Here is a 56,418-nt window from a genome sequence, read left to right as displayed (position 1 = left end):
CATTTCGCCGGACGAGGAACAGTTGCAGGCCATCCTGCAAGCCCTGAACGAGCGCCGACTGCCGTTCGGCGACCTGCAGAACTACGGCGCGGCGGGCGGCGGGACCTCGGTCATTCCGGTCTGATCCCGGCCGCTTTCAGTTGCGGGACCGGGGCTGGCTACGGGCGTTGCGCCCGCCGCGCTGCGGCGTCTCCGCTGCCGCGGTGCGCGTGACCAGCACCGAGGCAATTCTCCGGTCCTCGACCGCGGCCACCTCGAAGCGCAGGTCGTCGACCACGACCTGTTCACCGACCGTGGGCAATGTACCCAGGCGCTCGAGCAGGAAGCCGGCCAGCGAGCTGTAGTCGTCGCTCTCGCTCACCAGCGTATCGACGCCCAGCTCGCGCTCGACGTCGTGCAGGTCGGCCGCGCCATCGATGCGCCAGCGGTCCGGGCCCTGGCGCAGCACGGCCGGCTGCTCGTCCTCGTCGGGAAATTCGCCGGCGATCGCTTCCAGGATGTCGATCGGCGTCACCAGGCCCTGCAGGGTGCCGTACTCGTCGGCGATCAGCACCAGCTGGCCATGCGAGCGCTTCAGGGTATCCATCACCTTCAGCACGTCGCCGGTCTCGGGAATGATGATCGGCGTGCGCACGTGGGCCGGGTCGATGCGCCCGCCCAGCGCCAGGTCGGCCATCAGGTCGCGCGCGCGCACCACGCCGATGATCTCGTCGAGCTGGCCCTTGCAGACCGGGAAGAAACTGTGCGGCGTTTCCATGATCTGGCCGCGGATCACGTCGGCCGGGGCGTCGATGTCGATCCAGGAAATGTCGGCGCGGTTGGTCATGATCGAGCGGATCGAGCGCTGCGACAGGCTCAGCACCCCGCTCACCATGTGGCGCTCGGCCGGCTCGAAGGCTTCCTCGGCGCTGGCTGCGAGCGGCGTGGCGTCGGCGCCCGGCGCCGGCGCGCTCGATCCCCCCAGCATGCGCAGGATGGCGTCGGCGGTGCGCTCGCGCAGCGGCACCCGGCTTTCCTCCTTCGCCAGGTTGCGCGAGGCCAGCTGGTTCAGGGCCTCGATCGCCACCGAGAAGCCGATCGCCGCATACAGGTAGCTCTTCGGAATGTGGAAGCCGAAGCCTTCGGCGATCAGCGACAGGCCGATCATCAGGAGGAAGCTCAGGCACAGCACGACCACGGTCGGATGCGCATTCACGAAGCGGGTCAGGGTTTTCGAGGCGAACAGCATCACGCCCATCGCCACCACGACCGCCGCCATCATCACCCACAGCTCGTCGACCATGCCGACCGCGGTGATCACGGAATCGAGCGAGAACACGGCGTCGAGCGCGATGATCTGGGCCACGACCACGGTGAAGCTGGCGTATTCGACGGGCCCGCTATGCTGCGCCGTCTTGCCTTCGACGCGCTCGTGCAGCTCCATGGTCGCCTTGAACAGCAGGAACAGGCCGCCCAGCAGCAGGATCAGGTCGCGCCCGGACAGCGCCATGCTGCCGACCGAGAACAGCGGTTCGGTCAACGAGACGATCCAGGAAATCATGGTCAGCAGGCCGACCCGCATCAGCATCGCCAGCGAGAGGCCCAGCAGGCGCGCGCGGTCGCGCTGCTCGGGCGGCAGCTTTTCCGCGAGGATGGCGATGAAGATCAGGTTGTCGATGCCGAGCACGATCTCGAGCACGACCAGGGTCGAGAACCCTATCCAGATGTTCGGATCGGCCATCCATTCCATGTTTCGCTTCTCCCGCGCCAGTCTCCGTAGGGTGGACGGCTCTGCCGTCCACGCGGTGATCGTTATCGGCTCCGATTGCGTGCCCGCTGATCTCGCAGCGTACCGCGTGGGCACGGAGTGCCCACCCTACGAAAAACTGCTCAGCATCAAACGTACGCCGGCAGCTTCGGCAACAGCTTGTCGAGCGTGACCGGATAGTCGCGCACGCGCACACCGGTCGCGTTGTAGATGGCGTTCGCCACCGCCGCCGCCACGCCGCAGATGCCGAGCTCGCCCACGCCCTTGGCCTTCATCGGCGAACTCATCGGGTCGGTTTCGTCCAGGAACACCACCTCCTGGTGCGGGATGTCGCCGTGCACCGGCACCTCGTAGCCGGCCAGGTCGTGATTCACGAAGAAGCCGATGCGCTTGTCGACCACCAGGTGCTCCATCAGCGCCGCGCCCACGCCCATCGTCATGGCGCCGATTACCTGGCTGCGCGCCGACTTCGGGTTGAGGATGCGTCCGGCCGCGCACACCGCCAGCATGCGCCGCACGCGCACTTCGCCAGTGGCCGAATCGACCGCCACCTCGACGAAGTGCGAGCCGAAAGTCGACTGCTGCGTCTTCTTCTCGAGGTCGCCGTATTCCATCATGTCCTCGGCCGTGATCTCGCCGTCGCGTGCCAGTTGGGCCAGCGGCACCGAGCGGGTACCGAGACGGACCGCCCCGTCGGCGAACTCGCTGGTCGCGGGATCGAGTCCGGCCTTGGCCGCCAACATCTCGCGCAGCTTGACGCAGGCCGCATACACGCCGGCCGTGGACGAGTTGCCGCCCCACTGGCCGCCCGAACCGGACGAGACCGGGAAAGCCGAGTCGCCCAGGCGCACCGCGACCTTCTCGATCGGCAAGCCCATCATCTCGGCCGCCGTCTGGGCGATGATGGTGTAGCTGCCGGTGCCGATGTCGGTCATGTCGGTTTCGACCGTGACGTTGCCGTTCTTCTCGAGGCGCACGCGGGCGGCCGACTTCATGTTCATGTTGTTGCGGAAGGCCGAGGCCACGCCCATGCCGATCAGCCAGCGTCCTTCCCGGCGCTTGCCCGGTTCGGGGTTGCGGTTCTTCCAGCCGAAGCGCTCGGCGCCCTGGCGCATGCATTCGACGAAACGGCGCTGCGAGAACTTGCGCGCGCGGTTTTCCGGGTCCACCGTCGTGTCATTGATGATGCGGAAGGTGACCGGATCCATCTTCAGCTTTTCCGCCATCTCGTCGATCGCGATTTCGAGCGCCATCATGCCGGGCGCCTCGCCGGGTGCGCGCATCGCATTCGCTTCCGGCAGGTCGAGGGTGGCCAGCTTCAGCTGGGTGAAGCGGTTCGGCCCGGCGTACAGCAGGCGGGTCTGCTGGACCGCCGTTTCCGGCTGGCCGCCCGGCAGGTCGCCGGAGGTGCTTTCATGGGCGATCGCCGTGATGCGGCCCTCGCGCGTGGCGCCGATGCGGATCCGCTGGATAGTCGCCGGACGGTGCGTGGTGTTGTTCATCATGATGGCGCGCTGCAGCGCCACCTTGACGGGACGCCCGGCCGCGCGTGCGCCCAGGGCCGCCATCAGCGCCTCCGACCGCAGGAACAGCTTGCCGCCGAAACCGCCGCCGATGAAGGGCGAGACCAGGCGCACGTTTTCCTTGGGGATGCCGAGCGTCTTGGCCATGTCCTCGCGGCTCCAGTTGATCATCTGGTTGGCCGTCCAGACCGTGAGCTTGTCTCCCTCCCACACGGCGAGCGAAGCGTGCGGCTCCATCATCGCATGCGACTGGTCGGGCGTCGTGTAGGTCGCGTCCAGCTTCACCGGGGCGCTGGAAAACGCCGAGGCGAAGTCGCCCGCTTTCGTCTCCGGCTTTTCTTCCTTCTTCGGCAGTTTGGCGCTGTTCTTCGCCTGCTTCAGGTCGTACTCGCCCTTGGCCTTGACGTATTCGACCTTGACCAGGCTCGAGGCGGCGCGGGCCTGCTCGAAGGTCTCGGCCACGACAACCGCCACGGCCTGGTGGTAGTGCTGCACCTCGGGGCCGGCCAGCAGGCGCGCGGTGTTGTACTTGCCCTTGCCGATCTTGCCGGCGTTCTCGTAGGTGACGACGGCCAGCACGCCGGGCGCACGCTTCGCGGCGGCCGTGTCGATCGAGGCGATGCGGCCCTTGGCGACAGCCGAGCCGATGATGTAGCCGTAGGCCGGATTGGGCGCCGCGGCGTGCTGCTCGTAGGCATAGGGCGCGGTGCCGGTGGTTTTATACGGGCCGTCGATGCGGTCCAGCGGTTTGCCGACGACCTTCAGCTGGTCGATCGGATTGGTGGTGGCGGGCGTATCGAATTTCATGTCCTTAGCCTTTCTTCGCGTCGACCAGCACCGATTCCAGCGTGCGCCGGACCAGCGGAACCTTGTAGGCGTTTTCGCTCGTCGTTCTCGCCCCGGCCAGCAGGGTGTCGACGGTGGCGCCCGCGCCGCGCGGCATGGCCGCATCGGCCGCCGGCACGCGCCAGGGTTTATGGGCCACACCGCCGAGGGCGACGCGGCCGCTGCCGTCAGGTTGCACCACCGCCGCCACCGATACCAGGGCGAAGGCATAGGACGCGCGGTCGCGCACCTTGCGGTAGAAGTGTTTGCCGCCCAGCGGCCGCGGCAGCACCACGCTCGTGATCAGTTCGCCGGACTGTAGGGTGTTCTCGATGTGCGGGGTAGTTCCCGGCAGCCGGTAGAAATCGGCGATCGGGATCACGCGCGTGCTGCCGTTGGCGCGCACCGTCTCGACGCCGGCGTCCAGCAGTTGCATGGCCACCGCCATGTCGCTCGGGTGGGTGGCGATGCAGGCCTCGCTCTGGCCGACGATGGCATGGTTGCGCGTATAGCCGCCGATCGCCGAACAGCCGCTGCCCGGCACCCGCTTGTTGCACGGCAGGTTGGTGTCGTAAAAGTAGGGGCAGCGGGTGCGTTGCAGCAGGTTGCCGGCCGTGGTCGCCTTGTTGCGCAGCTGGGCCGAGGCCCCGGCCAGCAGGGCGCGCGCCAGCACGCCGTAGTCGCGGCGCACGCGCGGATCGGCGGCCAGGTCGGTATTCCTCACCAGGGCGCCGACGCGCAGGCCGCCGCCGTCGACCGGTTCGATGCGGTCGAGCTTCAGGCCGTTGACGTCGATCAGGTGCGGCGGCGCCTCGATTTCGAGTTTCATCAGGTCGAGCAGGTTGGTGCCGCCGGCGATGAAGCGCGAGCCGGGATGTCGCTCGGCGGCGGCCGCGGCTTCGGCCGGGGTGCGCGCCTTTTCGTAGGTGAAGGCCTTCATGCTTTCATCCCTCCCACCTCGGTAATCGCGTCGAGGATGTTCGAGTACGCCCCGCAGCGGCAGATATTGCCGCTCATGCGTTCGCGGATCTCGTCCACGCTGAGCAGGGGCTTGACGTTGAGATCGGCGCTGACGTGGCTGGGGACACCCTGGCGGATCTCGTCCAGGGTCGCCACGGCCGAACAGATCTGGCCCGGCGTGCAGTAGCCGCACTGGTAGCCGTCGTGCTTGACGAAGGCGGCCTGCATCGGGTGCAGCTTCTCGGGCGTGCCCAGGCCCTCGATGGTGGTGACCTCGTCGCCGTCGTGCATGATCGCCAGCGACAGGCAGGAATTGATGCGGCGGCCGTTGACGATCACCGTGCAGGCGCCGCACTGGCCCTGGTCGCAGCCTTTCTTGGTGCCCGACAGTTTTATATGCTCGCGCAGGGCGTCGAGCAGGCTGGTGCGGGTGTCGAGGGTGAGTTCGCGCCGCTGGCCGTTCACGCGCAGCGTGGTTTTCGCCATCGTCGGCGGCGGCGTCATTGCCTGGGGCGCCGCTGCCCCGGTGGCCTGGGCCACCGCCGCGCCGGGAATGGCGGCGCTGGTCGCAGCCGCGGCGCCGGTGATGAGCAAGTCGCGCCGCGACAGCTTCATGTCGCTCAAGTCGTCCATATCAATAAAGCCTTCCGAACTGGTGGGCGCCGGGGCGGCCCGCGTGGTTAGTCTCCAGCCGGCACCTATCAAGGCCGACTGTGCATTCGGCTTATGATAAAGACATTCTCGATAGCAGGCGGCACGGTTGACCGGGAACCATTTCTCCTTTTCCGGGCGCCGCGGCGAGGTGCGCGGATGCACCTGGATGGTGCATACCCGCATCGCGCCTGCACTGCCGGGCAGCGAATGTGCGCGGGCCCGTCCGGCACGGTATGATGCCGGTTTCGCCGGGCCGGTCGAGCACGCGCATCGCTCCACCAGGCCCTTCTCCATCCGCCGCACAGCCCGGAAACCAGCATGAACGCACCCTCCCCGCACGACCTGGACTACAAACGCAGGCGCGAGTTCACCGGGCTGTTCGAGGAAGCCCCGATCTTCATGGCCCTGCTGCATGGTCCGCAGCACGAGTTCGAGTTCATCAATCCGGGCTACCGGCGCCTGATCGGCCACCGCGACGTCGTCGGCCGGCCCATGGCCGAGGTGCTGCAGGACGTCGCCGCCCAGGGCTATGTCGCCATGCTCGACGAGGTCTACCGCACGGGCGTGCCGATCACCGCCGCCAGCGCCAAGTACGGCATGCAGGTGGTCCCTGGCGGCCCCGTCAGCGAACGCTACATCGACTTCGTGCTGCAGCCGGTGCGCGACGCGGCCGGCGCCATCGACGGCATTTTCATCCTCGGCACCGACGTCACCGACCGCGTGCTGAACGAGATCCGGCGCGACGCCCTGATCCGCATGACCGACCTGGTGCGCGACGCCGCCAACGCCCAGGACATCGTCGACGGCGCCTGCCGCATCCTCGGCGAGACCCTGGGCGCGAGCCGGGTCGGATTCGCCACCGCCGGCGCGGGCGACTCGGTGCGGCTGAGCGGCAACTGGCAGCTGCCCGGCGCCGCCGTGCTGCCCGAGAACATCGACCTGCGCGCCTTCGGCGACTTCATCGACGACCTGAAGGCCGGCACGCCGGTTGCCATCGGCGACGTCGCGCTCGACCCGCGCACGGCGCATGCCGCTTCGGCCCTGGCCGCACTCGACTCCTGCGCCTTCGTCGACCTGCCGGTGCTGGAAGACGGCCGGCTGGTGGCGCTGGTCTACGTCAACAGCGCGCGCCCGCGGGGCTGGAGCGCGGACGACATCAACCTGGTGCGCGAAGTGGCCGAGCGTACCCGCACCGCGAGCGAACGCCTGCGCAACGCCGGCGCGCTGGCCGCCAGCGAAGCGATGTTCCGCTCGATCGCCAACGCCATGCCGCAGATGGTCTGGTCGACCCTGCCGGACGGCTTCCACGATTACTACAACGAGCGCTGGTACGATTTCACGGGAACCCATCCGGGCGAGACCGACGGCGAGCGCTGGGCCGGCATGTTCCATCCCGAGGACCGCGAGGAAGCCTGGGCGCGCTGGTCGCGCAGCCTGGCCACCGGCGAAACCTACGAGGTGCAGTACCGCCTGCGCCACCGCTCCGGCGCCTACCGCTGGGTGCTCGGACGCGCGCTGCCGGTACGCGACGAGTCCGGCGCCATCATCCGCTGGATGGGCACCTGCACCGACATCCACGACCAGAAGATGGCCGAGAACGCGCTGCGCCAGGCTAACCAGCGCAAGGACGAGTTCCTGGCGATGCTGGCCCACGAACTGCGCAACCCGCTGGCGCCGATCAGCACGGCGGCCCAGGTGATGCGCCTGCGCTACGGCGACGCCGAATACGTCAAGCGCGCCAGCGACATCATCGGGCGCCAGGTGCGCCACATGACCGACCTGGTGGACGACCTGCTGGACGTCTCGCGCGTCACGCGCGGACAGGTGCAGATGGAACGCGAACCGGTCGACCTCAAGACCGTCGTCAACAATGCCGTCGAGCAGGCGCGTCCGCTGATCGAGGCGCGCCACCACGACCTGTTCATGCACCTGGCGGCCGACACCGCCTGGGTCAGCGGCGACCGCACGCGCCTGACCCAGGCCGTGTCGAACCTGCTCAACAACGCGGCCAAGTACACCCAGCAGCACGGCCGCATCGAGCTCGACCTGCGCATCCTGGACGGCTGGGCTACCCTGGCCGTGCGCGACAACGGCAGCGGCATCGCCCCCGGCCTGCTGCCGCACGTGTTCGAGCTCTTCACCCAGGGCGAGCGCACGCCGGACCGGGCCCAGGGTGGACTGGGGCTGGGCCTGGCGCTGGTGCAGAGCATCGCCGCCCACCATGGCGGCACGGTCGAAGCCGAGAGCGGCGGCGCCGGCAAGGGCAGCTGTTTTACCTTGCGGCTGCCGACCATCGAGGCGCCGGCCCTGCACGCCGCGGGCGACGGCCAGGCCAGGGACGCGGAGCAGCCGTCCACGCCGCGCCGCATCGTGATCGTCGACGACAACCGCGACGCCGGCGCCTCGCTGGCGGCGGCGCTGGAAGCGCGCGGCCACTGCATCGCCCTGTTCGACGGCGCCCAGGCCCTGCTCGACGCCCGCGACCTGGGACCGGTGGACGCCTACATCCTCGACATCGGCCTGCCCGGCATCGACGGCTACCAGCTGGCGCGCCGCCTGCGCCAGGACGGTCCCTGCCCGGAGTCCCTCCTGATCGCCCTCACCGGCTATGGCCAGGCGCACGATTTCACGCTGTCGAAGGCGGCCGGTTTCGATCATCACCTGGTCAAGCCGGCCGACCTCGGGCAGCTCGAACGGATCCTCCACGAGGGTGCGGACAGGATTGTCCGCTGAACGAGGGCTGCGGCCGGGGTAGAATCACGGTTTTGCCCGAGGCCCGTCCATGACCAAACAAGCCCCGCCCGCCCTGGCTCCGCAATCAGGCCCGGACCTGATCCTCGGCCTGGACGACCGTCCTCGTCCCCTGATCGGCATCCTGGCCGCGCTGCAGCACCTGCTGGCGATCATCGTCCCGATCGTCACGCCGGGACTCCTGATTTGCCAGGCGCTGGGCGTGCCGGCACGCGATACGAACCTGATCGTCTCGATGTCGCTGGTCATTTCCGGCATCGCCACCTTCGTGCAGTGCCGCCGCTTCGGTCCCCTGGGCGCGGGCCTGCTGATCGTGCAGGGCACCAGCTTCAACTTCGTCGGTCCCCTGATCGCCGGCGGCAGCCTGATGGTGAAGCAGGGCACGCCGGTGGAAGCCGTGATGGCCGCGATCTTCGGCGTCGTGGTCGCCGGTTCCTTCGTCGAGATGGGCGTCTCACGCGTCCTGCCTTTCGTGAAGCGCATGATCACGCCGCTGGTAACCGGCATCGTGGTGCTGATGATCGGCCTCACCCTGATCAAGGTCGGACTGATCAGCATGGGCGGCGGCTTCGCGGCCATGCAGAACGGGACCTTCGCGAATGGCGAAAACCTGCTGCTCTCCGGCGTAGTGCTGGCCCTGATCGTCGCCATCAACCGCGTACCCGTCGTCTGGATGCGCAGTTGCGCCATCGTCATCGCGCTGGCAGTGGGCTATGCGCTGGCTGCATCGATGGGCCGGCTCGACTTCACCGGCATGCACGAAGCGCCCCTGTTCCAGGTGCCGCGCCCCCTGCACTTCGGTCTCGATTTTTCCTGGTCGCTGTTCATCCCCATGATCGTGATCTACCTCGTGACCTCGCTGGAAGCCATCGGCGACGTCACCGCCACGAGCAAGATCTCGCGCCAGCCGGTCGAAGGCCCGCTCTGGATGGGGCGCATCAAGGGCGGCGTGCTGCTGAACGGTGCCAACAGCCTGCTGGCCGGCGTGTTCAACACCTTCCCCAGCTCGATCTTCGCCCAGAACAATGGCGTGATCCAGCTGACCGGCATCGCCAGCCGCCACATCGGCGTCTGGATCGCGCTGATGCTGGTCGTGCTCGGCCTGTTCCCGGCCGTGGCCGGCGTGATCCAGGCGGTCCCGGAACCGGTGCTGGGCGGCGCAGCGATGGTGATGTTCGGGGCGGTGGCCGCCGCCGGCATCAACATCCTGGCAAGCGTCCAGCTCGACCGCCGCGCCCTGCTGATCATCGCCGTCTCGCTGGCGCTCGGCCTGGGCGTGTCGCAGGTGCCCGAGTTCCTGGCCCACATGCCGCCGGCCCTGCGCAACGTCCTCGAATCGGGCGTGGCGACCGGCGGCATCTGCGCCGTGCTGCTGAACTGGTTCCTGCCGGCGAGCCATGAAGGCCAGGGCGAGCACGCCTGAACCGTCCGCGCACCTAGTTGCTGAGGGCAAGCACGCCGTCCACCGGCGACATGCCTCCGGCTCCGCCGGCTCCTGCGGCGCCTGCCATTGCCGCCGCCATCTTCGCGCCGGCCCTGGTCGTCCCGGCGCTGTCGTAGTCCAGGACCTCGGCGCCGGTCGCGTCGACGTGGCTGATGCGCACCCGCATCCCGTCGCGTCCGCCGCGCGCGTTGTCGCCGTCGGCCGCATCCAGCTGGAAGCGGTAGCCGGCGCGGCCGTTGTAGCGGCCCGTGCCTTCCAGGCGCAGCGTGGCGCCCGCAAGCGCCGTCACCGCCACGCTGTCGCTGCGAAAGCCGAACGGTCCGTGCAGCACCAGCGCCGCGCTCCCGGCCGCATTCCCGGCCGCCTTGCGCGCTGCCTCGGTGTCGCCCAGCGGCGCCCACAGCGTGAAGCGCAGCGGCTGCGAACGGCCGGCGCCGGCCGCACCGGCTGCAGCCAGCTTGCCGCGCCCGCTGAGCGCCGCCAGGCCCGGCTCGTTCACCAGGATCTCGCGCCGCGCTTCCGTGGTCCGTCCGCCCGAGTCCGTTACGCGCAGCACAACGGTGCGCGCGCCCGGTGCGCAGAAGCGGTGCTGCAGGACGACCTCGCCCTTGCCATACGCTTCGCGCACGAGCGGCGCAGGCGAGGCGCAGCCGTCGGCCCAATCCACCGTGGCCGTGTGCACCTGGCCCGGCGCATTGTCGATGAAGCCGAGACTGACCCGCAGTTCCTGGCCGACGGTTACGCTGTCGGGCAAGCCGGTGAACGGACCGAGCACCGGCGCATCGGTGCCTTTGCTTCCCGGGCGCAGCATGACCAGGCCGGCGTTCGACAAGGCGAGGATGGTGCCGGCGTCGTTGATGGCGACGGCGTGCGAGAGCAGCAGCCCGGCCGGGATGCGCTGCAGGCGGGCGTTCAGGTCGGTGGGCGCATCGGCCCCGCGCCACAGGGTCGCGCGCCAGCCGCTTGGGCGCCGCACGCCGCCCACGATCTCGCTGCGGTTGTTGATGTCGAAGACGTCGGATTCGAGCGCCCCCGCGCGCGGCAGCGGCACCAGGCCGCGGGCACGCGACCATTGGTAGGCGGTCGAGCCGGCCGCCGTCGCGGTGTCGCCGACGGCCTCGCCGCGGTCGTTCAGGTCGGCCACCGTACGGGAACCGGCGTTGCGGGTACCGATCGGCACCATCCCGCTTGCGCGGCTCCAGAAGAAGCCGGCGTCGTTCGCGTCGCCCGCGTCGTAGGAGGTGCCGGCCGCCTCGCCGCGCTCGTTGACAAAGGCCGTGCCGGCGATGCTCCCGCCCAGGGTGCCGAGGTCCGTCAGCCGGCCGCGCGCATCCCACAGCGTGGCGCGCTGGATCCCGCTGCCGTCATCGGCATAGCCGCCGGACACGCCCGTATTGGCGATGGCGCGTACCGCGGACACCCCCAGAGGCAGTGGGCCGAGCGGCGTCATGGCGCCGCCCGGCTCGAAGCGCACCGCGCGCTGGATGCCCGAGGCCTCGGTCATGTCGCCGACAACCTGGTCCTGGTCGTTGATGCCCCAGACCCGGCTCGGCACGTTCGGCAAGGCGCGCATGCCGCGCCCCGGGCTCCAGGTGAACTCGTAGAAACGCCGGAACGGCCCTGCGCCTTCGCTGGTTTCGCCGGTAACCACGCCGCGGTTGTTCAGTCCGGCGATGGAGGTATCCCCGGGCACGCCGAAGGGCACGACGCGGTTGCCGTCGAAGAAGCCGCTGGTTCCGAGCACGAAGGAGCCGACCGCCGCCTGTCCGCTTTCGTTGAGGTAGGCGATCGCCCCTTCCGGGTCGAGGTTGATCACGCTGTACACGGGAGGGATCGCCGGAGCCGCCGCCGCGCCGCCGGCAAGGGCCAGGAGCGGGAACAGGCCAGTCAGGATGTTGTTGCGCAGTGCAGGTTTGCAGTGTGCGCGCTTGGTAGTCGAATGCAGTTTCATGAGGCTCGCCGATCATGATGAGGGTTCGATGCCTGGCACGGTCCGCTGCACGCACAGCGCGTAACCGACCAGGTCCGGGAACCACTCTAGAGCCAAGAACTGAACAACTCCAGACCCCGCCTCAAAATGCTCCGGCTGGGTACGCTATTTGATACGGAACGGATTTACAGCGGGAAACGAAGCGCCGCAATTCGAGCCTGCGGGAAAGAATTGCTCAGCTAACCGGGACCGGAACCGGCGTAGGTAAAGGCTTTCCAGCAAAATGCGCTTCCAGGTTGGAAGCCGCCAGCATACCCATCGCGGTGCGGGTCTCGACCGTGAAACTGCCGACGTGCGGGGTCAGGACAACATTGTCCAGTTCGCGCAGCGCGACCGGCACGCGCGGCTCGTCGGCGAACACATCCAGTGCCGCCGCGCCCAGGCGGCCTTCCTGCAAGGCCGCGATCAGGGCAGCTTCGTCGACCAGCGAACCGCGGGCGATGTTGACCAGGGTGCCTTCCGGGCCAAGCGCGTCGAGCACGCCCGCGTCGATCATCGCGCGCGTGGCGGCGCCGCCCGGCGCGCAGACGATCAGGTAATCGCTCTCGCGCGCCAGGTCGGGCAGCGACGCACTGCGCGGATAGGGGCTATCGGCCGTACTGCGCTGGAAGTAGCGGATCGCCATCCCGAAGCTTTCCAGGCGCGTGGCGACGGCGCGGCCGATGCGCCCCAGGCCCACGATGCCGGCCACCTTGCCGCGCAGGCTGCGCGCCGGCTGCAAGGGCTTCTTCGCTTCCCAGCTGCCGGCCCGTACGTGGCGGTCGAGCTGCGGCAGGCGCCGGCTGCTCGCGAGCAGCAGCGCGACCGCGAGGTCGGCCACGTCCTCGGTCAGGACGTCGGGCGTGTTGGTGACGTGGATGCCGCGCGGCGCCAGCGCATCGAAAGCGACCGCATCGACGCCGACGCCGTGCACGGCGACGATCTCGAGATGCGGCAGCTGGCTTGCCAGCGCGCCGTCGATGCCGGTGACGCCGGTGGTGAACACCCCGCGCACGTTTGGCGCGATACGGTCGATGAAGGCCGCCCGTTCGGCCGGCGCGACAGCCGCCATCCGGTGGCAGACGAATCCGCGCTCGAGCACTTCGTCGACTTCAGGGACCCAACCGGATCCCAACAACAGTATTTCTGGACGCACTCGCCACTCCCGGCCTTGTCAAACGGACAGTATATGCCAGTCTAGTCGAGCCCGCGCCACCAGGCCTCGCCCGCATGCGGCTTCCGGATGGACAGCGGCTCGCCGATGCGCGGCGTGGCCAGCGCCAGGCCGCGCGCCGTGGCCAGCACGCTGATGCGCTCGAGCGGTTCCTGCCAGCGGTGCAGCGCCAGGTCGAAGCTGCCGTTATGGATCGGCACCAGCCAGGCGCCCTGCAGGTCGAGCGCGGCCTGCAGGGTCTGCTCGGGCTGCATGTGCACGTCCGGCCATTGCTTGTCGTAGGCGCCGGTTTCGACCAGGGCGAGGTCAAACGGACCGAAGCGTTCGCCGATGGCCTTGAAGCCGTCGAAGTAGCCGCTGTCGCCGCTGAAGAAGACGCGCAGCGTGTCGCCGGCGATCACCCAGGATGCCCACAGCGTCGCATTGCGGTCGTTCAGGCCACGGCCGGAAAAGTGGCGCGCCGGGGTGGCGACGAAGCGCACGCCGCCGATGCTGCGTTCCTGCCACCAGTCGAGCTGCTGGACCTTGGCGGCGGCGAGGCCCCAGGACACCAGCCGGTCGCCCACGCCCAGCGGGGCGAGGAAGGTTTCGGTCTTCTCCGCCAGGGCCAGGATGCTGGCGTGGTCGAGGTGGTCGTAATGGTCGTGCGAGAGGATCACGGCCTTGAGCGGCGGCAACTCGGAGATCGCGATCGGCAATTCCGAGAAGCGTTCCGGACCGGCCCACTGCACGGGAGAGGCGCGTTTCGAAAACACGGGATCAGTGAGGTAGAAGCCGCCATCGAGCTTCAGCAGGACGGTCGAATGGCCCAGGCGCCACAGCGTGTTGTCGGGCGCGTCGAGCAGCAGCTGGCGGCTCATTGCGCGCACCGGAATCGGCTGCGCCGGCCTCGTGCCCGCCGGCTTGTCGAACATGAAGTTCCACCACAGGCGCGCCTGTTCGCCGAGCGTGAATTCGTGGACGGGCGTGGCGTTGACGAAGCCGCCGTCGCGGAACTGCGGCGATGCGTGCGTGGTGCGCGCCGGTGCGAAAGCGCAGGCGCCGACCAGGGCGACAGTAATGAAGATCAAGGCGATGACGAGGATGCGCATGGATGGGCAATCGGGTTGGGACCGGCCATCTTACCCGGATTTGCCTATCCCGGCCGAGCCCGGCATTGCTGATCCTTATGAATGCGATTCATGAATCAGGCGCTAGAATAAGAAGATTCCTTCATGAAAGCACTGAACCATGGCGCGCGACAACATCAACGACATCCTGGTCTTCCTCGCCGTGGCGCGTGAGCGCAGCTTCACCCGCGCCGCCGCCAAGCTCGGCATGACGCAATCGGCCCTCAGCCACACGGTGCGCACGCTGGAAGCGCGGCTCGGCGTGCGCTTGCTGACCCGTACCACGCGCAGCGTCTCGCCGACCGAGGCCGGCGAGCGCCTGCTGCAGAACGTGGCGCCGCGCCTGGAAGAGATCGAGGCCGAGATCGCCGCCGTCAGCGACCTGGGCGACAAGCCCTCGGGCACCGTGCGCATCACGGCGATCGACCACGTGATCGACGACGTGCTGTGGCCGCGCATCGCGCCCCTGCTGCCGCAGTACCCGGACCTGCACGTGGAATTCAGCGCCGACTACCGCATCGTCGACATCGCGGCCGAACGCTACGACATCGGGGTGCGCTACGGCGACCAGGTCGACAAGGACATGATCGCCGTGCGCCTGACGCCCGACGTGCGCATGCGCATCGTCGGCGCACCCGCTTATTTCGCGCGTCGTCCGGTGCCGGCATCGGTGGCCGACCTCATGAAGCACAACTGCATCAACCTGCGACTGGCCAGCAGCGGCGGCATCTATGCCTGGGAACTGAAGCACGAGGGCCAGGCCATGGAAGTGCGCGTGCGCGGCCAGGCCGTGTTCTCGACCGCCAACCACCTCCTGCGAGCCGCGCTCGACGGCGCCGGCCTCGCTTTCCTGCCCGAGGAGATGGTCGGCGAACACGTGCGCGCCGGGCGCCTGCAGAGCGTGATGGAAGACTGGTGCCCGCTGTGGCCGGGCCTGCACGCCTATTACCCGAGCCGGCGCCATTCCTCGCGCGCGCTGGCGCTGGTGATCGACGCGATCCGCCACAAGGGCTGAAGCCTATTTGCCGTACTGTTCGTCGCTGACCTTTTCCATCCACTCGACGGCTTTGCCGTTTTCAAGCTCCTGACTGGCGATATGGGTCATGGCCGTGGTGGGCGAGGCGCCATGCCAATGCTTGACGCCGGGCGGCGTCCAGATCACGTCGCCGGGCCGGATTTCCTCGACCTTGCCGCCCCAGCGCTGCACGCGGCCGACGCCGGCGGTGACGATCAGGGTCTGGCCCAGCGGATGGCTGTGCCAGGCCGAGCGCGCGCCCGGCTCGAAGGTGACGTAGGCGGCGCTGCCGCGCGACGGTGCCTGCGGCCCGTACAGCGGATCCACCCGGACCGCGCCGGTGAAGTTGGCGGCGGGACCGCGGCTCGAGGCTTGCGCCCCGTTGCGCGTGATGACGAGGTCGGCGGCGGGCGCCTGGGCATCGGCGGCGCCGGCGGCGCACAGCGCCAGCGCGGACAGGAGGACACGGTGCATGCGGGTTCCTTTCAAAACCCTACTCTAGCGTGCCGCCCCTGCCGCGATAAGACCGTCCGGATGACTAGCCCTTATGAACGCGGCTCATGAATCTACACGCGCCGCCGGCGCAGCGCAGCCAGGCCGGCCGCCCCCAGTCCGAACAGGGCCACGCTGCCGGGTTCGGGCACCTCGGCCAGGAAGCCGCGGATCTCGCCGGCCGGGAAGTCCACCGTGTGAATGTTCAGGTAGGCGCGGCCCGCGGCCAAACCGGCCAGGAAGGCCGACTGCGCACTCTCCACGGTGCCGCCGTTGTTGGTGACGAAGGCGGGGTTGTAGGTGGCCAGGTTCAGCAGGTCGAAGGTTTCGGTGTAGCTGCCGGAGGTGACTCCCAGCGGGAAGGCCGGAAAGGTCGGCAGCGACGTGGCCACGCCCACTGCACCGACGCCCGGCACCGCCGTGCAGCAATGGATGTGCGAAGCCGTGGTCGGCGCCAGCAGGCCGCTGAAGGTGGCGTTCACCGTCATCGTCCCCGCCACGTCGTCGATCACCACGTTTGCCTGTCCGGTCGCGGGCGAGGCATTCGGCGTCGCTTCGTTTGCGCCGTTCAGGGTCGTCGTGTAGCGGATGAGCCCGGCATGGGCCGCACTCGTGCAGAGCAGAAGCAGCGAACTCGTCAGACAAAGAGCAAGACGTTTCATGACTGATCCTCCAAAGTGGGTGTGCTACCCGATCAGCATAAAACGTGCCCGGCAGCTGCTGCGGGGCATGGATGGCGCCGGCAAGAACCAGGTGTAAATACTATCGACATACCGGATTTTCCAGGAGTCAGCAGCTGCTGCCGCATGCCATTTTTTCGCGCTCGGGCGCGTGACGATGTTCCCTGCTTGGCGTAGAGTTGCAGGTACGGAGCCACCCTTCTTCATCGCGAAAGGAGCCAACATGTACAAGACGATCGTGGTGCATGTCGACGACAGCGCCGCCATGGCCTCGCGCCTGCAGGCCGCAGCGCAGCTGGCCAGCCTGCACGATGCCCATCTGGTCGGCGCCGCGGCGACCGGCACGTCCTGGTCCTCGTATGCCCTGCTGGTCGGTTCGATGGCGGTCGCGCCGGTCGACGAATTCGATGCGATGTGCGTCGAGGCGCGCAAGAGCCTGCGCCATTTCGCGGAAAGCGCGCGCCGGCTCGGCGTCGAATCGATCGAGGAGCGGATGACGGAAGACGAGCACCGGCGCTCGCTGCTGATGCAGTCGCGCTATGCCGACCTGGTCGTGACCAGCCTCGACACGGGCGCGCGCGACATGGTGCGCGGCCTGCCGCAATACGTGGCCCTGCACGGCGCCCGCCCGCTGCTGGCGGTGCCGCCCGCCTATGCCGGCAAGCCGATCACGGAACGCATCGTGGCCGGCTGGGACGGCAGCCTGCAGGCAATCCGCGCGCTCCAGGCGGCCTTGCCGCTGCTGGTGCGCGCCCGGAGCGTGCAGCTGGCCCTGATCAACCCAGACCGCGAATCGGGCCTGCACGGCGACGAGCCCGGCGCCGACATGGCCTTGTATCTCGCGCGCCATGGGGTGCCGGTCGAGGTGGTGCTGGAAAAGACGCAGGCCGCGCCGGGCCAGGCGCTGGCCGACATGGCGCACGATGCCGGCGCCGGCCTGATCGTGTCCGGCGCCTTCGGGCACAGCCGCTACCGCGAACTGGTGCTGGGCGGGGTCACGCGCTACCTGCTCGAGCGCAGTCCCTTGCCGGTCCTGCTGGCGCACTGAGCGTGGGAAGCCCGCGCGCGTCCGCGGCGGCGGCTGCGCGCGGGGTGGACCGTGGGCGGCGGCGACGCATCCTCCGGCGCCGGAGCAGCGTCCGTCGTGGCCGCCGAGGATGTGCGCATCCCGAAGGCGATACTGGCCAGGACACCGAGCGTTCCCAGCGTTGCAAGCAAAGCGTCGAACATGCCGTCTCTCCGGAGGAGTGGGCCAGGCCAATGGCCTGGCCCACGGGTGCACCGGGCTCTCCGAGCCCACGCGTGAATGTTACACCGAGTTGGCTTCGTTTCAAGAAGGACAGCGCCAGCACGATGCCGGCGTCACCCTGGGCACGGCGTGCCCAGGCTACGGAAGCTTGTCCGTGTTCTTCTTGGCGTCGATCAGTCCGGCCAGCAGGGCATCGCGCGCGGGCGCCAGCGCGGCGCCGTCGCGTCCTTCCAGCGCGGCCGCCACGCCCTCGGTCAACTGCTGCTTCAGCTCCTCGGTGATGCGCGGGGTGCCGAGATCGTCCCACCAGCTTTCGATCGGCGCGCCCAGGTGGTCGAGCATGTGGCGGATGCCGCCCTCGCCGCCGCCCAGGTGCATGTTGAGGAAAGGTCCCATCAGCGCCCAGCGCAGGCCCGGGCCGTAGGCGATCGCCGTGTCGACGTCGGCCACGGTGGCCACGCCCTGCTCCACCAGGTGAAAGGCTTCGCGCCAGAGCGCGGCCTGCAGGCGGTTGGCGATATGGCCCGGCACTTCCTTGCGCACGAGGATCGGGCGCTTGCCGATGGCGGCGTAGAAGGCCATGGTGCGCTCGACCGTCTCGGGCGAGGTCAAGGCGCCGCCGAGCACTTCGACCAGCGGAATCATGTGCGGCGGATTGAAGGGGTGGCCGAGCACGACGCGCTCCGGGTGCGTGCACGCCCCCTGCACCTTGCTCATCAGGAGGCCGGACGAACTCGAAGCCAGGATGACATCCGGCGGCAGCAGCACGTCCATCTCGCGGAACAGCGCCAGCTTCAGGTCTTCGCGCTCGGGACCGCTCTCCTGCACGAAGTGCACGCCTTGCAGGGCTTCTGCCAGCGAGCTGGAAAAGCGCAGGCGCTCCGGCAAGGCGCCTGCGGCCAGTCCCATCCGCGTGAGGATGGGCCAGTGCGCGCGCACTGCCTCGCGCAGCTTCGCTTCCGCGCCCGGCATCGGGTCGGTTGCGGAGACGTCGAAGCCGCGCGCCAGGAAATAGGCGGCCCAGCTGGCGCCGATGGTGCCGGTGCCGACCACGCCGATGCAGCGAATCTCGTCCATGCGCGTCTCCTTCAGGCGGACTTCTTGTTCAGACCAAGGTAGGTATCGATCACCTTCGGATCGTTTGCCAGCTGCGCCGCCGGTCCTTCCATCACGACGTCGCCGGTTTCCAGCACGTAGCCGTAGTCTGCCGCCTGCAACGCGGCGCGCGCGTTCTGCTCGACCAGCAGGATGCCGACGCCGGTCTCCTTCAGGCGCACGATGACGCGGAAGATCTCCTTGACGATCAGCGGCGCCAGGCCTAGGCTCGGCTCGTCCAGCATCAGGAGACTCGGCTTGGCCATCAGCGCGCGGCCCAGCGCCACCATCTGGCGCTCGCCGCCCGACATGGTGCCGGCCGCCTGCGTGCGCCGCTCGCGCAGGCGCGGGAACAGTTCGTACACGGATTCCAGCTGGGCCGCGTAATCCTTCTCGCGCCGTTTGTAGCGCGTATAGCTGCCCAGCAGCAGGTTGTCTTCGACGCTCATGGTGGTGAACAGGTCGCGGCTTTCCGGCACCAGGCTCATGCCTTGGCCGACGCGGCCCTCTACGGAAAAGCGGCTCACGTCCAACCCACGCAGCAGCACCGCGCCGCGCGCCGAGGCGTTCGCTACCTGCGCGCCGGCGATCGCATTCAGCATGGTCGACTTGCCGGCGCCGTTGGGGCCGATGACGGTCACGATCTGGCCTGCTTCCACTTTCACGTTCAGCCCGTGCAGGGCCTCGACCTTGCCGTAGGCGACGTGCAGGTCTTTTACTTCGAGAATCGGCGCGCTCATTATTCGATCCCTCCCAGGTAGGCTTCCAGCACGGCCGGATCCTGTTGCACCTCGCTCGGCACGCCCTGTGCGATCTTGGTACCGAATTCCATGACCACCAGGCGGTCGGTCAGGTTCATGACGAAGTCCATGTCGTGCTCCACCAGCAGGATGCTCATGCCCTCGCCCTTCAGTTTCTTCAGCAGGGTCGCCAGCGCTTCCTTTTCCTTGTAGCGCAGGCCGGCCGCCGGTTCGTCCAGCAGCAGCAGGGCCGGATCGCAGCAGAGCGCCCGCGCGATCTCGAGGATGCGCTGTTGGCCCAGGGCCAGGTTGCCGGCCTGTTCGTACAGCATGCCGCCGAGGCCCACGCGTTCCAGCTGGCGGCGCGCCTCGAACAGCAATGCGCTTTCCTCGCCGCGGTCGAGCGACAGGCTGCTGGCTACCACGCCGTGCTTCGCACGCAGGTGGGCGCCGATCGCGACGTTCTCCAGCACCGTCATCTCGGGCAGCAGGTGCACATGCTGGAAGGTGCGGCCGATGCCGAGCTGGACGATCTCGCGCGAGGGCAGCGAATCGATGCGCTGCAATGCGCCGCCGCTGCGGAAGCGGATTTCGCCCGACGTTACAGGCAGCACGCCGGTGACCAGGTTGAACATGGTCGACTTGCCGGCGCCATTCGGCCCAATCAGGCCGACGATGTCGCCGCTGTTGACGGTGAAGACCATGTCGTTGACGGCCACCAGGCCGCCGAACTGCTTGCGCGCCTTGTCGATCACCAGCAGCGGCTGGCCCGGTTCCGGCATGGCGCGGCGCGGCAGGCTGTCGGCCGCATCCGGCGCCACGGCTTCGGGACGCTGCGGCAGCCAGCGCGCGATGAAAGGCCAGATGCCGTTGCGCGCGTACTGCAGCAGGATCACCATCAGGATGCCGAAGACGATGATCTCGAAGTTGCCGTTCGAGCCGAGCAGGCCCGGCAGGATGCTTTGCAGCTGGTCCTTCAGCACGGTGAGGACAAACGCGCCCAGGATCGCGCCCCACAGGTAGCCGGCGCCGCCGATCACGGCCATGAACAGGTACTCGATGCCCGAGTTCAGGCCGAAGGGCGACGGGTTCACGGCGCGCTGCAGGTGGGCGTAGAGCCAGCCCGAGACGCACGCCAGCAAGGCGGCGATCACGAAGATGCGGATCTTCATGGCCGCCGTGTTCACGCCCATGGCTTCGGCCATCAGGCCGCCACCCTTGAGGGCGCGGATCGCGCGGCCCGAGCGCGAGTTGAGCAGGTTGCGCAGCAAGGCGATGGAGACCAGCAGGATCGCCCAGATCAGGAAGAACATGCTGTTGCCGGAACCGAGATCGAGGCCGAACAGGCTCAGTGCCGGAATGCCGGCCAGGCCGTCGTACTTGCCGAGGAATTCCATGTTCCCGAACAGGTAGTACAGCGACAGGCCCCAGGCGATGGTCCCGAGCGGCAGGTAGTGGCCGGACAGGCGCAGCATGATCGCGCCGATGAACAGCGCCGACGCGGCCGTGACGGCCAGGCCGATGACCAGTCCCAGCCAGGGAGACAGGCCATGCGCGGTCGAGAGATAAGCCGTGGCGTAGGCGCCGAGGCCGACAAAGGCGGCCTGGCCGAAGGAAGTGAGGCCGCCGACGCCGGTCAGCAGCACCAGGCCGAGGGCGACGATGGCGTAAAGGCCGATGTAGTTGGCCAGCGTGACCCAGTAGGCGGGCAGCGGCAGCAGGCCGAACACGAGGGCCGCGATGGCCAGGATGGTCAATGGTCCGATTTTACGCATCATGCCTCCTCCTCGTCGACCTGGGGATGGGCAATCGAGCGCCATACGAGCACTGGAATAATCAGGGTAAAGACGATGACCTCCTTCAGGGCGCTCGCGTAGAACGAGGAATAGGCTTCCAGCAGTCCGACCAGCAGCGCGCCGCCGGCCGCCAGCGGATAGCTGGCCAGGCCGCCGATAATGGCGCCGACAAAGCCCTTCAGGCCCATCAGGAAGCCGCTGTCGTAATAGATGGTGGTGATCGGCGCGATCAGCACGCCGCACAGGGTGCCGATCGAGGAAGCCAGCAGGAAGGCCAGGCGCCCTGCCTGCACGGTGCCGATGCCGACCAGGCGCGCGCCGCGGCGATTCACGGCGGTCGCACGCAGGGCCTTGCCCGACAGGGTACGATCGAAATACAGGTAGAGCGCGCCGATCAGCAGCAAGGCGGTCGCGATCACGACGATGCTCTGGCCGGAGATGGTGAGCGTGCCGACGTTGATGGCGGCGTCGCTGAAGGCCGTCGTGCGCGAACCTTCCGCGCCGAAGATGTAGAGGCCCACGCCCAGCAGCACCATGTGCACGGCCACCGACACGATCAGCAGCACCAGCACCGTGCTCTCGGCCAGCGGCTGGAAGGCCAGGCGGTAGACCATCGGACCCATTGGCGCGACGATGGCGAAGGTCAGCAGCAGCTGGGCGATCATCGGCCAGCTTGCGCCTTCGGCGGAACGCGCGACGAAGACGACGACGAGCGGGAACAGTACGAACTTGGCGAAGCTCGTGGCAAGCACGCGGCCGCGGTCGACCTGTCCGGCGGCGGCCCGCAGCGTGGTCCAGGCTTCGCGCAGGAAGGTTGCGACGCCGAGCACCAGTAGCAAGGCCGCGCTCTGCGGCACCTTACCGCTTTGCAGCGCCGCCATGGTCAGGGCGCCGAAGGCGAGGAATTCGCCGAGGGGAATGAAGATCACGCGCGTGATCGAGAACACCAGTACCAGTGCCAGTGCAAGGAGCACGTACACGGCTCCGCTGGCGATGCCGTCCTGGGTGAGGATGGCGAAAATCGTTAAATCCATACCGCTGCCTGGGGCTTGCCGATGGTGCCCGCGGCCTGGCGTGTCTCCTCGCCGGTCCGCGCATCGCGTCCGCCCGTGTGGCCCTCCTTGTCGTTAAATTTAATAAGGCCCGTAAGCGCTTGTTCAGCCACCGTGGATAAATGATATTCTAAAACTGTTGAGGAACCGACATTTTTTCTACTCTCTCAGCCTATACTATGGCGAGCCGCCTCGCCGCGGCGACTTTTTCACGATAATCAGGAGACAGGCATGACCCGCATTCCCCGCCTCACCATCATCGGCCACAGCATCCTCGCCCTCGCCGCCCTCGGTGCTTCCTTCAGCGCACACGCGCAGATCAAGGTCGGCGTTTCGATCTCGACCACCGGCCCGGCCGCCTCGCTCGGCATCCCGGAAAAGAACACCTTCGGCCTGCTGCCGACCGAGATCGCCGGCCAGAAGGTGCAGTACATCGTGCTGGACGACGCATCGGATGCGACCCAGGCCGTCAAGAATGCGCGCAAGCTGATCTCCGAGGACAAGGTCGACGTGCTGATCGGCTCCTCGATCACCCCGACCTCGCTGGCCATGCTGGAAGTGGCGGCCGAAACCGAGACGCCCCTGATCAGCATCGCCGGCGCCTCGCGCATCGTCGAACCGATGGACGCCAAGCGGCGCTGGGTCTTCAAGACCACCCAGCACGACGGCCAGATGGCCAATGCGATCGCCACCCACATGTCGAACAACGGCGTGAAGACCATGGGCTTCATCGGCTTCTCGGATGCTTACGGCGAAGGCTGGTACGGCGAGGTGGCGAAGTACATGCCGGCTCGTAAAATCAAGATCGCCGCCAACGAGCGCTTCGCCCGCACCGACACCTCGGTCACCGGCCAGGTCCTGAAACTGATGGCGGCCAATCCGGACGCGATCCTGATCGCCGGCTCCGGCACCCCGGCCGCCCTGCCGCAAAAAGCGCTGCGCGAGCGCGGCTACAAAGGCAAGATCTACCAGACCCACGGCGTGGCCAACAGCGACTTCCTGCGCGTCTGCGGCGCCGACTGCGAAGGCACCTTCGTCCCGGTCGGCCCGATGCTGGTGGCGAACCAGCTGCCGGATGCGAACCCGGTCAAGAAATCGGCCCTGGCCTACACCACCAAGTACACCGCCTCCTTCGGCAAGGACAGCGTCTCGACCTTCGGCGGCCACGCCTGGGATGCCCAGATCCTGCTGGCGGAAGCCGCGAAGACCGCGCTGCCGAAGGCCAAGCCGGGCACCAAGGAATTCCGCGCCGCCCTGCGCGACTCGCTGGAAGGCCTCAAGAACGTCCCGGCCGCGCACGGTATCTTCAACATGAGCCCGACCAACCACCAGGGCCTGGACCAGCGCTCGCAGGTGATGGTCAAGATCGAAAAAGGCGCGTGGAAGTACGTGCCGTAAATCGACTACGTGCGGTGATCGAAACGTAGCCCGGGCACTGCCCGGGAAGAAAGCGTGGCCTCGATGGCCACGCTTTTTTTACGCCGACGCCATCCGCCCCCTGTCGGCCAAAAACGACATCGCGCGTCACAAACGCGCACACGCTTCCCGTCCGCCCACAGACCTTTTAAAATTTTGGAATGCGCAAAAAAGTTCTTCTCGTCGACGACCAGGTACTCGACCTCGCCCTGACCCGCCAGGCCCTCAAAGACTGCAGCATCGAACACGACATCGTCTCCGCCGGCGACGGCTTCGAAGGCCTGACGCAATTGCGGTCCAGGGAATTCGACGTCGTCGTCCTCGACCTCAAGATGCCGAAAGTCGACGGCTTCGAAGTCCTCAGCGAGATCCGCCTGCAGCCGACCCTGGCGAAGACGCCCGTCATCGTCCTGTCGAATTCCGACCTGCTGTCCGACCGCATGCGCGCAGACGCACTGGGTGCGGTCGAATACGTCCATAAATCGCTCGATTATGCGGATTTCAAGCACAAGCTGCAGACGGCGCTCGGCCGCCACGGGTTCTGCTGAGCGTTCCGCTACGACCGTCTCAGCCTGCGCCGTCCACCACGACGCGATCACGCCCGCCACGCTTGGCTGCATACAGCGCCTTGTCCGCCGCCTCGATCAGCAGCGCCGGCTCGTGTAAGCCATCCTTGCTGAAGCTGGCTACGCCGATGCTGAGCGTGACGTGATCCTTGACCGCCGCCGGCGCATGCGCCAGCCGGCGCTTGGCGACATCGAGACGAATCGTCTCGGCCACGCCGGCCGCCTGCTCCGCCGTCGTATCCGGCAGGATCGCGGCGAACTCTTCTCCGCCGTAGCGCGCGGCGACGTCGGCCGGGCGTTTCAGCATGCCGGCCAGGGCCTGCGCCACCGTGATCAGGCAGGTGTCGCCCTGCTGGTGGCCGAAGTGGTCGTTGTAGGCCTTGAAGGAATCGATATCCATCAGCAGCAGCGACAGCGGGCCGCCATTGCGCTGGGCGCGGCGCAGTTCGCGGTCGAGGGTCATGTCGAAGTAGCGGCGGTTGTGGATGCCGGTCAGGCCGTCCACGTAAGAACGAGCGCGCAGCGATTCGGCGTGTTCGAGCAACTGGCGCTCGCGGTCGATGGTGCCGCTGACGTCGCGGATCTCGATCATGCACAGCGTCGCGCCTCCTTCGCGCAGCGGCGAAACGGTCACCGCCTGCTCGATGCGGGCGCCGTCGAAGTTGCCGGCCTCGCGCAGCGGGAACGGCGAGCGTTCCAGGCCTTGCGCGACGGTTTTCGCATTGCCGTCAACCAGCGCCGCCAGCACCGCCGCCTCCACGCGCGAGCCGCGCAGCTCGGGAAAGACCGTGAACAGCGACTGCCCGCACACGCGCGCCGAAGAACGGCCCGAGCGCGTCGTCATCCAGCGGTTCCACAAGACGATGTGGTGTTCGTCGTCGAGGACGACGACGCCGCAGTCGAGCAGGTTCAGGGCGCCGGCGGCGAGGTCGAGAGAGGAGTCGGTCGAGATCATCCCGACAGTGTACCGTTATTGCACGAATGCAAAAAGGCCGCCGGGGTCAGCCGGCGGCCTTTTTTTACTGCCGAAGCGGGACGGCTTACACGCCGACCATCGACACCGCCTTGGTGTTCAGGTAGGCCTCCATCGCCTCCGGACCGCCTTCGGTGCCGTAGCCCGAATCCTTGATGCCGCCGAAGGGCAGCTCGGCGCTCGGGGTGGCCGGCTGGTTAATCCACAGCATGCCGACTTCGACGCGGTTCATCAGCTGGTGCGCGTTCCTGATCGAGCGCGTGAAGGCATAGCCGGCCAGGCCGTACGGCAGGCGGTTCGCTTCATTGATCGCGTCGTCGAGGCTGTCGAAACCGCGGATCGCGGCGACCGGACCGAAAGGCTCGTCGTTGAACACGCTCGCTTCCAGCGGCACGTCGGCCAGGATGGTCGGCGCGAAGAAGTTGCCGGCGTCGCCGACGCGCGCACCGCCGAAGGCGAGTTTGGCGCCCTTGGCCTGCGCGTCTTCGACGACCTTGGCCATGGCGGTGAGACGGCGCGCATTGGCCAGCGGACCGAGGGTGGTGCCCTCTTCCAGGCCGTTGCCCAGCTTGATGCGCTCGGCGTGGGCGACGAAGGCGCGGGTGAATTCTTCCTTGACCGCGTTGTGCACCAGGAAGCGGGTCGGCGAGATGCAGACCTGGCCGGCATTGCGGAACTTGGCGCCGCCGGCCGCTTTCACGGCCAGCGCCACGTCGGCATCCTCCGCGACGATCACCGGCGCGTGGCCGCCCAGCTCCATCGTCACGCGCTTCATGTGGGCGCCGGCCAGGGCGGCCAGCTGCTTGCCGACCGGAGTCGAGCCGGTGAAGGTGACCTTGCGGATGACCGGGTGCGGGATCAGGTAGCTCGAGATCTCGGCCGGATCGCCGAACACCAGGCCGACCACGCCCGGCGGAATGCCGGCGTCGACGAAGCACTGCAGCAGCGCCGCCGGCGAGGCCGGGGTCTCTTCGGGCGCCTTGCACAGGAAGGAGCAGCCGGTGCCGAGCGCCGCGCCGAGTTTACGGACGATCTGGTTGATCGGGAAGTTCCAGGGCGTGAAGGCCGCGACCGGGCCGACGGGCTCCTTCAGCACCAGCTGCTGGGCAGCGGGATTGCGCGAAGGGACGATGCGGCCGTACACGCGCATGCCTTCGGCGGCGAACCAGTCGATGATGTCGGCGCCGGCGAGCGTTTCACCCTTGGCTTCGACCAGCGGCTTGCCCTGCTCTTGCGTCAGCAGGCGCGCGATGTCGCCGGCGCGTTCGCGCAGCAGCTGCGCGGCGCGGCGCATGATGGCGGCGCGCTCGAAGGCGGGCACGGCGCGCCAGGTCTCGAAGCCCTGCTGGGCGGCGGCGAGCGCGCGGTCCAGGTCGGCGACCGAGGCGTGGGCCACGGTGCCGATCTGCTGGCCCGTCGCCGGGTTCACGACGGGGATGGTCTTGCCGCCGCTGGCTTCCTGCCATTCGTTGGCGATCAGCAGGCGGGTATCGGGATAGCTGGACGTCGTCATGTTCATCAGGTCCTGTGTTTGGTTGAGAACATGATCATACTCCCTGCGCGCCCGCCGTGCAGGTGCTTCCTCAGTTATACCGGCCGTGGATGCCGCCCAGGCTGTAGCGGCCCGCCCCCAGCAGCGCCACCGCCAGCGCGCCGGCCAGGTACATGCCCTGCAGTTCGAGCGCCCAGCCGCCGGTCTGGCCCATGGTGAAGAACTGGCTGGTGTGGGCCAGCAGCAGCGCCACGACCATGTTGATGGCCACGATGAGCGCCGCCGGACGGGTGAACACGCCGACCAGGATCAGGAGCGGCGCGATCACTTCGCCGACGTAGACGCCGTAGGCGAAGATCGACGGCAGGCCGGCCTTTTCCACCATGCCGACGATGGGACCGATACCGCCCATCAGCTTGGAGACGCCGTGGAACAGGATCAGGATCGCGAGGACGGCGCGCAGCAGCAGCTTGCCGCTGTCGTCGTGGGTGGCGAGGGTTTGGGCGGTCGTGGTTTGCATGATGAATCCTCTTGGTTAAGTACGTCGTTGTGGATCAGTTGAAGGCGTAGGCGTCCATCGCCAGCACGCCGTGTTCGAAACTCGCATGCAGCCGGGTCGCATGCGCGCCCTCGCCGCCGGCGCCCAGCGCGACGAACAGGGGCAACAGGTGTTCGTCGGTCGGATGGTTCTCGGCCGCGAACGGGGCGGCCTTGCGGTAGTCGAGCAAGGCGGCGCGGTCGTCGGCCTCGATGCGGTCCTTCATCCAGGCGGCGAAGTCGCTGACCCAGGCCGGGGCCGGCGCATCGACCGCCTGGCCGCGGAATTCGTACAGGTTGTGGGTCAGCGAGCCCGATGCGAACACCAGCACCCCTTCCTTGCGCAGTTCCGCCAGCGCGCGTCCCATCTTTTCGTGCTCGGCCGGGCCGGCGCCGCGCACGATCGAGACCTGAGCGACGGGGATGTCCGCCTCGGGATACATCAGGCGCAGCGGCACCCAGGCGCCGTGGTCGAGGCCGCGCGTGCTGCTGCGGCCGACCACGATGCCGGCCGCTTCGAGCAGCCTGGCGGCGCGTTCGGCGGCCTCGGGCGCGCCGGGCGCCGGATACTGCATCTCGAACAGGGCGCGCGGGAAGCCGCCGAAGTCGTGGATGGTGTCGGGTTGCGTCGCGAGGCTGACGGCGGGACCGTGCAGCGTCTCCCAGTGGGCGGAAACGACGAGGATGGCTTTCGGGCGCGGCAGTGTCCGGCCGAGGCTTTCCAGGAAGCGGCGCGCAGGACTGTCCTGCAGGGCCAGCATGGGCGAGCCGTGGGAGACGAAGATGGCGGGAAGCGTGGTCATGGTCCTTACCTCTTTCAGTAGCATGGCATCCATCTTAATTGGATCGGCATGCGAGATAAATACATCGTTTTGGACAACACTGTCTCACTACGAGCAACAATCAATCCCAGGCCGGCTTGGCGAAGGCCTCCACCATGAAATCCACCAGCAGGCGCAGCTTCGGCGCGACGAAGCGCCGCGAGGGGTAGACCACATAGATCCCCAGTTCGCGCGAGCGGTAGCCCGCCATGGTCTCGACCAGCGTGCCCGCCGCCAGGTCGGGGCCGACGATAAAGCTCGGCTGCAGGATCAGGCCCTGGTCCTGCAAGGCGGCGGCGCGGCAGGTGTCGCCGCTGTTCGTGCGGACCCGTGGTTGCACCTTGACGGACTGCTCTTCGCCTCCCGGCCCGGTGAAGCTCCAGTTCTCGCCGCTTGAAAACAGGCTGTATGAGATCACGTCGTGGGCCGGCAGGTCGGACGGTTGCACTGGCTCCCCGCGCCGCTTCAGGTAGCCCGGCGAAGCGCACAGCACCAGGCGCGTGGAGGCAAGCCGGCGGCTGATCAGGGTGGACGCGGGCAGCTGGCCGATGCGCACGGCGCAATCGAAGCCCTCCTCGACCAGGTCGACCACGCGGTCGGACAAGGTGATGTCGAGCAGGAGCTTCGGATGGCGCGCCAGGAAGGCCGGCCACAGTCCTGCGAGATGCATCAGGCCGAAGCTGACCGGCACGTTCAGTTTCAGCAGCCCGGCCGCTTCGCCGCTGCGCGCGGTGATCTCGGCCTCGGCTTCCAGCAGGTTGGCCAGCAGTTCGCGGCAGCGCGCGTGAAAAATCTCGCCTTCCGTGGTCGGCGACAGCTTGCGCGTGGTCCGGTGCAGCAGGCGTACCCCGAGCCGCTCCTCGAGCTCGGCCACGTGGCGCGAGACGGCCGCCTTCGACATGCCGAGCACCTCGGCGGCGCCCGTGAAACTGCCGGCATCGACGACGTTGCTGAACACCTGCATTTCAAGGAAGCGATCCATTGTTGTGGTGTGAGGAACAATGAAGGCGATTCTACGCTTTTTGTATCCACAGACAAAAAGATGTAAAGACAGGCATGCGGTGCGCATACGGAGGGCTATACTGCGGAATCGGCTTCGCCCACATGGACCGGGCAGTGGCGAGCCGCTGCGCCACTCAGTCCAGGGGGAGAGCATGCGCGCACGCATCGGGATGGCCTTGACGATACTGGCGGCGCTGGCAGTGGTGGCGCTGCCGCCCTGGCTCGCGCTGCAGGAAGCGCGGCGCCAGGCCTACACGGCCGAATCCGAGCAGGTGCGGCGCTACGCGGCGGATGTGCTGCGCCGTACCGACGGCACCGCGCAGCAGATCGACGCCGCCTTCCGCCAGCTCAAGCAGTCCGGCTTCGCCCCGTGCTCCGCCGAATCATTGGACCTGATGCGCCAGATCGATCTCGGTTCGAGCTACCTGCAGGCCGTCGGCTACGTGCGCGACGGCAGCGTCGTCTGCTCGTCGATGGGCGGCGCGCCACTGGCCTTGGGCCCGCCTGGCTTTCGCACCGCGGCCGGCGTCACCATCTACCAAGACATTCCCCTCAGCCGGCCGGGCCAGCTACCCTTGATGGCGGTGGGACGCGACGACCAGGTCGCCCTGATCCACCGCGACCTGCCGATCGACGTCTGGACCGACGTGCCCGGCGTCGCGCTGGGTGCGCTGCACGTCGGCGGCCTGGGCCAACCGATCGCCCGCGGGCCGGTCAACCCGGCCTGGCTGCAACGGCTTGACAAGGGTTTCGAGGCGCGTTTCAGCGATGGGCACTTCGTCGTGTCGGTGCTCCGTTCGCACAAGACGCAATTCGTCGCCGTCGCCGCCGTCCCGCTGGCGGAGCTGGACCGGCGCGCCGCCGCCATCGCGAAGCGCCTGGTGCCGGCCGCCCTGGTAGCCGGCCTGGTGATGGCGCTGGCGATCCTGCTGCTGGCGCGGCGCCAGCTGTCGATGGAAGCAGCCCTCCGGAGCGCGTTGCGCCGCGACGAATTCTTCCTGTGCTTCCAGCCCATCGTCAGGCTGCAGACCGGCGAATGGGTCGGCGCCGAAGCCCTGCTGCGCTGGCGCCGCGCCGACGGCACCCTGGTCGGACCCGACCTCTTCATCCCGGTGGCCGAAGAAGCGAAGCTGATCACCAGGATCACGGAACGGGTGCTGCGCCTGGTTGCCCACGAGGCCGGCCATTTCCTGGCGGTGCACCCGGACTTCCACATCGCCCTCAACCTGTCGGCCGACGACCTGCATTCATGCGCGATCGTCGAGCGCCTGTGCGCCATGCTGAAGGAGTGCGGCGCCCAGCCCGCAAACCTGATCGTCGAGATCACCGAGCGCGGCTTCCTCAACCTGAGCTCCGCGCGCGAGGTGATCGGCAGCTTGCGCGAGCGCGGCATCGAAGTCGCGATCGACGACTTCGGCACCGGCTACTCGAGCCTGTCCTACCTCGAGTCGCTCGACCTCGACTTCCTCAAGATCGACCGCTCCTTCATCGAGGCGATCGGCACCGGCGCCCCGATCAGCCTCGTGGTCGGCCACATCATCGCGATGGCGCGCTCGATGGGCCTGCGCATGATCGCCGAGGGCATCGAAAGCGAAGCGCAGTCCGCTTTCCTGCGCGAACGCGGGGTCGAGTACGCGCAGGGCTTCCTGTTCGGGCGGCCCATGTCCTTCGCCGAACTGGTGCAGCGCTTCAAGGACCGCGAGCACGCCGCCCTGGTGCGGCAGGCGCGCGCCGGGGCCGACGCCTAGACGTTCAGCCTTCCTGCCTGATACCGGACGCCGCCAGCGCGGTCATGTTGACGATGCGGCGCACGGTCGCGCTCGGGCTCAGGATGTGCACCGGCTTGGCCGCGCCCAGCAGGATCGGGCCGACGGTGACGCCCTTGCCGGCCGCCACCTTGAGCACATTGAACAGGATGTTGGCCGCATCCAGCGAAGGCGCGACGAGCAGGTTGGCGCTGCCGGCGAAGGCATTGTCGATCGCATACAGTTCGCGGATGTCTTCCGACAGCGCGGCGTCGCCGTGGACCTCGCCGATCACCGCCAGCTCGGGCGCCTCCTGCGCCAGCAGGGCGCGCGCCTCGCGCATGCGGCGTGCCGACGGCCGTTCCGACGAACCCTGCGAGGAGTGAGAGAGCAGCGCCACTTTCGGCTCGAGGCCGAACTGGCGCAGTTCGCCGGCCGCCATGCGCGCGATCGCCGCCAGCTCACGGCTACTGGGCTGGTCGTTGACGTAGGTATCGGCGATGAACAGGGTCAGCTTGTCGAGCACCAGCGCGTTCATGGCCGCCATCACCTCGGCCCCGGGCGCGAGACCGATCTCGCTCTGCACGTGGCGCAGGTGGCTGTCGTAGCCGCCCTGCATGCCGCAGATCAGCGCGTCGACCTCGCCGTTGTTCAGCATGCGCGTGCCCTGCAGGGTGGTGTCGCCCTCGGCTTCGACGAGTTCGTAGTCGACGCCCTGCTTGAGGCGCAGGCCGGCTTCGCGCACGGCGCGCTCGATGGCCGCGCCCTCCCCGATCAGCACCGGTTTGGCGAGGCCCTCGTCGACCACGGTCTGCACCGCGCGCAGCACGCGCGTCTCGGCGCCTTCGGCATAGGCCACGCGGCGGCCGTTGGCCTTGGCCTTGGCGAACACCGGCTTCATGAAGAAGCCGGTGTGATAGATCATCTGAGCCAGCTTCTCGCGGTAGGCCGCCATGTCGGTGATCGGGCGCGCTGCCACGCCGGAACGTGCGGCGGCTTCGGCCACGCGCGGCGCGATCGCCGCCAGCAGCCGCGGATCGAAAGGCTTGGGGATGATGTAGTCGGGACCGAAGCTCAGGTCCTGCCCTTCGTAGGCCGAGGCCACGACCTCGCTCGCTTCCACCTCGGCCAGCTCGGCGATCGCGCTGACGCAGGCCAGCTTCATCTCGTCAGTGATGCGGGTCGCGCCGCAATCGAGGGCGCCGCGGAAGATGTAGGGGAAGCACAGGACGTTGTTGACCTGGTTCGGATAGTCCGAGCGGCCGGTGGCGATGATGCAGTCCGGGCGCGCCGCCTTTGCCACCTCGGGACGGATCTCCGGCTCGGGATTGGCCAGCGCCAGGATCACCGGCTGCGCGGCCATGGTTTTCACCATCTCGCCGGTGAGCACGCCGGCGGTTGAGCAGCCGAGGAAGACGTCGGCATCCTTGACGATGTCGGCCAGCGTGCGCGCATCGGTGGCTTGCGCATAGCGCGCCTTGTTCGCTTCCATGTTGGCTTCGCGCCCGACGTGGATCACGCCGCGGGAATCGGTGACGTAGATGTTCTCGCGCTTCACGCCGAGCACCACCATCATGTCGAGGCAGGCGATCGCCGCCGCGCCGGCGCCCGAGGCCACCAGCTTGATGGCGCCGATGTCCTTGCCGACCACCTTCAGCGCGTTCAGCAGCGCCGCGCTGGAAATGATCGCGGTGCCGTGCTGGTCGTCGTGGAAGACCGGGATGTTCATACGCTCGCGCAGCTGCTTCTCGATGTAGAAACACTCAGGCGCCTTGATGTCCTCGAGGTTGATGCCGCCCACCGTCGGCTCCAGCATGGCGATCGCCTCGACCAGTTTATCCGGGTCGTTCTCCGCCAGCTCCAGGTCGAACACGTCGACGCCGGCAAATTTCTTGAACAGGCAGCCCTTGCCTTCCATGACGGGCTTCGAGGCCAGCGGACCGATGTTGCCGAGGCCAAGGACGGCGGTGCCGTTCGAGATCACCGCCACCAGGTTGGCGCGCGAGGTGTACTCGGCGGCCATGGCGGGGTCGGCCGCGATCTCCTCGCAGGCGTAGGCAACCCCGGGCGAATAGGCCAGCGACAGGTCGCGCTGGTTGGACAGCGGCTTGGTGGCGACCACCTCGATCTTGCCGCGCGTCGGGCTGCGGTGGTACTCGAGGGCGTCGGCGCGCAGCTGGATGTCGTTGGTTTCGTTAAGGCTGCTTTCGGTGCTCATAATTTTTTTCGCTCAATAAAGAATCTGCATGAGGGGGGACCCGCGGATGAATCAATCGTACACGACATCTCCGCGTCTTGCCCGGCCCGGCCGATCCCGTAACGGCGCCATTCGCCGCGCATACGCCGCTCGCTGGACAGGCTTGATGCAGGCTGGAGGCGCGGCCGAAATGCTCCCTCTCCTCCCCGCTTTCCATTCAGCTCGGCGCTTGGCGGTATCGGCGCGGCGCCGCGCGATACGTCGTGGAACACCTTGCGCGAAGGACGCCATCATGCGATCAAGACTGACGAAGGCTTTAGCTGCGCCGCTCCTGGCCCTGTTGCTGGCCGCCTGCAGCGGACCGCGCCTCTCGTCGCAGGCAGCTGGCGACGGCGCCTGCTACGGCAAGGATCCTGCCGCCGAGGCGCGGGCAACCCAGGGCGTGACGGCCGCCAACCCGTCCAATCCCTATGTCGGCAAGGACGACTATGGCAACGTCGCGGTCGACGCGGGTACGGTCCTGTATTCGCTGACGCCGGGCGCGCCGCCCGGCTTCGCGGTCCTGGAAGACACGCTGCGCGAGGCCGCGGGCAGCCAGGTCCGGTATTACGCGCTGGTGCAGGTGACCCTTGAACCGGGCCGGGACGAACACGGCCAGCCGCGCAGCCTGCGCGACAAGGTGCGCGCCTTCCACGTCCTCGAGCGGCTGTGCGCCGCGCGCGGCACGGCGCTGGCCAATCCCCAGTTCGGCAGCGGCGGCGGCATCCAGTTTTATGTGTCGCCGAACGACAGGACCAAACTGCGCCCGGCCGACATCGCCCCGATCTCGCGCTGGTCTCCGCCCGCACCTCGATAGGCCGGCGCGGCCCATGCGGCTTGCATGCATTTCTGTCGGAATTGCTTACATCCGTTTCGCGCGGGCATCTAGAGCTTCATGCAGCCCGACGGCTTGCGCCTGCTGGCAACGCCAGTCCGCGGACTGGACGAGAACTATTTCTCCCTGGCTGACGGTGCGCGCCTGTCCCCGAGCACCCGTATCGAGCTGGGCCTCACGAATACCAGCACGATCAGCTACCCGTATGGCAGCCTTGGAAACGAAGTCGCCTGCCAGTTCGCCGGCTTCACGGGCCCAGGCTGCGGCATCGGCGCGGTGCGCCGCAAGCGCGCCTGACGCGCAGGCGCGCTATCGGTTTCAGGCGGCGGCCGGCCCCTGCACCCGGCGCGCCAGGCCACTCACGGTGGCCAGCGCCGCGCCGGACGTTTCCCTGCCCGGCAGCAGCTCCCAGGTCGGCCCGCCATTCACCCTCAGGCCGAGTACGTCGCCGGGACGGCGGGTGGCGCGTGCCAGCCCATCAACGCCGGTGTCGGCCGCTGCCGTCGCCATGATCGCGCCGTGTTTCGCAATCTGGTCGAGCCGCTGAAACAGCGCTTCGCGGCCGGACGTTGCGGTGGCGTCGACCACCAGGTCGGCATCCTTCAGGTGATGGAAGTTGACCGTTCCCGCCAGCAGCGCCAGGCGCCGGTCCTGCGTGTCCACCCACCCCGAGCGGATCTGCGCCAGGGCGACACCCAGGGCCGCCGGGTCGGACTCGTAGAGGGTGACCGGGACATCCGCATCCAGCAGCTGGATGGCGATGGCGATACCGATGGCGCTTGCGCCGACGATGCCGACGCGGCCAATGGACCGCGCTTCAAGCCCGGTCAACGCATGCAGGTGCTGCAGTTCATGGTTCATATTACTCATCTGGATTCCTCGCTGTATCGATAAGCCGCCGATAAAAAAGGCCCGCATGCGCGGGCCCGTGGATGACCGCCGGCTTAGAACTGGTTCATCGTATTAAGCGCGCCCGAGGCCTTCAGCGCCGCTTCGCCGCTGAAGTATTCCTTGTGGTCGTCGCCGATGTCCGAGCCCGACATATTCTGGTGCTTGACGCAGGCGATGCCCTCGCGGATCTCCTTGCGCTGCACGCCCGCCACGTAGCCCAGCATGCCCTGCTCGCCGAAGTATTCCTTGGCCAGGTTGTCGGTCGAGAGCGCGGCCGTGTGGTAGGTCGGCAGCGTGATCAGGTGATGGAAGATGCCCGCTTCGCGCGCCGCGTCGGCCTGGAAGGTGCGGATGCGCTCGTCCGCTTCGCGCGCCAGTTCCGTGTCGTCGTACTCGGCGCTCATCAGCTGCGAACGCTCGTAGCGCGAGACGTCGGCGCCCTCGCCCTTCATGCTGTCGTAGACCTGCTGGCGGAAGTTCAGGGTCCAGTTGAAGGACGGGCTGTTGTTGTAGACCAGCTTGGCGTTCGGGATGACCTTGCGAATCTCCTTGACCATGCCGCCGATCTGGGCGATGTGCGGCTTCTCGGTTTCGATCCACAGCAGGTCGGCGCCGTTCTGCAGCGAGGTGATGCAGTCGAGGACGCAGCGTGCTTCGCCGGTGCCTTCGCGGAACTGGAACAGGTTGCTCGGCAGGCGCTTCGGACGCAGCAGCTGGCCGTCGCGCTTGATCACGACGTCGCCGTTGCCCAGCGCATCGGCCGACACCTCTTCGCAGTCGAGGAAGCTGTTGTACTGGTCGCCCAGGTCGCCCGGTTCGCGGGTGTAGGCGATCTGCTTGGTCAGGCCCGCGCCCAGCGAATCGGTACGGGCGACGATGATGCCGTCGTCCACGCCCAGTTCGAGGAAGGCGTAGCGCACGGCGCGGATCTTGGCCAGGAAGTCCTCGTGCGGCACGGTGACCTTGCCGTCCTGGTGCCCGCACTGCTTCTCGTCCGAGACCTGGTTCTCGATCTGGATGCAGCAGGCGCCCGCTTCGATCATCTGCTTGGCCATCAGGTAAGTCGCCTCGGCGTTACCGAAGCCGGCGTCGATGTCGGCGATGATCGGCACCACGTGGGTGACGAAGTTGTCGATCTTGTCCTGGATGGCCGCTTTGGCCGGGCCTTCGGCCGCGTCCAGCTGGCGGAACAGGCCGCCCAGCTCGCGCGCATCGGCCTGGCGCAGGAAGGTATAGAGTTCCTTGATCAGCGCGGCGACGGCAGTCTTCTCGTGCATCGACTGGTCTGGCAGCGGACCGAATTCCGAGCGCAGCGCGGCGACCATCCAGCCCGACAGGTAAAGGTAGCGGCGCTCCGTGCTCTGGAAGTGCTTCTTAATGGAGATCATCTTTTGCTGGCCGATGAAACCGTGCCAGCAGCCCAGCGACTGCGTGTACTGGGACGGGTCGGCATCGTAGGCGGCCATGTCGCGGCGCATGATCGCCGCGGTATAGCGGGCGATATCGAGGCCGGTCTGGAAGCGGTTCTGGGCACGCATGCGCGCCGCCGATTCCGGGTTGATCGCATGCCAGCCGGCTTGTTTGTCTTTCAGGGCGGTGATGGACTGGATATCGTTCTGGTACTGGGACATGATGACACTCCATTGATAGATGAATCGAAACTGCCTGATCGCCGAACGGCCTTTTGCTGCACTGCGATCGGATGAGTTCATCATAAGGCCAGGACGGCCGGAGATCTTCTGTCTTATATAAGAGTTGTAAAAACTTTTTTAAACATCAAATCAATGACTTGGCACATCCGTTTCGCGATACGGAAAGAGTTTTTGCGAAACGGGATATAGACCGGGGATTGACGAGACGCAAATTTCACGATCCGAAACAAAGTTCAGCCGTGTGAAAAATGACCGGTTTTCGGGCGCGCTGCCTATCGGCTCGCCAGGGTACGCAAGGCCACGCGCGCAGCGGCCAGGTCCCACGCGGCGGTGCCGACGCTCTTGAAGACCGCCGGACGCGCGTGGTCGACCGGCCCGCGCAGCAGCGCGCCGAGCGACTTCACCTGGGACCAGTCTACGCCGGCGCGCAGCAGGTCGCCCGCCTCATGGCGTGCGCCGGCCGGATCGTCCGCATACAGGTCGCTGCCGCGGAGAAGCGTGGCGCCCAGCTCCGCCATCTCCGGTTTGAAGGCGCCGACGCCGACCACCAGGCGCCCAACGCGCGGTGCCTCGTCGTACACCGGCTTGGTACTGGTCGTAAGCGTCACCACCGCGTCCATCACGGGGGCCGAGGCGTCGAGCGGCCGCACCTGCGCATGTTCCTCGCAAAAGCGCAGCGCGGCGTCCCTTGTTCGTCCTTGCACCCAGACCTGGGCCTGCGGATGCAGCGCCTGCAAGGCCTGCACGTGATAGCGCGCCTGGGTGCCGGTCCCGATCAGCAGCACATGGCGCGGCGCGTCCGGCAGCAGCCGGCGCATCGCGAGCAGCGTGACGGCGGCGGTACGGCGGCCCGTCACTTCCGGACCGTCGAGCACGTAGACGATCCGGCCCGTCGCCGCGTCGCAGACGGTGACGGCGCCGTGGATGGTAGGCAGGCCGCACCTGGCGTTCCCGGGGTGCACGTTGACCAGCTTGTGGATGCCGATGTCGTCCGCCGTGGCCGGCATGCTGAGCATCACGGCGCCCGCGCCCAGCGGCACCACCAGCCGCTCCGGACTGCGAATGGCGCCGGCCTCGAGCTGCGCCGCCGCGAGGGCGAGCGCCTCGACCAGTGCGGCGAAATCGAGCAAGGCGGCGGTCTGCGCGCGGTCGTGGACGAGGATGGGGTGATCAGGCTGGGACGTGGTCATGGTCTTTTCAGGGAAGCCGGGTGATCCGTCCATGATGAGCTTTTGTTGCGCATGATGCAACAAGGCGCTTGCAAAGTGCAGCGCGCCGGGGCAGGATGGCTCTGCGGTTCCCCTCACAGAATAGGAGACAAATCATGATCAAGGTAAGCGTGATGTATCCGAATGGCCCCGACGCCCGTTTCGACGATGCCTACTATCGCGAGCGGCACATGCCGATGGTGAAGCGGCTGATGGGCGAGACCTGCAAGTACTACACGGTCGAGCGCGCGCTGGCCGGCGGCACGGTGGACGCGAATGCGCCCTACATCGCGATGGGCCACCTGTTCTGCGAGTCGCTGGACGCCTTCCAGGCGGGCTTCGGCCCGCATACGAAGGAGATCATGGGCGACATTCCGAACTACACCAACCAGAAGCCCGTCGTCCAGATCAGCGAGATACTGGTCGACGCGCCCTGAGCGCATCTCCGACCCGGCGCGGGAAGTCACGCTTGCCGTGCCGGGTTTCCAACCAGTCTTTCTCCCAGCGCCCGCAGCAGCGCGGCGCCATCTCCGCTCCAGGCGCTGCCGTGCATGCAGGCCAGGGTCGTCGGCGCTTCGCCCGCCAGGTGTTCGATCAACTGCATGGTGTTGGTCGAATGCGAAAAATAGTCCATGGGCTGGCGGAAGGCCTCGCTGTTTTCCAGGATGTCCTGGGTGGTCAGCGCGGCCGCGCCGGTACCGCCCTGGGTGAACAGGTCGCCGCAGAACAGGGTCCGGCTCAGGGTATCCATCAGGAAGCCGGTTTCCCAGCCATGCGGCAGGTGCGGCGCATCGAGCCATTTCACCGCGCGGCGGCCCAGACTCAGTGCGGCGCCGTCGGCCAGCGCAAGCGCCGGCCGGTCGGCCACGTCGTTTACCGACACCATCGCCGCCACCCGGCTGCACAAGGGCACCGCATGCGGCGCCACCGCCAGCCATTCGTTCAGCGATCCGCACTCGTCCGCCTCGAAGTGGGACAAGGCGAGAAAGCGCAGGTGCTCGGCCGGCATCACGTGCCCGACCGCTTCGCGCACCAAGGGGAACATCTTGCGCGGACCCGTGTGGAACAGCAGCGGCTGCTCGTCCACGACCAGGTACTGGTTGAACGAGAAGCCGCCCGGTACCAGGTTCACGGGCGTATTGATCCGGTAAACGCCGTCGGCGATTTCTTCGACGTTCGTCCCGGCGGACAGATTGGTAATGGCCATGGCAGCTCCCAGCAAGGCGGTTCGGTTCGGGTTTGACCCCGGACGGCGGGCGATTACTGCAACGGAACCGGTGCTGTTTTTGCTAAACTGACGCCCCTGCCAACATGAGGAGTCATGCGTGAACGCACGAACCGAAACGGCGGCGAGCGCTGCCTCCGGGTTATCGTTCGCCGCCCTCCCGTCCGGACTTCGGATTCCCTACACGGATACCGGATCCGGTGAAGCCCTGCTGTTCGTCCACGGATCGCTGTGCGATTACCGCTACTGGAGCGTCCAGGTCGCCGCCCTGTCCAGACATGTCCGCTGCATCTCGGTCAGCCTCAGCCACTACTGGCCGGCCGACGAGGCCGGCCTGGCCCGTTCGTTCAGCTGGCAGGCGCACGCGGACGAACTTGCGGAGTTCATCACCGCGCTGGAGCTCGGTCCGGTACACCTGGTCGGGCATTCGCGCGGCGCTTGCGTCGCCTTCCAGCTGGCGCGCGCCTGTCCGCACCTCGTCAAGACGCTGACGCTGGCCGATCCGGGCGGCCCCTTGCATATCGAAGGCCAGCCGGACGCCGCGCTGCCGCCGGAGACGATCGCCCTGCGCGCCAGGGTCGCCGAGCTGATCGAGGGCGGCGCATTCGAGGCGGGGCTGGAGATGTTCGTCGATTCGGTGAGCATGCCCGGCATCTGGCGCAGGAGTTCGCCGGCCTTTCGCGCGATGGCGCTCGCCAACGCCGCGACGCTGCCGAAGCAGTTCCGCGATCCGCTCCCGGCTTATACCCGCGCCGCGGCGGCCGATATCCGGTGCCGGACCCTGCTGATCGAGGGAGAGCGTAGCCCGCGCATGTACCGCGACAACGTCGAACAGCTGGCGCACTGGATCGCGCGCGCCGAGAAGCACGCCATTGCCGGGGCCTCGCACGGGATGAACATGACGCATCCGGGGAGTTTCAACCGGCTGCTGCGGAGCTTCATGGCTGCGTGTAAATAAAGAAAGCCGACACCCATCAACGATACACCAGCACCGGAATCGCACTGTGCACGAGCACCTTCTGTGTCTCGCTGCCCAACAGCAGCCCCTTGATGCCCTTTCGGCCGTGCGACGCCATCAGGATCAGGTCGCAGCCGGTGTCGCGCGCGGTCTTGATGATCATCTCATAGGGGTTGTCCCCGTTGGCCCGCTCGATCCGGTACGGGACCTGTGCGGCGCGTGCTGCTTGCTCGACTTCGGCGAGGATGCGTCCTGCCTGCTGGCGCGCATGCTCTTCGTAGTGAGCAGGCGTCGTTTCGAGCATCTCGGGGTCGACGCTCAGCGTGTGAAAGGGCGGGACGACCGTCAGCCCGATTACCTCGGCCCCGGTTTCCCTGGCAAGGTCGACCCCGGCCAGGACGGCACGCTGCGAAGCGGCCGAGCCGTCGGTAGGAAGCAGAATGCGTTTGAACATGAAAGCTCCTTGAAATGAAGTGATGTTGTTCCAATCACAAGCCGTGGTCCGGAGGCGCCGCCTCGCGCAGCACGAGGACCGGAAACGGGGCGTAGCTGAGGAGCTGCTGGGCGACACGCCCCGCCGCCAGCGGCACAACGGTGCGCTCGCCATGTGCGCCCAGGACGATCAAGTCACAGGCATTCTGTTTCGCTGCGAGGATAATCTCGTCGCCTGGGAAGGCGGAGACGGGGGTCACCGGCTGGCAAGGAAAACCAGCTTCGTGGGCGAATCCGGCTACCCGTGCCGAACATCTACCCTCTTTCACCGCTTCCGATCCGCACCTCAATATGTGCCAGCATGAAAGCCTACATCTACAAAAGCCTTGATCTGCATCAAAAGTAGCGGAATAACGATGGACGGAGATCAAAACGCCGAAAATTTAGCCGGTTCGGACGCTAGGGCGTATTTGATCCAGATCAAGGACGCAGGCGGCCCGAGCGCTCAATCTGGCATCGCGGCGATCTGCCGCGCTTGAACTTTCCCGTGGAAGACGGTCATGTACCGACGCATACTCGTGCCGACGGACGGATCCGAACTAGCGCAGCTTGCCGCCAACGCGGCGATCTCCTTCGCGCAGGCCGGTGGCGGCGAAATCGTCGCGCGGGTCGTCGACACCGCACGCAGGGCCGGCGTCGTCTGTACCTCAGTCACGGCCTACGGCTACAGTCGCGCCGACGAAATCGTCGAGGTAAGCAAGCGCCAGCATTGCGACCTGATCTTCATTGCCTCCCACGGGCGCCGCGGGCTGAGCCGCCTGATCGCAGGCAGCGTGACCCAGCGCGTCCTGGCCTATTCGCCGGTGCCGGTCATGGTCTACCGGCCGCATATCGCGCATGCGCGAGGGCGGCTGCCGCAGGACTCTTCCGACGCTATGCGGGCGCCCGGCTGATGGGATACCGGGAGCCACAGGCCGAAGTTGGAATCGAGCCCAACCTGCACCAGGCTGGCCCGCGCGCAGGGCTCAGCGCCGACGAAGCGGCGCGCCGCCTCGCGCGCGACGGTCCGAACGCGCTGCCTTCGGGTGAGCACCGCGGCTGGCGCGCCATCCTCTGGCAGGCCGCGCGCGAGCCGATGTTCGCGCTGCTGTTCAGCGCCGGCCTGCTCTACCTGCTGCTGGGCGAGCCGAGCGAAGGCATCCTGATGTTCGCGCTGGTCCTCGCCACCCTCGGGATGACGCTGTACGAGGAAAGCAAGGCCGAACGTGCGCTGGACGCCCTGCGCGACCTGAGCACGCCGCGCGCCCTCGTGATCCGCGATGGACGCCGGCTGCAGGTCGACAGCCGCGAGGTGGTGGTGGGAGACCTGTGCGCGATCGGCGAAGGAGACCGCGTCCCCGCCGACGGCGTGCTGGTCGCCGGCCAGGAAGTCCACGCCGACGAGTCGCTGCTGACCGGGGAATCGCTGCCGGTCCCGAAAGCGCCGCGCCAGGAAGCCGCAGACGGCGCTTCGGCTACGCTCTTCTCCGGCACGCTGGTGGTGCGCGGCCACGGCCTGATGGAGGTCACCGCCATCGGCGCCGCCAGCGCGATCGGCGCGATCGGCCAGTCGCTGGCGGCCCTGGCGCCGGAGCGCTCGCCGCTGCAGAAGCAGATGGCCTCGGTGATCACGCGCTTCGGCCTCGGCGGCGCGGCCCTGAGTGCGCTGCTGGTGGCCTATCACCTGGCCCGCGGCGGCGAGCTGCTGCAGGCGCTGCTGGCCGGCCTGGCGCTGGCGCTCGCGCTGCTGCCGGAAGAATTCGCGGTCGTGCTCGCCCTGTTCCCGGCCCTTGGCGCTTCACGCCTGGCGCGCGCGAACGTCCTGACGCGCCAGCTGGCCGCCATCGAGACGCTCGGCGCCACCACCGTGCTGTGCGTCGACAAGACCGGCACCCTGACCGAGAACCGCATGAGCGTGGCGGCGCTGTACGCGGACGGCGCGCAGTGGCAGACGGACGAGCGGTCCATCCATACCCTGCCGGACCCGCTCGCCGCCGTGCTCGACGCCGGCGTGCTGGCCAGCCGGGCGGACGGCTTCGAACCGATGGACCAGGCCCTGCACCGCCTCGGCGCCGCACTTCCAGCCCCCGCTGCAAGCGGCCGAGCGGACTGGAGCCTGGCCCGCGAGTACGGCATGAGCGCGGACTTGCGCGCGGTGGCGCATGGCTGGCATGCGGGCGCCAGCCAAGCTGCGGTGGTTGCTGCGAAGGGCGCACCCGAGGCGATCGTCGACCTGTGCCACCTGTCCGCGGCCGCGGCCGCGCCCCTGCTGGCGGAAGCCGACGCCATGGCGGCGCGCGGACTGCGCGTGCTGGGCGTCGCCCAGGCGCGGAACGAGGCCGGCCAGTGGCCGGACGCCGTGCACGACTTCGACTTCTCCCCGCTCGGGCTGGTTGGCTTCGCCGATCCGCTGCGCGCCGGGGTGGCGCAAGCGGTGGCCGAATGCCGCACGGCGGGGATGCGTGTCATGATGATCACGGGCGACTATCCGGCGACCGCGCTCAACATCGGGCGCGAGGCCGGCCTGGCCGCAGCCGAAGCCCTGACCGGCACCAGCCTCGCAGCCATGGACGACGGCGAACTGGAACGCAGCCTCGCCCACATCGATATCTGCGCCCGTATCGCGCCCGCGCAGAAACTGCGCATCGTGCGCGCCCTGCAGCACCGGGGCGAGATCGTCGCCATGACCGGCGACGGCGTCAACGACGCCCCGGCACTGCAGGCGGCCCACGTCGGCATCGCCATGGGCCGGCGCGGCACCGACGTCGCGCGCGAAGCGGCCGACCTGGTGCTGACCGACGACCATTTCGCCTCGATCGTGCGCGCCGTACGCGTGGGGCGCCACATCTACGCGAATATGCGCAAGGCCATGGTCTACATCGTCGCCGTCCACGTGCCGACCGCCGGCCTGGCCCTGCTGCCGCTGATGCTGGGCTGGCCGGTCGTGCTGGGGCCGGTCCACATCGTCTTCCTCGAGCTCGTGATCGACCCGGCCTGCGCGCTGGCCTTCGAAAACGAGGCGGAGGAACCCGACCTGATGCGCCGCCCGCCGCGCCCGCGCGACGCGCCCCTGATCGATCGCCATGCCCTGCTGCTGGCGCTGGGGCAAGGCCTGGCCGTCCTGGCCGCCGTGATCGGCGCGTATGCCTGGGCCCTGGGCGCGCTGCCCCCAGCCCAGGCGCGCGCCTTCGCCTTCGCGGTCCTGGTGTCGGCCAACGTCGGCCTGATCTTCGGCAACCGCTCGCAAACGCTGACGCTGTTCGAGGCCTTGCGCCTGCCGAACCGGATCGCCTGGCTGGTCGCGGGCGCGGCGCTGGCCGCCCTTGCCGCCGTGCTCTACCTGGAATCGCTGGCGGGCCTGTTCCGCTTCACTCAGCCTTCCCCGCAACAGGCGCTGGCGGCCCTGTGTCTCGGCCTGGCCGCCGCCCTGCCCTTCGACCTGCTGAAACTCGCCCGGCGCCGCACGCAGGCGGCGCCGGCATCATCCGTAAGGAGGCAAGAATGAACTGCAAGACCATCCTGGTCCACGTCGACCAGTCCCCGCACGCGGCAACGCGCATCGCCCTGGCGGCGCAACTGGCGCTGCGCCACGATGCCCACCTGCTTGGGGTCGCCCTGACCGGCGTGTCGCGCTACTACTACCGTGAAGGCGCCGCCGACCTCGCGCGCACCGTACTGGCGCCCCATATGGATGCCCTGTTCGCGCGCGCCGGCGCAGCCCTGGACCGCTTCGCGCGGATCGCCGCCGATGCCGGCGTGCGCTCCTGCGAAGGCCGGCTGGTGGACGACGAGGCCGCGGCCGGCCTGGCGCTGTCCGGCCGCTATGCCGACCTGCTCGTGCTCGGCCAGCACGAGCCGGGCGCTCCTTCGGAGCCGCCGGGCGGCGACCTGGCGGCGCACGTCCTGCTGGCCTGCCCGCGTCCGGTGCTGGTCGTGCCCTACATCCAGAAGGAAACCGCGGTCGGCAAGCGCGTCGTGGTGGCCTGGAACGGGAGCGCCGAGGCGGTGCGCGCCCTGGACGGAGCGCTGCCCCTCCTGCGCCTGGCCGAGCGGGTCGTGGTTGCCGCCTTCGCGCCGGCAGGCCAGCCGGCCGCCGACCCCGAGCTGCTGCCCTGGCTGCGGCGCCACGGCATCGAAGCGGCGCTTCTGGCCGAGTCGCCCGGCCTTGCCGGCGGCGAGCCGCTGCTGTCGCTGGTGGCCGACCAGGCCGCGGACTTGCTGGTGATGGGCGCTTACGGCCGCGCGCGCCTGAGCGAACTGCTGCTTGGCGGCGTCACGCGCACGGTGCTGGAGGCGATGACCGTCCCGGTGCTGATGGCGCACTGAGCCAGTCACAGCGGCAAGGTCTTGTCCAGCGTCTGGCGCAAAGTTCCTCCACGCTCTTGACCGAATTTGATGTACATCATGGCGCCGCGGGATGACGAGCGGGAGACTGCATGCAGGGCGGCGCCGGTGCCACCCGTCTTCGACCCGTGGGAGCGCCATGCGCTACAAGACTGTCCTCGTCCATGCCGACCTGTCGCGCCACGCGCCGGCGCGCATCGAGCTGGCCGCCGCCATCTGCGCCGAACATGGGGCGCACCTGGTCGGCGCGGCCATGACCGGCGTCTCGCGCGAGGTGTTTCCCAAAGGCTGCGAGCCGGGGCCGTGCACGCTGCTTGCCGGCTACACCGATCCACTCATGCGCACGGCGCGGCGCGCCCTCGACGGCTTCGAAGACATCGCCCGGCGCCGCGGCGTCTCCTACGAGCCGCGCCTGATCAGCGACCAGGCGCCCGATGCGCTGGCCCTGCTGGCGCGCGTCGCCGACCTGGTGGTGCTGAGCCAGGACGATCCCGACGAGAGCCTCGGTTATCTGCCCAGCGCCATGCGCATGCCGGATTACGTGCTCGTCAACGCCGCGCGCCCGGTGCTGGTGGTGCCGCGCGTACCGCACCCGCCCGCCTGCCCGCGCCGGGTGCTGCTGTGCTGGAACGGCAGCCGCGAAGCGGTGGTGGCGATGACGGCCGCCATCCCCTTGCTCCAGCGGGCGACCCAGGTGAGCCTGGCCGTGTTCACGCCGGTGTTCCCGAACGCGTCGATGGATGCGGCGGCGATCGACGATGCGCTGGCGTATCTCGGGCGCCATGCGGTGCGTGCCACCCACACGATGCGCGACCCGGGCCACGACACCGGTCGCGCCATCCTCGCGCTGGCGCAGGAAGAGGACGCCGACCTGGTCGTCATGGGCTGCTTCGGCCATTCGCGCTTCCAGGAACTGCTGCTGGGCGGCGCCAGCAGGACCGTCCTGCAGCATGCGGTCCTGCCGGTTCTCATGGCGCGCTGAAAGTCGCCATCGTGGCGTACATGTCCGCATGCCAGAAAGGAGAAACCATGTACAAGACCATCCTTCTCCATGTCGACGACGGCCCGGCCTTCGATGCGCGGCTGCGCGCCGCCGCCGTTCTCGCCGACGCGCATGGCGCGCACCTGATAGGCCTCGCCGCGACCGGCATGTCGTATGCGGCATACGCGATGCTGAGCGGCCAGATGGCCATGCTGCCGGTCGAGGATTTCGCAACCCTGCGCACGGCGTCGAGCGAGAGCCTGGCGCGCTTTTGCACGGCGGCGCGCCAGTCCGGCGTGCAGTCGCTCGAGGAACGGCTGGTCGAGGACGAACTGCGCACCGCATTGCTCCTGCAGTCGCGCTATGCCGACCTGGTTGTGGTTGGCCAGGAGAGCAGCTTGCACGGCTTGCCGCAGTACCTGGCGCTGCACGGTCCGCGGCCGGTGCTGGTCGTGCCCGATTCCTATGCGGGCGAGCCGCTTGCCGACAGCATCATCGTCGGCTGGGACGGCAGCGTCCCGGCCCTGCGCGCCGTCGCGAGCGCCTTGCCCCTGCTTGCACAGGCCCGCAAGGTGGGCCTGGCGCTGGTCAATCCGCAGCAGGACGCACGCTTGCACGGCGACGAGCCGGGCGCCGCCATGGCCTCGTACCTGACGCGCCATGGCGTGCCGGTCGAGGTCGTGGTCGAGCGTACGGATCGGCATGCCGGCGACGCGTTGCTGCGGATCGCGCATGACAGGGGCGCCGGCTTGCTGGTCTGCGGTGCCTTCGGCCACAGCCGCTACAGCGAAATCGTGCTGGGCGGCGTTACCCGCGTCCTGCTCGAGCGCGCGCGGCTGCCGGTCCTGTTCGCCCACTGAGGCTCCATGGACCAGCCCGATCCCATCCCCGCCACCGTGCGCGAGCGCGACGCCAGCGCCTGGCAGGGCACGCGCCACCATTATCCGGAAGAAGACGTTGCCCGCGCGGCGCTCGACCTGCCGCTGCACGCGTGGCTGGGACGCTTCACCGGCCACGTCTCGCCGGCGGCGCTGACGCTGGCCTGGGTCGACTGGAGCCTGCACCTGCTGCTCTCGCCGGATAAACAGGCCGAGCTGGCGACGCATGCGGCCTCGGCAACGCTGCGCTGGTGGCGCTATTGCGCCGGCGCCGCGCTGGCCAGCCAGGCCGCGCCGATCGAGCCGCTGGCCCAGGACAAGCGCTTCGCCGATCCGGCCTGGCAGCGCTGGCCCTTCAATGTGCTGAGCCAGGGCTTCCTGCTGCAGCAGCAATGGTGGCACCGCGCCACCCAGAGCGTGCGCGGCGTCTCGCCGCACCATGCCGACGTCGCCACCTTTGTCGCGCGCCAGCTGCTCGACGCGGCGGCGCCATCGAACTTCGTGCCGACCAACCCGGTCGTGCTGCAGGCCACCTGCGAACGCGGCGGCATGAACCTGGTGTCGGGCGCCGCGCGCGCGGCCGGGGACGCCTGGCGCGCGGCCAGCGGCAGCGCGGCCCCTGGCCTGCGTCCCGGTCACGAGGTCGCGCTCACGCCCGGCCGCGTGGTCATGCGCAACCGTCTTGCCGAGCTGCTGCGCTACGATCCGGTCACGCCGCAAGTGCATGCGGTGCCGCTCCTGATCGTGCCGGCCTGGATCATGAAGTACTACATCCTTGACCTGTCGCCCCATAATTCGCTGGTGCGCTACCTGGTGGCGCAGGGCCATACCGTCTTCGTCGTCTCCTGGAAGAATCCCGGCGCCGCCGAGCGCGACATGGGCCTCGACGACTACCGCCGGCTCGGCATCATGGATTCGCTCGACGTCATCGGGCAGGAGAGCGGCTCCGGCCGGGTGAATGCCTGCGGCTACTGCCTGGGCGGGACCCTGCTCGCGATCGCGGCCGCCGCCATGGCGCGCGACCACGACCGCCGCCTGGCCAGCCTCACCTTGCTGGCGGCCCAGGTCGACTTCACCGAGCCGGGCGAACTGTCGCTGTTCATCGACGACAGCGAAGTCAGCTTCTTGGAAGCGTCGATGTGGAGCCAGGGCTACCTCGACACGCGCCAGATGGCCGGGGCCTTCCAGCTGCTGCGCTCGAACGACCTGGTGTGGTCGCGCCAGCTGCGCCACTACCTGCTCGACGTGCCCGACCGCCAGACCGACCTGATGTCCTGGAATGCCGACGCCACGCGCATGCCTTACCGGATGCACTCGGAATACCTGCGCAGCCTGTTCCTCAACAACGACCTGGCGGGCGCGCGCTACCTGGTCGACGGCCGGCCGGTCGCACTGACCGACATCCAGGCGCCGATCTTCGCGGTCGGCACCCGTACCGACCATGTCGCGCCCTGGCGCTCGGTGTACAAGATCGGCGTACTGAGCGATACCGAAACGACCTTCCTCTTGAGCTCCGGCGGCCACAACGCCGGCGTGGTAGCACCGCCCGGCGACAGCGCGCGCGACTACCAGATCTTGAGCCGGGCGGCGGATGCTCCCTACATCGATCCCGAGCGCTGGCAGCGCGAGGCACCCTGTATCGAAGGCAGCTGGTGGCCGGCCTGGGAAGCCTGGCTGGCGCGGCATGCCGGCCCCCGCGTCGAGCCGCCTGCGCCGGGCGCCTCGCTCGGACCGGCGCCGGGCCGCTACGTGCTCGAAGTCTAGGGCTCGGCCTCGTCCGCCAGCACCCGCCGCAGCGCCACGGTGCCGTCGGTATCGGGGCCGACCGTGAAGCCGTGGTCGCGCGCCAGCGCATGCATGCCGAGGTTCTCCGCCAGCGCCACGCCGCGCAGTTCGCGCAGGCCGTGCGCGCGGCAGTAGTCGAGCAGCGCGCCCATCAGGAGCGTGCCGAGGCCCTGGCCGTGCAGGTCGGAGCGCACCACGATCGCGAATTCGCCGACGATGTTGTCCGGATCCGCGACCACCCGCACCACGCCCAGCGTCTCCGCGCCATTCTCCGCCTGCCGCGTCAGGATGAAGGCCATCTCGCGCGCATAGTCGATTTGGGTGAAGCGCGCCAGCTGGGCGTCGGACAGTTCGCGCGCGCTGCTGAACATGCGCAGGTGGACGTCGTGCGGCGTGAGCGCGCGGAAGAAGGCCTGGTGCGCCGGCGCGTCGGCGGGCCGGATCGGGCGCAGGGTCAGCGTGCCGAGGCGCGTGTCGACCTGGCGCTCGAGCGCGTCCGGGTACGGCAGAATCGCCAGGCGCGCCAGCGGGTCGGCGCTGTCGGCCGGCGCCAGGCGCATGCGCGCGTCGAGCGCGAGCACGCCGCCGCTGTCGGCCAGCAGCGGATTGATGTCGAGCTCGCACAGCTCCGGCAGGTCGGCTGCCATCTGGCCTACCCGCACCAGCACGTCGCACAGGGCGTCGAGGTCGGCCGGAGGCGTGTCGCGAAAGCCGGCCAGCAGGCGCGCCACGCGCGTGCGCGAGACCATGTCGCGCGCCAGCACCCGGTTCAGCGGCGGCAGCCCGACCGCCTGGTCTGCACTGGCCTCGACCGCCACGCCGCCCTGCCCGAACAGGATCACGGGGCCGAAGACCGGATCGGTCGAGATGCCGACGATCAGCTCCAGCGCATGCGGGCGGCGCGCCATGGACTGCACCGTGAAGCCGAACAGGCGCGCCTCGGGCCTGAGTATGCGCACGCGCTCGCGCATGTGCGCCAGCGCCTCGCGCAGGGCATGGGCATCGCCGAGGTCGAGCGCGACGCCGCCGACCTCGGTTTTGTGCGGGATATCGGGGGAGACGATCTTCAGCGCCACAGGGTAGCCGATGCGCGCCGCGGCCGATAGCGCGTCGGTTTCGTCGGGCACGACCTCGGTCACGACGCAGGGGATGCCGTAGCATGCCAGCAGCTGCTTGGCACTGGCTTCGCCCACGTGCATGCAGCCGGAACCGATCAGGCGGGCCACGTGGGCGCGCGCGGCGGCGCGGTCGGGCGGATCCAGGTTTTCGGCCGACGGCACCTGCATCAGCAGCGCCTGGTTGCGCGCATAATCGACCAGCTGCATCAGGGCGCGTACCGCCTCTTCGGGCGTATCGAAGACCGGCAAGCCGGCATCCAGACAGAGCCGGCGCGCCTCGGCCACGCTGGCCCCGCCCAGCCAGCAGCACAGGACCGGCCTGGCGGCGCCACGCAGCAGCGGCAGCAGCACGCGCGCGATCGTCGCCGAGGGCACGATCGCGGTCGGCGCATGGATCAGCAGCACCGCATCCAGATCCGGCGAGTCGAGCAGGACCTGCAGCGCGTGGCGGTAACGCTCGGCCGGGGCGTCGCCGACGATGTCGACCGGATTGGCGCGCGGCCAGTTCGGCGGCAGGCCGGCGTCGAGCCGCGCCAGCGTCTCGGGACCGAGCCGGGCCAGCGTGCCATGCGCAGCGAGCAGTGCATCGGTCGCCATCACGCCGGGGCCGCCGCCATTCGTCAGGATCGCGAGCCGGCCTGTGCCGGGGCGCAGCCGGTGCGCCAACATCGCGACGGCGTCGAACAGCTCGGCCGTGGTGTGCACGCGCAGCATGCCGGCACGATGCAGGGCCGCATCGACTACCAGGTCGGCGCCGGCGAGCGCCCCAGTATGGCTGAAGGCCGCGCGCGCCGCTTCCGGCGCCCGTCCCGCCTTGACGATCACGGTCGGCTTGGCGCGCGCGGCGCCGCGCGCGGCCGACATGAACTTGCGCGCCTGGCGGATGCTTTCGGCGTAGACCAGGATGGCGTCGGTACCGGCGTCGCCGGCCAGGTAGTCGAGCAGGTCGCCGAGGTCGACGTCGGTGCCGTCGCCCAGGGAGACGAAGGAGGAAAAACCGATCCCGCGTTCGCGCGCCCAGTCCAGCACCGCCGTCACCAGGGCGCCGGACTGGGCCACGAAGGCCAGGCGCCCCGGCAGCGCCGCCGCCGGCGCGAAGCTGGCGTTCAGGCCGATGCCGGGCACCAGCAGGCCGACGCAGTTCGGGCCGAGGATGCGCAGCAGCCAGGGGCGCGCGGCGTCGAGCATGGCCTGGCGCAGGCTGGCGCCACCGGGGCCAGCCCCTTCCAGCCCGGCGCTGAGCACGACCACGCTGCGGCAGCCGAGTGCGCCGAGCTGGGCGACAATGCCCGGCACGGTCGCGGCCGGCGTGCAAACCACGGCCAGCGCCGGCGCGCGCGGCAGGCGCGCGACGTCGGCGTACACGTCCAGTCCCAACAACTGACGGTACTTCGGGTTGACCGGCCAGATCGGTCCTTCGAAGCCGCCGCTCATCAGGTTGGCCAGTACCGTCGCGCCAACGCTACCCGCCCGCGAGGAGGCACCAACCAGGGCGATGGAATCGGGCGTGAAGAAGGTGGAAAGGTTACGGATACTCATCTGGCGCTCCGGTCGGGAGCCGCGCATGGCGGCCTCGGATCTAGCTTACGTGCGGAGCAGCCCATTCGAGGGGCGCAGACTTGATTTGCATCAAACACATACAAAGTCATAGGGCGTGCGCTCTCGCCCTTACACAGGACCAGGCCCCCAGCAGGCTCGAGGCCAGCGCCAGCATCAGGATCCGCGACGGTTCCGGCACCGGTGGAATGGCGTCGAGCAGTACGGTGTCGTAGCAGAACACGCCCGCGGTCGCATGCGTGCGCCAGAACCTGTCCCCGGTTGTTGATGTCGCTGGCCGAGGTCAATAGAAGTTCCGCGCCCGGGTCGACGAAGCTGTTCAGGTCGACCCGGGTCCCGTCGGCATACAGGAAGGCGCGGTTGTCCATGGTGCCGACCACCTGCCCCAGGTCGTTGATGTCGTAAGCGAAGCCGTTCGCGGCCTGCGGCGTCAGGTCGGTGACCGACGTGCCGTCGTAGAGCAAGGCGTGAAGTCGGCCGTCGAGCGTCGTGCCGTAGCCGCTGACCCAGCCGGCCTCGTTGATCGATCCGCCCAGGACATGCGGGCCGCCCAGGGCCGGCAGGTCGTTCAGCTCCCCGTTGCTGTACACGGCGGTGCGGCTGCCCTGCCCCGGCGGAAAATACTCGACCAGGATGTCGCCGCGCTCGTTGATGGCGCCGGCCACGCTGTTCGGCGGACCGAAGACCTCGGCATGACCGTCCCTGATCACCATCGCCCGTTCATCCGGCGCCTGGGCGGTGATGTCGCCGCGGTCGTTAATGGCAATCGCCCTCGCGGCGCCGTATTCCGTCGTCAGGTCACGCGTGCGGCCGGAAGCGTAGAGGAAGGAATGCAGCTGCCCCCCGGCCGTGGTCGAGGTGCCGACGGCTTCGCCCAGGTTGTTGATCGCGGCGATCCGGGTGCTTCCGCCCCCGAGTCCGGTGACGCCCTGCGGCTCCGGCCCGCCGTCGATGCTGGCCACCTCGAACGGAATCTCGGGTCCGGCGTAGTTGACGGCATACTGCCCCGCATCGTTCAGGGAAAACGCATACCCATACTTACCGCTGACAACCGTCACTTGCATCGGGGAAGTAGGCACGAGCGCAGCCAGCGCCGGCGTGGAGGCAAGCGCCGCCATCCAGACCAAAGTCCAACCGAGTTTCATCGTGTGACCTCCTGCCGGTGCCGCGGCACCGCATCAGGATACCGATTCTGGCACGGCGCAACGAAAAACCCCGTAGCAATAGGCTTAATTTGGTTTCGGAATGCGACGAGGCCCGCTCGCCGCTAGGCCTGAGTTGCGGGCAGGGACACCTCGACCACCGTACCCTGACTGTTGCCCTTTGGAACGATCCTGATCGGCGCCTGGTGCTGGTCGGCGATTTCCTTGACGATCGCCAGGCCCAGGCCGTGGCCGCCGGGCGCGGCGCCGCGCAGGCGGTAATACGGCGTGAACAGCCTGGCCACTTCGTCCTCGGGGATCGGCACGCCGTCGTTGGCAACCGAGAGCAGCACGCGCTCGCCGGCCGGCGCGAGCCGCACCTCGATCTCGCCATCGGGGGCGCCATGCATCGAGGCGTTGTCGATGAGGTTCTGCAGGAGGCGCCGCAGTTGCGAGGGTTCGCCCCAGACCGGGCAGTCGCTCTCCGCGTCCAGGCTGATGGCCTGGCCCCTGCGTTCGAGCAGGGGATCGACGGCGCCGATCACGTCCTGGCAGACCTCCAGCATCGACACGCGCCGAGGCGCGTAGTCGTCGCTGCGCGCGCTGAGGCGGCTCAGGGTCAGGAGCTGCTCTGCCAGGCTGCTGGTACGGCGCGCCCCTGCCAGCGCTTGCGCCAGCGCAGCGCCCCGCTCCGACTCGTCGTGCGAGCGCAGCGCGTTTTCGAGATGCAGCTGGAGCGCGGCGATCGGGGTACGGATCTCGTGGGCGGCGGCGTCGATGAAGCGCTGTTCGCGTTCGAAGGCCGCCTTGATGCGGTCGAGCAGGTGGTTCAGTTCGGTGACGATCGGCGCCAGCTCGGCCGGGGTTGCCGGCAAGCGCACCGGATCAAGCGAATCGGGCGTACGCGCCGCGATGCGCGCCGCCAGTTCCTTCAGCGGCCGGGTACTGCGCACCAGCACGATATTGACCGCGGCCAGCATCAGCAGGCCGCCGAGGATCATCGGCGCGATGATCGACTTGCCGACGTAGTCGGCCATTTCGCGCCTGACCTCCTCCTTCTCCGCAGTGAGCACCCAGATGTGCCCGGAGCGCAGCGCAAACACCTCCCACAAGGTGCTGCCGACGGCGTGCGTACTGAAACCGGGCTGCAAGGGTGCGAGCGCCTCCTGCGGCGCGGAAGCCGATTTCGCCAGCAGCTTGCCGTCGTCGCGCCACACCTGGAAGGCGATCTTGGTTTCGTAACGGTGGCCGAAGGCCTCGTCCTCGTTTTCACCCGCGGTTTCCAGCTCCGGCGGCAGCGTGATGACGATAGGCCGGGTCAGGGTCGCGGTCGACAACTGCTGCGCCACCAGCGCCTCCAGCACGCGCGCCGAAGTGGCCAGGCGGGCGCTGAACAGTTCTTCGGACTCGTGGCGCGCCACCAGGTGCGCCACGACGCCGATGCCGCCGAAGATCAGCACCATGCACGCCAGGGTGGCGGCGACCAGGCGCCGGCGGCCGGAGTAGATGCGGCCTGTCATGCGCCGACGTCCCCGAGGCGGTAGCCGACCCCGCGGATGGTCTTGACGACGGCCGGCGCGAGCTTCTTGCGCAGGTGGTGGACGTGGACGTCGATGGTGTTGCTTTCGGCCCCCTCGCCCCAGCCGTACAGCGATTCCTCCAGCTGGGCGCGGCTGAAGACGCGCAGCGGATTGTCCGCCAGCTGCTTGAGCAGCATGAATTCGAGCCGCTGCAGCTCGACCGGCTCGCCATGCCAGGACGCGCGCAGGCTTTCCAGGTCGAGCACCAAGGCACCCTGCTCGATCCGGTTCACCGGGCGCCCCCCATGGCGGCGCGTGACGACCCGCAGGCGCGCCAGCAGCTCGTCGAGCTCGAAGGGCTTGACCAGGTAGTCGTCGGCGCCGAGATCGAGCCCGAGGACGCGGTCGCGCATCGCGTCGCGCGCCGACAGGATCAGGACCGGCAGGCCATTGCCGCCAGCGCGTAGCTGGCGCAGCACCTCGGTGCCGTCGATGCCGGGCAGGCCGAGGTCGAGGATGGCCAGGTCGAAGGCGTTGTCGCGTAGCGCCGCCAGCGCGGAGCCGCCGTCGCGCACGTGCTCGACCGTGTAGTGGGCACGGCGCAGCGCCACCAGCAAGCCGCTGGCGAGCAGCGCGTCGTCCTCGATCAGCAGCAGCCTCAAGGCCGCATCCTAGTCTGCATGTCGCTTATTTCCTTTGCTGGGCTATCTTGTCGAGCAATTGCGCGATCTCGCCGCGGCGGCCGTCGTCGGCCAGCTTGCGGCCGGCACGCGCCGGCGCTTGCATGGCCTTGCGCAGGAAACGCTCGGCCCCATCGAAGTCGCCCTTGCGGTACAGGTAGTCGCCGTAAAAATAATTCGGGTCGATGCCGTCCGGATTGGCCGCCAGGCCCTTTTTCAGGAATTCCTGCGCCTTGGCGTCGTCGCCGAAGCCGATCGGCCAGCCGGGCACCTGGTAGTATAGCGAACCCAGGCTCGTATAGGCCGATCCGGCGAGCGCGGCCGGGTTAATCGACAGCGCCTGCTCGAGGTTCTTCTTGGCATCCTTCACGTACTTCAGCGCGCCGAGCCCGCCTTTCGCGCCGGCATAGGTCGACTCGATGATGGCATGCCAGATGAGGATGTCGGCACTGTTCGGGTTGCGCGCAAGGACTTGCTCGCTTTCGGCCACGAGCCGCTCGAAACCCTGTTCCTGCTTCGGCGCAGGAGTTTGATACTTTACCTGTTCCCAGCTTTGCTGCAGGTGGGCGACGTCCTCGTTGACGCCGGCCCATGCCGGCGAGATCATCACGGCGGCCGCCAGGGCCGTAAGCCACGCGGATCGGTATTTCATCGTTTTCTCCTTGTTGACGGGTCGGGTTAGCGGGGCAGGTATTTGCGGATCTGGCCCAGCTGCTTGCGGATCGCGTTCTCGGGGATCCCCGGCAGCAGCTTGTTGACGAGCACGAAAAAGCGTTCCGAGCCGCCCAGCGTGCGCTCGGCCGCGGTGCCGGCCAGGAAGGCCATGAAAGCGTCAGCGACCGCCTCGGGCGTGTCCTCGTTGGTGCGCAGCGCCGTGTTCATGCGGTTGACGGCCGCGCTGTTAATCGCGGTGCGTGTAGCGCGCGGCGAGAAATGGCGCACCGCGACCGCGGTGTCGGCCAGTTCGCGCCGCAGCGACTGCGAAAAGCCCGCCAGGCCGGCCTTGGCGGCGCCGTAGGCGGCAAAACCGGGATAGCCGAGCGAGCCGAACACGGAACCGATGTTCACGACCTGGGCCGCAGGGACCGCGTGCAACAGGGGCAGCAAGGTGCGCGTGAGCAGCATGGGCGCCACCAGGTTGGTCTCGATCTGGGCGCGGATGGCGGCGGCGGGCTGGGTCTCGAAGGCGTGGAAGCTGCTGATGCCGGCGTTGTTCACCAGCAGGTTGATGCCCCCGCTGTCGCGCGCGCAGGCGGCGATCGCATCGAGTGTGGCCTGCTCGCACAGGTCGCCACTGACGATGCGCACCTGGCATCCCTGCAGGCCGCCGGCCAGCGCCTCGAGCGCGTTCCGGTTACGCCCGACCAGGATCAGCAGCGCGCAGCGCGGCGCCAGGCGCTCGGCGATCGCCGCGCCGATGCCGCCGCTGGCGCCGGTCAGGACGGCGCGGTATGGCTGGGTGTCGTTCTGCGCCATTTCTACGCTCCCGCAAACAGTTGTTCGCCGCGCGGCAGGCTGCGGAAGACGTTGCCGTACAAGCCGTACATCATGCGCGCCATGTGGACCACCGCCTCGCGGTCGGCTGCGTCCTCGAGCCGGTTCATCAGGCCTTCGAAAAACTTGACGTGGTCGAGGTCGAGGCTGCCGTGGGAACTCAGGTAGCTGAAGGCCTCGGGCGGCAGCGCCAGCGCGGAGCGCATGGTGTCGGCGGCGTGGGTGGCCAGCGCGGTGCTGGTGCCCTCCAGCACGTGCACCATGCCGAAGAAGGCGACCGGATTGCCTCGGTCGATTTGATGGTAGGCATAGGCGACCATCAGTTCGGTGCTGGCATGCGGACGTGCATGGCGTACCGCTTCGGCATCGCCGCCGCAGGCGCGGATATCGGACAGGATCCACTCCTGGTGGCCGACTTCCTCCTCGATGTATTCGGCGATCGCTTCGCGCAGCCATTCATGGCGGGCGTCGAGGCGGCTGCCGCAGGCCATCAGGAGCGGCACGGTATGCTTCACGTGATGATAGGCCTGGCCCAGGAAGGCGATGTACTGGGAAGTGATCACCTTGCCCTGCAGCGCATCCTGGATGATGGGGATGGAGAACATATCCTGGCGT

General features: G+C 68.3%; 50 protein-coding genes and 1 pseudogene (2 of these 51 running past the window's edge). 18 read left to right on the top strand and 33 right to left on the bottom strand.

What is annotated here, in order from left to right; all coding sequences use genetic code 11:
- A protein-coding gene (locus tag C2862_RS01000) for a hypothetical protein (RefSeq protein WP_136218250.1) crosses the window boundary here: on the top strand, nt 1–124 show its 3' end. 155 nt of this gene lie to the left of the window's left edge; only the last 124 of its 279 coding nucleotides appear in the window; its start codon lies off the left edge, out of view; the stop codon is at nt 122–124.
- A gap of 12 nt (nt 125–136) precedes the next feature.
- Here C2862_RS01000 and C2862_RS00995 read toward each other — a convergent pair whose 3' ends face one another.
- The 4 genes from C2862_RS00995 to paoA all read right to left on the bottom strand — a co-directional run bounded on the left by C2862_RS00995 (nt 137) and on the right by paoA (nt 5,688).
- A complete protein-coding gene (locus C2862_RS00995; RefSeq protein WP_136218249.1) occupies nt 137–1,729 on the bottom strand; it encodes a TerC family protein in 1,593 nt (530 codons plus the stop codon).
- A gap of 146 nt (nt 1,730–1,875) precedes the next feature.
- Nucleotides 1,876–4,077 carry an aldehyde oxidoreductase molybdenum-binding subunit PaoC gene (gene paoC / locus C2862_RS00990; RefSeq protein WP_136218248.1) on the bottom strand — a complete coding sequence of 734 codons (2,202 nt, stop codon included), beginning with the start codon at nt 4,075–4,077 and terminating at the stop codon, nt 1,876–1,878.
- Between the two features lie 4 nt (nt 4,078–4,081).
- The gene (locus tag C2862_RS00985; RefSeq protein WP_136218247.1) at nt 4,082–5,035 is read right to left on the bottom strand and encodes a xanthine dehydrogenase family protein subunit M; all 954 of its coding nucleotides are present in this window, start codon (nt 5,033–5,035) and stop codon (nt 4,082–4,084) included.
- Complete coding sequence (gene paoA, locus C2862_RS00980) at nt 5,032–5,688, bottom strand: aldehyde dehydrogenase iron-sulfur subunit PaoA (protein WP_136218246.1); 657 nt, start codon at nt 5,686–5,688, stop codon at nt 5,032–5,034. The genes C2862_RS00985 and paoA overlap by 4 nt, the downstream gene beginning before the upstream one ends.
- Nucleotides 5,689–6,027: 339 nt before the next feature.
- On the opposite strand from paoA, the gene C2862_RS00975 reads away from it, so the two are divergent.
- Together C2862_RS00975 and C2862_RS00970 are read left to right on the top strand one after the other, a co-directional pair.
- Entirely contained in the window at nt 6,028–8,442 is a 2,415-nt protein-coding gene (locus C2862_RS00975) for an ATP-binding protein (RefSeq protein ID WP_136218245.1), read from the top strand.
- Between the two features lie 49 nt (nt 8,443–8,491).
- A complete protein-coding gene (locus C2862_RS00970) occupies nt 8,492–9,883 on the top strand; it encodes a nucleobase:cation symporter-2 family protein (protein WP_136218244.1) in 1,392 nt (463 codons plus the stop codon).
- A gap of 13 nt (nt 9,884–9,896) precedes the next feature.
- On the opposite strand, the gene C2862_RS00965 is transcribed toward C2862_RS00970, so the two are convergent.
- The 3 genes from C2862_RS00965 to C2862_RS00955 form a co-directional block, all read right to left on the bottom strand.
- The gene (locus tag C2862_RS00965) at nt 9,897–11,855 is read right to left on the bottom strand and encodes a hypothetical protein (RefSeq protein WP_136218243.1); all 1,959 of its coding nucleotides are present in this window, start codon (nt 11,853–11,855) and stop codon (nt 9,897–9,899) included.
- A 214-nt stretch (nt 11,856–12,069) separates the two neighbouring features.
- Entirely contained in the window at nt 12,070–13,011 is a 942-nt protein-coding gene (locus C2862_RS00960; protein WP_307723528.1) for a 2-hydroxyacid dehydrogenase, read from the bottom strand.
- 59 nt (nt 13,012–13,070) lie between these two features.
- Nucleotides 13,071–14,138 (bottom strand): MBL fold metallo-hydrolase, encoded by a 1,068-nt coding sequence (locus C2862_RS00955; RefSeq protein WP_136218241.1) that lies wholly within the window; start codon nt 14,136–14,138, stop codon nt 13,071–13,073.
- Nucleotides 14,139–14,277: 139 nt separating this feature from the next.
- On the opposite strand from C2862_RS00955, the gene C2862_RS00950 reads away from it, so the two are divergent.
- Nucleotides 14,278–15,171: a LysR family transcriptional regulator gene (locus C2862_RS00950; protein WP_136218240.1), complete on the top strand. Its 894-nt coding sequence runs from the start codon at nt 14,278–14,280 to the stop codon at nt 15,169–15,171.
- Between the two features lie 3 nt (nt 15,172–15,174).
- On the opposite strand, the gene C2862_RS00945 is transcribed toward C2862_RS00950, so the two are convergent.
- Nucleotides 15,175–15,645, bottom strand: a complete 471-nt coding sequence (locus C2862_RS00945; protein ID WP_136218239.1) for a cupin domain-containing protein — start codon at nt 15,643–15,645, stop codon at nt 15,175–15,177.
- Nucleotides 15,646–15,737: 92 nt separating this feature from the next.
- Nucleotides 15,738–16,325 (bottom strand): CHRD domain-containing protein, encoded by a 588-nt coding sequence (locus C2862_RS00940; protein ID WP_136218238.1) that lies wholly within the window; start codon nt 16,323–16,325, stop codon nt 15,738–15,740.
- Between the two features lie 241 nt (nt 16,326–16,566).
- Between C2862_RS00940 and C2862_RS00935 the strand changes: the two genes are divergently transcribed.
- Entirely contained in the window at nt 16,567–17,391 is an 825-nt protein-coding gene (locus tag C2862_RS00935; protein ID WP_136218237.1) for a universal stress protein, read from the top strand.
- 339 nt (nt 17,392–17,730) lie between these two features.
- On the opposite strand, the gene C2862_RS00930 is transcribed toward C2862_RS00935, so the two are convergent.
- From C2862_RS00930 to C2862_RS00915, 4 genes are read right to left on the bottom strand one after another with little or no spacing between them, the layout of a single operon-like run.
- Nucleotides 17,731–18,669, bottom strand: coding sequence for a 3-hydroxyacyl-CoA dehydrogenase NAD-binding domain-containing protein (locus tag C2862_RS00930; RefSeq protein ID WP_136218236.1), 939 nt, complete (start codon nt 18,667–18,669; stop codon nt 17,731–17,733).
- A gap of 11 nt (nt 18,670–18,680) precedes the next feature.
- On the bottom strand, nt 18,681–19,427 hold the full coding sequence (locus C2862_RS00925) for an ABC transporter ATP-binding protein (protein WP_136218235.1): 747 nt from the start codon (nt 19,425–19,427) through the stop codon (nt 18,681–18,683).
- Nucleotides 19,427–21,205: an ATP-binding cassette domain-containing protein gene (locus C2862_RS00920; RefSeq protein WP_136218234.1), complete on the bottom strand. Its 1,779-nt coding sequence runs from the start codon at nt 21,203–21,205 to the stop codon at nt 19,427–19,429. Before C2862_RS00920 ends, C2862_RS00925 begins: the two co-directional genes overlap by 1 nt.
- Complete coding sequence (locus C2862_RS00915; protein WP_136218233.1) at nt 21,202–22,257, bottom strand: branched-chain amino acid ABC transporter permease; 1,056 nt, start codon at nt 22,255–22,257, stop codon at nt 21,202–21,204. Before C2862_RS00915 ends, C2862_RS00920 begins: the two co-directional genes overlap by 4 nt.
- Nucleotides 22,258–22,506: 249 nt before the next feature.
- On the opposite strand from C2862_RS00915, the gene C2862_RS00910 reads away from it, so the two are divergent.
- Complete coding sequence (locus tag C2862_RS00910; protein WP_136218232.1) at nt 22,507–23,673, top strand: ABC transporter substrate-binding protein; 1,167 nt, start codon at nt 22,507–22,509, stop codon at nt 23,671–23,673.
- A 179-nt stretch (nt 23,674–23,852) separates the two neighbouring features.
- Nucleotides 23,853–24,239: a response regulator gene (locus tag C2862_RS00905; RefSeq protein WP_136218231.1), complete on the top strand. Its 387-nt coding sequence runs from the start codon at nt 23,853–23,855 to the stop codon at nt 24,237–24,239.
- A gap of 19 nt (nt 24,240–24,258) precedes the next feature.
- Here the strand turns inward: C2862_RS00905 and C2862_RS00900 are convergent, their stop codons facing one another.
- From C2862_RS00900 to C2862_RS00880, 5 genes are all read right to left on the bottom strand, one after another.
- The gene (locus tag C2862_RS00900; RefSeq protein ID WP_136218230.1) at nt 24,259–25,212 is read right to left on the bottom strand and encodes a GGDEF domain-containing protein; all 954 of its coding nucleotides are present in this window, start codon (nt 25,210–25,212) and stop codon (nt 24,259–24,261) included.
- Between the two features lie 85 nt (nt 25,213–25,297).
- Nucleotides 25,298–26,743: an NAD-dependent succinate-semialdehyde dehydrogenase gene (locus tag C2862_RS00895; RefSeq protein ID WP_136218229.1), complete on the bottom strand. Its 1,446-nt coding sequence runs from the start codon at nt 26,741–26,743 to the stop codon at nt 25,298–25,300.
- A 70-nt stretch (nt 26,744–26,813) separates the two neighbouring features.
- Nucleotides 26,814–27,242, bottom strand: coding sequence for a DoxX family protein (locus tag C2862_RS00890; protein WP_136218228.1), 429 nt, complete (start codon nt 27,240–27,242; stop codon nt 26,814–26,816).
- Between the two features lie 34 nt (nt 27,243–27,276).
- Nucleotides 27,277–28,062 (bottom strand): dioxygenase, encoded by a 786-nt coding sequence (locus C2862_RS00885; RefSeq protein WP_136218227.1) that lies wholly within the window; start codon nt 28,060–28,062, stop codon nt 27,277–27,279.
- Between the two features lie 100 nt (nt 28,063–28,162).
- Nucleotides 28,163–29,062 carry a LysR family transcriptional regulator gene (locus C2862_RS00880; RefSeq protein ID WP_136218226.1) on the bottom strand — a complete coding sequence of 300 codons (900 nt, stop codon included), beginning with the start codon at nt 29,060–29,062 and terminating at the stop codon, nt 28,163–28,165.
- 172 nt (nt 29,063–29,234) lie between these two features.
- On the opposite strand from C2862_RS00880, the gene C2862_RS00875 reads away from it, so the two are divergent.
- Entirely contained in the window at nt 29,235–30,830 is a 1,596-nt protein-coding gene (locus C2862_RS00875; protein ID WP_168709972.1) for an EAL domain-containing protein, read from the top strand.
- A 4-nt stretch (nt 30,831–30,834) separates the two neighbouring features.
- Here the strand turns inward: C2862_RS00875 and C2862_RS00870 are convergent, their stop codons facing one another.
- Nucleotides 30,835–33,045 carry an NADP-dependent malic enzyme gene (locus C2862_RS00870; protein WP_136218224.1) on the bottom strand — a complete coding sequence of 737 codons (2,211 nt, stop codon included), beginning with the start codon at nt 33,043–33,045 and terminating at the stop codon, nt 30,835–30,837.
- Between the two features lie 271 nt (nt 33,046–33,316).
- Between C2862_RS00870 and C2862_RS00865 the strand changes: the two genes are divergently transcribed.
- On the top strand, nt 33,317–33,880 hold the full coding sequence (locus C2862_RS00865; RefSeq protein WP_136218223.1) for a hypothetical protein: 564 nt from the start codon (nt 33,317–33,319) through the stop codon (nt 33,878–33,880).
- A 78-nt stretch (nt 33,881–33,958) separates the two neighbouring features.
- Complete coding sequence (locus C2862_RS00860) at nt 33,959–34,195, top strand: hypothetical protein (protein WP_136218222.1); 237 nt, start codon at nt 33,959–33,961, stop codon at nt 34,193–34,195.
- Nucleotides 34,196–34,216: 21 nt separating this feature from the next.
- On the opposite strand, the gene C2862_RS00855 is transcribed toward C2862_RS00860, so the two are convergent.
- The 3 genes from C2862_RS00855 to lhpI form a co-directional block, all read right to left on the bottom strand.
- The gene (locus C2862_RS00855) at nt 34,217–34,768 is read right to left on the bottom strand and encodes a 3-hydroxyacyl-CoA dehydrogenase NAD-binding domain-containing protein (protein ID WP_168709971.1); all 552 of its coding nucleotides are present in this window, start codon (nt 34,766–34,768) and stop codon (nt 34,217–34,219) included.
- 74 nt (nt 34,769–34,842) lie between these two features.
- On the bottom strand, nt 34,843–36,420 hold the full coding sequence (locus C2862_RS00850) for an isocitrate lyase (RefSeq protein WP_136218220.1): 1,578 nt from the start codon (nt 36,418–36,420) through the stop codon (nt 34,843–34,845).
- A 293-nt stretch (nt 36,421–36,713) separates the two neighbouring features.
- Nucleotides 36,714–37,631, bottom strand: a complete 918-nt coding sequence (lhpI, locus tag C2862_RS00845; protein WP_136218431.1) for a bifunctional Delta(1)-pyrroline-2-carboxylate/Delta(1)-piperideine-2-carboxylate reductase — start codon at nt 37,629–37,631, stop codon at nt 36,714–36,716.
- Nucleotides 37,632–37,765: 134 nt separating this feature from the next.
- Here lhpI and C2862_RS00840 point away from each other — a divergent pair, with 134 nt between their 5' ends.
- Nucleotides 37,766–38,086, top strand: coding sequence for an EthD family reductase (locus C2862_RS00840; RefSeq protein WP_136218219.1), 321 nt, complete (start codon nt 37,766–37,768; stop codon nt 38,084–38,086).
- A gap of 26 nt (nt 38,087–38,112) precedes the next feature.
- On the opposite strand, the gene C2862_RS00835 is transcribed toward C2862_RS00840, so the two are convergent.
- Nucleotides 38,113–38,856 (bottom strand): MBL fold metallo-hydrolase, encoded by a 744-nt coding sequence (locus tag C2862_RS00835; protein WP_136218218.1) that lies wholly within the window; start codon nt 38,854–38,856, stop codon nt 38,113–38,115.
- Nucleotides 38,857–38,974: 118 nt separating this feature from the next.
- Here C2862_RS00835 and C2862_RS00830 point away from each other — a divergent pair, with 118 nt between their 5' ends.
- Nucleotides 38,975–39,832 (top strand): alpha/beta fold hydrolase, encoded by an 858-nt coding sequence (locus tag C2862_RS00830; protein WP_136218217.1) that lies wholly within the window; start codon nt 38,975–38,977, stop codon nt 39,830–39,832.
- Nucleotides 39,833–39,848: 16 nt separating this feature from the next.
- Here C2862_RS00830 and C2862_RS00825 read toward each other — a convergent pair whose 3' ends face one another.
- Both C2862_RS00825 and C2862_RS25165 read right to left on the bottom strand, forming a co-directional pair.
- Nucleotides 39,849–40,286 (bottom strand): universal stress protein, encoded by a 438-nt coding sequence (locus tag C2862_RS00825; RefSeq protein WP_136218216.1) that lies wholly within the window; start codon nt 40,284–40,286, stop codon nt 39,849–39,851.
- 34 nt (nt 40,287–40,320) lie between these two features.
- Nucleotides 40,321–40,593 (bottom strand): universal stress protein, encoded by a 273-nt coding sequence (locus C2862_RS25165; protein WP_267873509.1) that lies wholly within the window; start codon nt 40,591–40,593, stop codon nt 40,321–40,323.
- Nucleotides 40,594–40,824: 231 nt separating this feature from the next.
- Here C2862_RS25165 and C2862_RS00815 point away from each other — a divergent pair, with 231 nt between their 5' ends.
- The 6 genes from C2862_RS00815 (at nt 40,825) to C2862_RS00790 (ending at nt 48,271) form a co-directional block, all read left to right on the top strand.
- Nucleotides 40,825–41,217, top strand: a complete 393-nt coding sequence (locus C2862_RS00815) for a universal stress protein (RefSeq protein ID WP_136218214.1) — start codon at nt 40,825–40,827, stop codon at nt 41,215–41,217.
- A complete protein-coding gene (locus C2862_RS00810; RefSeq protein ID WP_136218213.1) occupies nt 41,217–43,808 on the top strand; it encodes a cation-translocating P-type ATPase in 2,592 nt (863 codons plus the stop codon). The genes C2862_RS00815 and C2862_RS00810 overlap by 1 nt, the downstream gene beginning before the upstream one ends.
- Entirely contained in the window at nt 43,805–44,629 is an 825-nt protein-coding gene (locus C2862_RS00805) for a universal stress protein (RefSeq protein WP_136218212.1), read from the top strand. Before C2862_RS00810 ends, C2862_RS00805 begins: the two co-directional genes overlap by 4 nt.
- Nucleotides 44,630–44,786: 157 nt before the next feature.
- Complete coding sequence (locus C2862_RS00800) at nt 44,787–45,629, top strand: universal stress protein (RefSeq protein WP_136218211.1); 843 nt, start codon at nt 44,787–44,789, stop codon at nt 45,627–45,629.
- Between the two features lie 47 nt (nt 45,630–45,676).
- Nucleotides 45,677–46,489 (top strand): universal stress protein, encoded by an 813-nt coding sequence (locus C2862_RS00795; protein WP_136218210.1) that lies wholly within the window; start codon nt 45,677–45,679, stop codon nt 46,487–46,489.
- A 6-nt stretch (nt 46,490–46,495) separates the two neighbouring features.
- Nucleotides 46,496–48,271: an alpha/beta hydrolase gene (locus C2862_RS00790; RefSeq protein WP_136218209.1), complete on the top strand. Its 1,776-nt coding sequence runs from the start codon at nt 46,496–46,498 to the stop codon at nt 48,269–48,271.
- Here C2862_RS00790 and C2862_RS00785 read toward each other — a convergent pair.
- The 8 genes and pseudogenes from C2862_RS00785 to C2862_RS00755 form a co-directional block, all read right to left on the bottom strand.
- Nucleotides 48,268–50,949 (bottom strand): bifunctional acetate--CoA ligase family protein/GNAT family N-acetyltransferase, encoded by a 2,682-nt coding sequence (locus tag C2862_RS00785; protein WP_136218208.1) that lies wholly within the window; start codon nt 50,947–50,949, stop codon nt 48,268–48,270. The genes C2862_RS00790 and C2862_RS00785 overlap by 4 nt on opposite strands.
- A gap of 106 nt (nt 50,950–51,055) precedes the next feature.
- A complete protein-coding gene (locus tag C2862_RS26000) occupies nt 51,056–51,148 on the bottom strand; it encodes a PEP-CTERM sorting domain-containing protein (RefSeq protein WP_373888240.1) in 93 nt (30 codons plus the stop codon).
- 148 nt (nt 51,149–51,296) lie between these two features.
- Nucleotides 51,297–52,031, bottom strand: a pseudogene (locus C2862_RS25995) (hypothetical protein); the annotation flags it as partial.
- 203 nt (nt 52,032–52,234) lie between these two features.
- Nucleotides 52,235–53,629 carry a sensor histidine kinase gene (locus C2862_RS00775; protein ID WP_168709969.1) on the bottom strand — a complete coding sequence of 465 codons (1,395 nt, stop codon included), beginning with the start codon at nt 53,627–53,629 and terminating at the stop codon, nt 52,235–52,237.
- Entirely contained in the window at nt 53,626–54,291 is a 666-nt protein-coding gene (locus tag C2862_RS00770) for a response regulator transcription factor (protein ID WP_136218206.1), read from the bottom strand. The genes C2862_RS00775 and C2862_RS00770 overlap by 4 nt, the downstream gene beginning before the upstream one ends.
- A gap of 25 nt (nt 54,292–54,316) precedes the next feature.
- On the bottom strand, nt 54,317–54,961 hold the full coding sequence (locus C2862_RS00765; protein ID WP_136218205.1) for a hypothetical protein: 645 nt from the start codon (nt 54,959–54,961) through the stop codon (nt 54,317–54,319).
- 26 nt (nt 54,962–54,987) lie between these two features.
- Nucleotides 54,988–55,785: an SDR family oxidoreductase gene (locus C2862_RS00760; protein WP_136218204.1), complete on the bottom strand. Its 798-nt coding sequence runs from the start codon at nt 55,783–55,785 to the stop codon at nt 54,988–54,990.
- A 2-nt stretch (nt 55,786–55,787) separates the two neighbouring features.
- Nucleotides 55,788–56,418 carry the 3' portion of a TenA family transcriptional regulator gene (locus C2862_RS00755; protein WP_136218203.1) on the bottom strand. The gene runs 41 nt beyond the window's last position, so 631 of the gene's 672 nt are visible here — the last part of the coding sequence; its start codon lies off the right edge, out of view; its stop codon occupies nt 55,788–55,790.

Source organism: Massilia sp. Mn16-1_5 (assembly GCF_004798585.1).
Taxonomy (GTDB): domain Bacteria; phylum Pseudomonadota; class Gammaproteobacteria; order Burkholderiales; family Burkholderiaceae_D; genus Telluria.
The sequence above is the reverse complement of the archived record's forward strand: the minus strand, read 5'-3'. Positions and strand labels throughout refer to the sequence as shown.

What these genes read in the sequence shown, in the direction of transcription:
- C2862_RS00995 (WP_136218249.1), bottom strand. Translation starts at nt 1,729, where the DNA reads ATGGAATGGATGGCCGATCCGAACATCTGGATAGGGTTCTCGACCCTG.
- paoC (WP_136218248.1), bottom strand. Translation starts at nt 4,077, where the DNA reads ATGAAATTCGATACGCCCGCCACCACCAATCCGATCGACCAGCTGAAG.
- C2862_RS00985 (WP_136218247.1), bottom strand. Translation starts at nt 5,035, where the DNA reads ATGAAGGCCTTCACCTACGAAAAGGCGCGCACCCCGGCCGAAGCCGCG.
- paoA (WP_136218246.1), bottom strand. Translation starts at nt 5,688, where the DNA reads ATGGACGACTTGAGCGACATGAAGCTGTCGCGGCGCGACTTGCTCATC.
- C2862_RS00975 (WP_136218245.1), top strand. Translation starts at nt 6,028, where the DNA reads ATGAACGCACCCTCCCCGCACGACCTGGACTACAAACGCAGGCGCGAG.
- C2862_RS00970 (WP_136218244.1), top strand. Translation starts at nt 8,492, where the DNA reads ATGACCAAACAAGCCCCGCCCGCCCTGGCTCCGCAATCAGGCCCGGAC.
- C2862_RS00965 (WP_136218243.1), bottom strand. Translation starts at nt 11,855, where the DNA reads ATGAAACTGCATTCGACTACCAAGCGCGCACACTGCAAACCTGCACTG.
- C2862_RS00955 (WP_136218241.1), bottom strand. Translation starts at nt 14,138, where the DNA reads ATGCGCATCCTCGTCATCGCCTTGATCTTCATTACTGTCGCCCTGGTC.
- C2862_RS00950 (WP_136218240.1), top strand. Translation starts at nt 14,278, where the DNA reads ATGGCGCGCGACAACATCAACGACATCCTGGTCTTCCTCGCCGTGGCG.
- C2862_RS00945 (WP_136218239.1), bottom strand. Translation starts at nt 15,645, where the DNA reads ATGCACCGTGTCCTCCTGTCCGCGCTGGCGCTGTGCGCCGCCGGCGCC.
- C2862_RS00940 (WP_136218238.1), bottom strand. Translation starts at nt 16,325, where the DNA reads ATGAAACGTCTTGCTCTTTGTCTGACGAGTTCGCTGCTTCTGCTCTGC.
- C2862_RS00935 (WP_136218237.1), top strand. Translation starts at nt 16,567, where the DNA reads ATGTACAAGACGATCGTGGTGCATGTCGACGACAGCGCCGCCATGGCC.
- C2862_RS00930 (WP_136218236.1), bottom strand. Translation starts at nt 18,669, where the DNA reads ATGGACGAGATTCGCTGCATCGGCGTGGTCGGCACCGGCACCATCGGC.
- C2862_RS00925 (WP_136218235.1), bottom strand. Translation starts at nt 19,427, where the DNA reads ATGAGCGCGCCGATTCTCGAAGTAAAAGACCTGCACGTCGCCTACGGC.
- C2862_RS00920 (WP_136218234.1), bottom strand. Translation starts at nt 21,205, where the DNA reads ATGATGCGTAAAATCGGACCATTGACCATCCTGGCCATCGCGGCCCTC.
- C2862_RS00915 (WP_136218233.1), bottom strand. Translation starts at nt 22,257, where the DNA reads ATGGATTTAACGATTTTCGCCATCCTCACCCAGGACGGCATCGCCAGC.
- C2862_RS00910 (WP_136218232.1), top strand. Translation starts at nt 22,507, where the DNA reads ATGACCCGCATTCCCCGCCTCACCATCATCGGCCACAGCATCCTCGCC.
- C2862_RS00905 (WP_136218231.1), top strand. Translation starts at nt 23,853, where the DNA reads ATGCGCAAAAAAGTTCTTCTCGTCGACGACCAGGTACTCGACCTCGCC.
- C2862_RS00900 (WP_136218230.1), bottom strand. Translation starts at nt 25,212, where the DNA reads ATGATCTCGACCGACTCCTCTCTCGACCTCGCCGCCGGCGCCCTGAAC.
- C2862_RS00895 (WP_136218229.1), bottom strand. Translation starts at nt 26,743, where the DNA reads ATGACGACGTCCAGCTATCCCGATACCCGCCTGCTGATCGCCAACGAA.
- C2862_RS00890 (WP_136218228.1), bottom strand. Translation starts at nt 27,242, where the DNA reads ATGCAAACCACGACCGCCCAAACCCTCGCCACCCACGACGACAGCGGC.
- C2862_RS00885 (WP_136218227.1), bottom strand. Translation starts at nt 28,062, where the DNA reads ATGACCACGCTTCCCGCCATCTTCGTCTCCCACGGCTCGCCCATGCTG.
- C2862_RS00880 (WP_136218226.1), bottom strand. Translation starts at nt 29,062, where the DNA reads ATGGATCGCTTCCTTGAAATGCAGGTGTTCAGCAACGTCGTCGATGCC.
- C2862_RS00875 (WP_168709972.1), top strand. Translation starts at nt 29,235, where the DNA reads ATGCGCGCACGCATCGGGATGGCCTTGACGATACTGGCGGCGCTGGCA.
- C2862_RS00870 (WP_136218224.1), bottom strand. Translation starts at nt 33,045, where the DNA reads ATGAGCACCGAAAGCAGCCTTAACGAAACCAACGACATCCAGCTGCGC.
- C2862_RS00865 (WP_136218223.1), top strand. Translation starts at nt 33,317, where the DNA reads ATGCGATCAAGACTGACGAAGGCTTTAGCTGCGCCGCTCCTGGCCCTG.
- C2862_RS00860 (WP_136218222.1), top strand. Translation starts at nt 33,959, where the DNA reads ATGCAGCCCGACGGCTTGCGCCTGCTGGCAACGCCAGTCCGCGGACTG.
- C2862_RS00855 (WP_168709971.1), bottom strand. Translation starts at nt 34,768, where the DNA reads ATGAGTAATATGAACCATGAACTGCAGCACCTGCATGCGTTGACCGGG.
- C2862_RS00850 (WP_136218220.1), bottom strand. Translation starts at nt 36,420, where the DNA reads ATGTCCCAGTACCAGAACGATATCCAGTCCATCACCGCCCTGAAAGAC.
- lhpI (WP_136218431.1), bottom strand. Translation starts at nt 37,631, where the DNA reads ATGACCACGTCCCAGCCTGATCACCCCATCCTCGTCCACGACCGCGCG.
- C2862_RS00840 (WP_136218219.1), top strand. Translation starts at nt 37,766, where the DNA reads ATGATCAAGGTAAGCGTGATGTATCCGAATGGCCCCGACGCCCGTTTC.
- C2862_RS00835 (WP_136218218.1), bottom strand. Translation starts at nt 38,856, where the DNA reads ATGGCCATTACCAATCTGTCCGCCGGGACGAACGTCGAAGAAATCGCC.
- C2862_RS00825 (WP_136218216.1), bottom strand. Translation starts at nt 40,286, where the DNA reads ATGTTCAAACGCATTCTGCTTCCTACCGACGGCTCGGCCGCTTCGCAG.
- C2862_RS00815 (WP_136218214.1), top strand. Translation starts at nt 40,825, where the DNA reads ATGTACCGACGCATACTCGTGCCGACGGACGGATCCGAACTAGCGCAG.
- C2862_RS00810 (WP_136218213.1), top strand. Translation starts at nt 41,217, where the DNA reads ATGGGATACCGGGAGCCACAGGCCGAAGTTGGAATCGAGCCCAACCTG.
- C2862_RS00805 (WP_136218212.1), top strand. Translation starts at nt 43,805, where the DNA reads ATGAACTGCAAGACCATCCTGGTCCACGTCGACCAGTCCCCGCACGCG.
- C2862_RS00800 (WP_136218211.1), top strand. Translation starts at nt 44,787, where the DNA reads ATGCGCTACAAGACTGTCCTCGTCCATGCCGACCTGTCGCGCCACGCG.
- C2862_RS00795 (WP_136218210.1), top strand. Translation starts at nt 45,677, where the DNA reads ATGTACAAGACCATCCTTCTCCATGTCGACGACGGCCCGGCCTTCGAT.
- C2862_RS00790 (WP_136218209.1), top strand. Translation starts at nt 46,496, where the DNA reads ATGGACCAGCCCGATCCCATCCCCGCCACCGTGCGCGAGCGCGACGCC.
- C2862_RS00785 (WP_136218208.1), bottom strand. Translation starts at nt 50,949, where the DNA reads ATGAGTATCCGTAACCTTTCCACCTTCTTCACGCCCGATTCCATCGCC.
- C2862_RS00775 (WP_168709969.1), bottom strand. Translation starts at nt 53,629, where the DNA reads ATGACAGGCCGCATCTACTCCGGCCGCCGGCGCCTGGTCGCCGCCACC.
- C2862_RS00765 (WP_136218205.1), bottom strand. Translation starts at nt 54,961, where the DNA reads ATGAAATACCGATCCGCGTGGCTTACGGCCCTGGCGGCCGCCGTGATG.
- C2862_RS00760 (WP_136218204.1), bottom strand. Translation starts at nt 55,785, where the DNA reads ATGGCGCAGAACGACACCCAGCCATACCGCGCCGTCCTGACCGGCGCC.